This window comes from Rhodoplanes sp. P11, assembly GCF_964266735.1.
In the GTDB taxonomy this organism is placed as follows: domain Bacteria; phylum Pseudomonadota; class Alphaproteobacteria; order Rhizobiales; family Xanthobacteraceae; genus Rhodoplanes; species Rhodoplanes serenus.
On record NZ_CAXWGY010000019.1, the window covers coordinates 54,327 to 109,253 of the forward strand.

Sequence of the window (54,927 nt, forward strand, 5' to 3'; positions counted from 1 at the left end):
GGATCGGCCGATCGAAACTCCGGTCGGCGGCCGTGCTCGGCCTACCGGGACGACTCAGCGGCCCGTCCGGCGCCGAGGACAAGGACGAGACGAGCCGGCGGGGCCGCGTCGGAGCGCTGCTCGGCCGGGGCCTCGGGATCCTCGTCGGCGGGCCGCTTCTTGAACCGCTTCAAGATGGTGTTCTCGGGGTCCTCGGGCAACAGCGACATCAGCCATTGGCCGGTGCCTTGCAGCACCGCCCGCGACCTTGCGTTGCGGACCGCCTCCGGCTGCGACTTCACCGGGACCAGCCAGTCGAAGAAGATGAAGGCGACCACCACGATCAGGAGGCCGCGGGCGAGCCCGAACAGGAAGCCGAGGGTGCGGTCGAGGGCGCCGATGCGGCTGTCGAGGATGCGGTCGGAGATCCGCACCGTCAGGGCCGACACGATGATCAGGGTCAGCAGAAAGACGCCGCCCACGGTGGCGCCCATCGCGACGTAGTCGTTGTTGAAGTACTGCTTCGCGTAGGGCAGCAGCCGCGAGTAGGAGTACAGGGTCGCCACCGCGGCGGCGCCCCAGGCGGCGATCGACAGCACCTCGCGCATGAAGCCGCGCACCATGGCGAGAAGGCCCGAGATCAGCATCACGGCGATCAGGAAGATATCCAGGTACATCGCGGGCGGGCTCTCGGGCAGGGTTCGTTGCAGGGCGTGCTCGTCGAGGGACGGTTCGATCGGGTTCGGGCCGGCCGAACGGCGGTCGGCACGATGCGGGCCGTGTATAGAGCATTTCGGCCCCCGGTGGGAACCGGCGGGGGGACGAAATGCACCGCCGGTGCCTCCCGTTTGCCGGCTCAGCCGGGGCCGCCCCCGCCGGGCCGTGCCGCCGGCGCGGCGGCGCGGCCCTCACGCCTGCCACCGCGCTCGCCCGGCAGGATGCGGGCGACGAGGTCGGCGAGGGTCGCCACCGGCGCCAGCGACAGCCCGTCCTGCTCGGCCCCGCGGGTCGCCTCCGGCACCACGGCGCGGCCGAAGCCGAGCTTGCGGGCCTCCTTGAGCCGGGCCGGAGCGTGCGCCACCGGCCGCACCGCGCCCGACAATGACACCTCGCCGAACAGCACCGCGTCGGCCGGCAGGGGCGTCTTGGCGAGCGAGGAGACCAGGGCGGCGGCGGCGGCGAGATCCGCGGCCGGCTCCTGGATGCGCAGCCCGCCGGCGACGTTGAGGTAGACGTCGTAGCCGCCGAGCTTGACGCCGCAATGGGCCTCCAGCACCGCCAGCACCATGGCGAGGCGGGCGGGGTCCCAGCCCACCACGGCGCGGCGCGGCGTGCCGAGCGAGGTCGGCGCCACCAGGGCCTGGAACTCGACCAGCAAGGGCCGCGTCCCCTCCATGCCGGCGAACACCACGGTGCCGGGCGCCCCCAGCTCGCGCTCCGACAGGAAGATGGCCGACGGATTGGCCACCTCGGCGAGACCGCCGCCCGTCATCTCGAACACACCGATCTCGTCGGTGGCGCCGAAGCGGTTCTTGGCGGCCCGCAGGATGCGGAAATGGTGGCCGCCTTCGCCCTCGAAGGACAGCACGGCGTCGACCATGTGCTCGACCACCCGGGGACCGGCGATCTGGCCGTCCTTGGTGACGTGGCCGACCAGGATGACGGCGCTGCCGGCCCGCTTGGCGAAGCGGATGAGAAGCTGGGCCGAGGCGCGGACCTGGGTGACGGTGCCGGGCGCGGACTCCACCATGTCGGTCCACATGGTCTGGATCGAGTCGATGACGACGAGGCGAGGAATCTTGCCTTGCGAAAGGGTTGCGATGATGTCTTCGACCGATGTCTCGGCCGCCAGCTCGACCGGCAGGGCGGTCAGGCCGAGCCGCTCGGCGCGCAGCCGCACCTGGGCGACCGATTCCTCGCCGGTGATGTAGACGGAGCGGTGTCCGGCCCCGGCGAGCGCGCCGGCGATCTGGATCAGCAGCGTCGACTTGCCGATGCCGGGGTCGCCGCCGACCAGCAGCACCGAGCCGGGCACCAGCCCACCGCCGGCCACGCGGTCGAACTCGCCGTTGCCGGAGGCGATGCGCGGCGCCTCGCGCTGCTCGCCGGCGAGCGGCTGGAGCGCGAACGGCTTGCCCTTGCGGGGCGGCCGGCCGGGACCGGCCGAGAGAATCCGCTCGGTGGCGGTGCCTTCCTCGGCGATGGTGTTCCACTCGCCGCAGGCGTCGCACTTGCCCTGCCAGCGGGTGTAGGTGGCGCCGCAGCCCTGGCAGACGAAATCCTGAGTCTTCTTGGCCATGCCGGATGTGGGCGACAGCCGCGCCGGGAAGTCAACCGGCGGCTGGACCGCGATGCGGCGCGCCGCTCTGCTGCGCGGCGATCGGGCCAGCCATGCGGGGAGCGGATCGGACACGATCGGTCGTCTGCTCGCCATGATGGTCTGCGACCTTCGGCGGCGCTCGCCCGATCAGGAGCGAGACGCTACATATGGAACGGAGCGGACGGCGGGGCGGAGCGCCCGGAGAGCCGCCGCAGGTCCGGGCGGGCCGCCGACGTTCGGCGAGGGCGGCCGCGGACGGAAAAGCCCGCGCGGGGCGCGGGCCGGAGTGACATCGGACGAATCATGCGGGACGTCATCGTTCTCGGGGCCGGCATGGCGGGCGTCGCCGCGGCTCTGCACTTGCAGCGGCGCGGCTGGTCGGTCGCGCTGGTCGATCGGGGGGAGCCCGGCCGCGAAACCAGCTTCGGCAATGCCGGCATCATCCAGGCGGAGGCGGTCGAGCCCTATCCGATGCCGCGCGACATCGCCTCGCTGCTGAAGGTGGCGACCGGACGCGGCAACGACGTGCGCTACGATCTCCTGGCGCTGCCGGGGCATGTCGGATCGCTGCTGCGCTACTGGTGGCACTCGGCACCCGCCCGCCACCGCACCGTGTCGGCCGCCTATGCGGGCGTCATCGCCCGCTCGACCGCCGATCACCAGGAGCTGATGACGGCGGCCGGCGTGCCCGATGACCTGGTCCGCCGCGACGGCTTCCGCGAGCTGCACCGCTCGGTGGCGCTGCTCGATGCCGACACCGTGCTGGCCGAGCGGCTGCGCACCGAGTTCGGCGTCGGCTATCGACGGCTGTCGCCGGCCGAGCTGGCCGCCGCCGAGCCGGGCCTGAAGGCCACCGGGGCGGGGGCGCTGCACTGGCTCGATTCGTGGACGGTGCGCGATCCCGGTGCGCTGGTCGCCGCCTATGCGGACCTGTTCGAGCGCGAGGGCGGGACGCTGCTGCGGGGGGATGCCGCGACGCTCGCGGCCGAGCCGGGCGGCGGCTTCCGGCTGCGCACCGCCGACGGGCCGCTGGCGGCGTCCGCCGTGGTGGTGGCGCTGGGGCCGTGGTCGCCGGAGCTGCTGCGCCGTTTCGGCTACCGCGTCCCGATGGTGCGCAAGCGCGGCTATCACCGGCATTACAAGGTGACCGGCCGGGGGCTCGACCTGCCGCTGCGCGATTCGGACTTCGGCTACGTCGCCGCGCCGATGACGACCGGCCTGCGGATCACCACCGGGGCGGAGTTCGCCGGCGCCGAGGCGCCGCCGAAGCCGATCCAGCTCGGCCGCGCCGAGGCGGCGCTGCGCGGGCTGGTCGATCTCGGCGAGCCGGTCGAGACGGTGCCCTGGCTCGGTACCAGGCCCTGCATGCCCGACATGCTGCCGGTGATCGGGCAGGCGCCGCGCCATCCCGGGCTGTGGCTGCATTTCGGCCACGGCCACCAGGGCTTCACGCTCGGGCCGGCGACCGGCCGGCTGCTCGCCGAGATGATGACGGGCGAGACCCCGGTGGTCGATCCGGCGCCGTTCGCGCCGGCCCGCTGGTGCCGGTGAGAGCCGCCGCCGCGCGCCTGCCGTCGCCGCCCGCTCAGGCGTAGACGTCGACCCCCATGGCGGCCAGCAGCGCCTGCTGCTGGTCGGTCGACACCATCACGCCGGCGAAGCCGGTCAGCTCGCGCAGGTCGAGGCCGGCGAGGTCGGCGCCGCGGAGATCGGCGCGGGCGAGCTTGGCCCCCGCCGTGAGGGCCTGGACGAGATCGCAGCCGCGCAGGTCCGCCCCCTCCAGGTCGGCGTCGATCAGCACCGCCTCGCGCAGATTGCAGTGGCTCAGGTCGCCGCCGGGCAATCGGACGGCGGTGAGGTCGGCGAGTTCGAGATTGCAGCCCTTGATGGCGCCGGCCCATTTCACCACCTTGCGGCCGAACATGCGGGCGAAATCGACCTTGGTGAACACGGCGCCACGCAGGTTGCTGGTTTCGATCTCGATCCCGTAGAGGTCCGAACGCTCGAAGCGCGCGAAGGAGAGATCGCAGCGCACGAAGCGCGCCTGCTCCAGGCGCGAGAAGGCGAACTGTACGCCGGCGTGGGCGTCGCCATCGTCCGCGAAGGTGCAGGCCTCGAAGACGCTGTCCCGCAGGTCCACATGCGCGAACCGGCAGCGCACGAAGCGGCAGCCGCGCACGCGGGCCTCCTCGAAACAGGCGCCCGACACCTGGGCATCGCGGATCGTGCAGTCGGTCAGCGTGGCGCCGGCGAGGTCGACATCGGCGAAGTCGGCCTGCGACAGGTCGAGGCCCACCAGGGTGGCGCTGGGTTCGAGTCGCACCGTTCACACCTCGTGTCGGGGAGCGGGCTCAGCTCCGCCAGCTCCGATGGTAGCGGCGGCCGAGGCTGGTCAGCACCTCATAGCTGATCTGGCCGCCGAACGGCGCCACCGCGTCGACGCCGATCTCGTCGCCGAGCAGCGTCGCCCAGTCGCCGCGGCGCGGCGACACCTCGGGCAGGGCCGTGACGTCGACGGCGAGCAGGTCCATGGAGATGCGGCCGACGATCGGGCAGCGCTTGCCGACCACCACGGCGTGCGGCCGCTCCTTGCCGAGCGCCGCGGCGGCGCGCAGGAAGCCGTCGCCGTAGCCGACCGCCACGATGGCGATGCGGCTCTCCCGCGGCGCCGTCCAGGCGGCGCCGTAGCCGACGGTGTCGCCCTTGCCCACCTTGCGGACCTGGACGACGCGCCCCTCCAGACGGACCACCGGGCGCATCGGGTTGGCGGCGCCGGGGGTCGGGTTGCCGCCGTAGAGGGCGATGCCGGGACGCACCAGCTCGCAATGGGTCGACGGCCCGAGGAAGACGCCGGACGAGTTGGCGAGCGAGGCGTCGATGCCGCGGAACAGCGCGCGCACCTCGCGGAACGCCTGGATCTGGCGCTCGTTGTGCGGGTGGTCGGGGGTGTCGGCGCAGGCCAGGTGGCTCATCACCAGGGTGATGCCGTGACCGGGACCGTCGATGCGGCCCGCCAGGGTGGTCGCCTCCTCGACCGAGAGACCGAGCCGATTCATGCCGGTGTCGACATGCAGGGCGGCGCCGCCCGTCCAGGCATTGACCCGGCAGAACGCATCCCATTCGACCAGCTCCGGCATGCTGCCGATCACCGGGCGGATTCGCGCATCCGCGAAGGCGGCGCTGCCGGCCGGCGGGATGCCGTTGAGCACGTAGATCACCGCGTCCGGCGCGGCGCCGCGCAGGGTGCGTGCCTCGGCCAGATGGGCGACGAAGAAGGTCTTGCAGCCGACGCGGGCGAGCGCGGTGCCGACCTCGAAGACGCCGCAGCCATAGGCATCGGCCTTGACCACGGCGGCGCACTCGGCCGGTGCCACCCGGCGGGCGAGGTCGGTCCAGTTGGCCACGATGGCGGACAGGTCGATGGTGAGGACGCCGCCGGTCTCCATCACGGGCGGTCCCGCCTCGGCGACCGCGACGGTGGTGACGGGGACCGAGCCGGGCGCGGCGGCGGGCGCGGCCGCCGTCCGGGCCTCGTTGGCGCGCGTCCTCGTCTCGTCCTGCATCGTCATGGCGTCCTCTCTATCTGCCGGCCGACCCACGCGGCCGCCGGGATCGTCGGGGACTAGACCCGTTCGCCGGGCGCGACAAGGCGGAGAGCGGCCACCGCCGGTCTCAGTCCTCCATCCGGGCCGGCAGCTTGTCCTCGTCGGCGAGGTCGGCGAAGCGGGTCACCTCGGCCTTGAACTGGAGCTGGACGGTGCCGGTGGGGCCGTGACGCTGCTTGCCGATGATCACCTCGGCCTTGCCGTGGACGGCGTCCATCTCGGTCTGCCACTTGAAGTGCTCTTCGGTGCCCGGCCGCGGCTCGCGGTTCTTCAGGTAGTACTCCTCGCGGAACACGAAGATCACCACGTCGGCGTCCTGCTCGATGGAGCCGGATTCACGCAGGTCCGAGAGCTGCGGGCGCTTGTCGTCGCGGCTCTCGACTTGGCGGGAGAGCTGCGACAGCGCGATGATCGGCACAGTCAGCTCCTTGGCGAGCGCCTTGAGGCTGGTGGTGATCTCGGTGATCTCCTGGACGCGGCCCTCGGAGGCGCGCTTGGAGGAGCCCGACAGGAGCTGGATGTAGTCGATCACCAGGAGATCGAGACCGCGCTGGCGCTTGAGCCGGCGCGCCCGGGCGGCGAGCTGGGCGATCGCCAGGCCGCCGGTCTCGTCGATGTAGAGCGGGATCACCTCCATGACGCGCGCCGCCTCGGCGATGCGGTCGAAGTCGCGGGCCTCGATCTCGCCACGGCGGATCTTGTAGGAGGGGATCTCGGTCTGCTCGGCGATGATACGGGTGGCGAGCTGCTCGGCCGACATTTCGAGCGAGAAGAAGCCGACGATGCCGCCATTGGTGGATTCGATCCGCCCGTCCGGCCGCACGCCGCCCTCCCACGCCTTCGCCACGTTGTAGGCGATGTTGGTGGCGAGCGCGGTCTTGCCCATACCGGGGCGGCCGGCCAGGATGATCAGGTCGGACGGTTGCAGGCCGCCCATCATGCGGTCGAGATCCTTGAGGCCGGTGGCGATGCCCGACAGGCTCCCGTCACGCTGGTAAGCCTGGGCCGCCATGTCGACCGCCGAGGTCAGGGCGTCGGCGAAACGCTGGAAGCCGCCGTCGTAGCGGCCGGTCTCGGCCAGCTCGTAGAGGCGGCGCTCGGCCGCCTCGATCTGGTCGCGCGGGCTCGAATCGATCTCCGCCTCGTAGGCCTCGTTGACCAGCTCCTCGCCGATGCCGATCAGCGAGCGGCGCAACGCGAGGTCGTAGATGGTGCGCCCGTAGTCCTGCGCGTTGATGACGGTGGTCGCCTCGGCGGCCAGGCGGGCGAGGTACTGGCTGCCGGTCAGCCCGGCGATGTCGAGGTCGGCCGGCAGGAAGGTCTTCAGCGTCACCGGGGTGGCGGTCTTGCCGGCCCGCACCAGGCTCGCGGCCAGCTCGAAGATCTTGGCGTGGATCGGCTCGAAGAAGTGGGCCGGCTCCAGGAAGTCGGAGACCCGGTAGAACGCCTCGTTGTTGACCAGGATGGCGCCGAGCAGCGCCTGCTCCACCTCGACGTTGTGGGGCGCCACCCGGAACGCCGGCGTGCGGTCGGTGGCGGGCTTGCGGGCGACGAGATCGAGGGCCATGGCGCGGACGGCTTTCGGTTTTTCGGAGTCTTCTGCACGGACGGCGGACGCCGCCCGAGTCACGCAAGCTCGCCAGGGACACGCGGCACCAAGCTCGGGAAGGGGCGGGCATAGCGCAAGCCGCCGCGGGAAGCGACCCCTTCGGCACGACTCGCCGGAGCGCTGTCCCCACTGATCACCGCGCGGAAAAATGTCGGCAGAATGTCGGGACGTGGCGCTTGACGCCCTGCTGCCCGTCGGCCCCGAGTCGCCGGTCCGACGTCGCCGGCCCGATGTCGCCGGGCGGGTTCGCAGCCGCCGCGGTCCTCCACGCACGAAAACGGGCCCCGCCGGGGGGCGGGACCCGTTTGGTCCGCGGGCTCGTATTATCCGCGGGCTCGTATGATCGGTCAGGGGGCCGGCCGCCGGCCGATCAGCCGGTGAATGCCACCGCCCCCCACCGTCCCCGGTGCGGCGCTCGCGCCCCGCCGGGGAGCCGGCTCAGCGCGGCCCGGCCGAGTAGCCGCGCTCCGCCAGCGGCTCGTCGGTCGACATCGCCTTCGAGAACGGGACGAGCTGCCACAGCGCCGAGACGCCGACCAGCACATAGACGATGCGGGAGAGGGCGGCACTCTGGCCGCCGAACAGCGCGGCGACGAGGTCGAACTGTGCGAGGCCGACCAGGCCCCAGTTGATGCCGCCGACGATGACGAGAAGCAGAGTGATCAGATTGATGGCTTTCAAGACGCGCTCCCTGGCGTTCGAGGTCTCCCGGGAGAAGCGCCAGCCGGGACGGTTGTTCCGACGGCTTGACGGTGCCGCTGTCGTGACGGACGGTCGCACCGCCCTGTCGCGTCCTGCGGCCCACGTCAGTCCGTCGATGCCGAGATGCGGCCGGCACCGTGCTCGTACCAGCCGCGACTGCGGTTGACGATCCACACCACCGACAGCATCACCGGCACCTCGATCAGCACGCCCACCACGGTGGCGAGCGCGGCACCCGACTGGAAGCCGAACAGGCTGATGGCGGCGGCGACCGCGAGCTCGAAGAAGTTCGAGGCACCGATCAGCGCCGACGGCCCGGCCACGCAGTGCTGCTCGCCGGCGAGCCGGTTGAGCAGGTAGGCGAGCCCGGCGTTGAAGTAGACCTGAATCAGGATCGGCACCGCCAGCAGCGCGATGATCAGCGGCTGCGCCAGGATCTGCTCGCCCTGGAAGCCGAACAGCAGCACCAGCGTCGCCAGCAGGGCGACCAGCGAGGCCGGCCCGAGCCGCGCCAGCACGGCCGACAGCGCCGGCTCGCCGCCGGTGGCCAGCAGACGGCGCCGGATCACCTGGGCGATCGCCACCGGCACCACGATGTAGAGCACCACCGACAGCACCAACGTGTCCCACGGCACCGTGATGGCGGAGAGCCCGAGCAGCAGGCCGACGATCGGTGCGAAGGCGAACACCATGATGGTGTCGTTGAGGGCCACCTGCGACAGGGTGAAATGCGGCTCGCCCTTGGTGAGATGCGACCACACGAACACCATGGCGGTGCAGGGCGCCGCCGCCAGGATGATCAGGCCGGCGATGTAGGAGCCGATCTGGTCGGCCGGGAGGTACGGCCGGAACAGGTATCCGACGAACAGCCAGCCGAGCGCCGCCATCGAGAACGGCTTGACCGCCCAGTTGATGAACAGGGTGACGGCGATGCCGCGCCAGTGCTCGCGGACCCGCCCGAGCGCCGCGAAGTCGATCTTCATCAGCATCGGGATGATCATCAGCCAGATCAGCACCGCCACCGGCAGGTTGACCTTGGCCAGCTCGGCGGCGCCGATCGTCTGGAACGCGCCCGGCATCACATGGCCGAGTGCGATGCCGGCGACGATGCACAGCGCGACCCAGACGGTCAGGTAACGTTCGAAGGTCGACATATGGGCTCCGTCACGCCGGGGCGACGCGCCGGCCGGCGTCGTCGATCAAGAGCTCGCCATCCTCCTTGCGGAAGGCGCCTTGCTGCGGCGGCAAGAGATCGAGCACCAGCTCCGAGGGGCGGCACAGGCGCACGCCCTTCGGGCTCACCACCAGCGGCCGCTCGATCAGGATCGGGTGCGCCATCATGGCATCGAGCAGCGCGTCGTCGGACAGCGCCGGATCGCCGAGCCCCAGCTCGGCATAGGGCGTTCCCTTCTGGCGCAGCAGCGCCCGCGGCGTCAGACCGGCCCGGCCGATCATCTGCACCAGGAGCGCCCGCGAGGGCGGGCATTTCAGGTACTCGATCACATGCGGCTCGATGCCGGCGTTGCGGATCATCGCCAGCGTGTTGCGCGAGGTTCCGCACTGCGGATTGTGGTAGATGATCACGTCCATCGGTTCGGCTCCGGTGCTGCGAGGTCGGCGGGATCTCGGAGGCGAGGTAACGAGGGGCGGGCCGATGCACCCGGCGCTCACGCCGCCAGCCAGCGGGCGACGTCCTCCGGCTTCGGCAGGCCGCCGGCGTGAACCACCTTGCCGTCGATGACGATGCCGGGGGTCGCGGCGATGCCGTAGCGGGCGATCGCCGCCAGATCGGTGACCTTCTCGACCGCGACCGCAATGCCGAGGCGGTCCGCCTCCGTCTGCACCATCTCGGCGGTGGCGACACAGCGCTTGCAGCCCGGCCCCAGGACCTTGACGTCTCTCATGACACGACCTCCGTCGGATCACCCGAACAGGGCGTTGAACAGGAAGCCGACCGCCAGGATGCCGAGCCCGACGACGGCGACGAACACGGCGATCAGCCGCAGGGTGAGCACCTTGCGCAGGATGACCAGCTCCGGCGCCGACAGCGCGATCACGCTCATCATGAAGGCCAGGGTGGTGCCGAGTGCCGCGCCCTTGCCGAGCAGCGCCTCGACCACCGGCACGATGCCGGCCGCGTTGGAGTACATCGGGATGCCGATGGCGACCGCCGCCGGCACCGACCACCAGGCGTCGCGACCCATGATCGGCGCGAGCTGATCGGCCGGCACCCAGCCGTGGATGCCGGCGCCGACCGCGATGCCGGCGATCACCCACGGCCATACGCGGCCGACGATGTCGCGCACCGCCTCGGTGCCGGCGTCGATCCGCTCGGCGAGCCCGAGGGACGATGGCGGGAGATCGGCCGGGGCGGTGCGCAGCTCGCGGACCCAGCCCTCCAGCCAACCTTCCAGATGCAGCCGGCCGATGGTCCAGCCGGCCACGATGGCGATGGCGAGGCCGAAGCCGAGATAGGCGAGGGCGACCTGCCAGCCGAGCAGCGCGAACAGCAGGCCGAGCGCGACCTCGTTGATCATCGGGGCGGCGATCAGGAACGAGAAGGTGACGCCGAGCGGCACCCCGGCCGAGACGAAGCCGATGAACAACGGCACCGCCGAGCACGAGCAAAACGGCGTCAGCACCCCGAGCGCGGCCGCCAACACGTTGCCGATGCCCTCGCGCCGGCCGGCGAGGAGCGCGCGGGTGCGCTCCGGCGAGAAGAAGCTGCGCACCACGCCCATGGCGAAGACCACGAGGGTCAGCAGCATCAGCACCTTGGGGGTGTCGTAGAGGAAGAATGCGACTGCCTGGCCGAGCGCTCCCGCAGGGTCGAGCGGCGTCAGTCGGACGAGGGCATCGGCGGCCGGCCGCAGTCCGGAATAGATGGCGACCCAGCCGACCGCCAGCACGGCCAGCCCCGCGATCCGCCCCGCCACCGGCCGCCGGCCCGGAGGCAGCGGCGCCGAGGGAAGCGGTGCGGGGCCGGCGAGGGTCATGCGGCGGTCCTCCGGGCGGTATCCGGGATTGCCAGGGCCGCGTCGACCAGCGCGACGATCTCGGGCGACAGGTCCGGGGCGCGGCGGTAGCGCACCCACTGGGCGTCGCGGCGGTCGAGGAACAGGCCGGCGCTCTTGAGCACCGCCATGTGGCGCGACATCCGTGACTGGCTGGCACCGAGCGCCCGGGTCAGCTCGCAGACGCAGTGCTCGCGTCCGTCCCACAGCAGGCGCACGGCGGCCAGGCGGGTCGGCTCGGCGAGGGCGGCCAGGATGGTCAGGGCATCGGCCATGAGGCATTGTGAGCCAATGCGCATATGCGCGCAAGCGCAAACATGAAGAATGGTGTCGCCTTGTCGGCGGGCCTTGCCGGCGTCGGTCGACGGCTCGGCATGCCGGCTCGTGGCAGGAAGAGCTCGGACGGATGGTAGCGACGCTCAGGAGCGGGGAGGCGGCACGAGGATGGCACAGGAGACGGACGAGACGGGCACGAAAGGGCTGGAACGAGAAGAGGCCGGCCCGGGGGCCGGCCTCTTGGCGAGAGGGCGCGCGTCGCGCGAGTGCGCCGTGATCGCGGATCAGTTCCCCTGGATGTGGCCCTTGGCCGGGTCTAGCCGATCGGAGTCCGACGAAGCGTAGGGGGACACGCCGTAAGGCATCGCGGGGGCATACAGGCCGGGGCCCGTGGGCGCGTACACGCCGCCGCCGAACACCGGCGCCGGGCTCGCCGCATAGGCGCCGTAGCCGGCGTGATCGTGCCTTGCGGCATCCCGAGCGTGGTGATGGGCGCCGGCGCCGCGCGGCGCCGCGAACGCGCCCGTCACGGTCGCGAGGGTCACGGCGGCGACCAGGGCGGCGCGGGCGGTGGTCGAACGGAAACGGGTGGACATGAGCGAGGCTCCAAAGATCGGCGGCGCAGACGGAAAGGTCGCCGCCGGGCGGGAGTGGCGTGGTCCGTCGCGACGGCATGTGCGGTGCAGCACGCGGTTCCGCCAATCAACAAAAGGTGCAGCCGGCAGCTCCTTGAAGCAGAGCACGAGACGTCCATGGCCCGGAGAACGTCACGGAAAGTATCGAATTGCGACGCAGCGCTTCGTTTCGATTATGGCGGTGCGATGGCTCGCAGTGCGGCCCTGCATGATTGCTCAGGTTGCCCCCACAATCAGAGCCAAAGCTATCTCAAGGCCCCCGAGCTGCGGGGGACGACTGGATGTGGGATTGATGTTTGCCGAAGCAAAGCGACGCGGCGGGCCGGTAGGCGCCGCCGCCTGCGTGACTGGGTCGGCACGCTCCGGTCGGCTCACGCCTCGAAGCGGGTGACGATGTCGGCCAACGCCGGCCGCGGCCGGTCCTCCGGGGTGCCGTCGTGGCGGCCGACATGGACGAAGCCGATGAAGCGCTCGTGGTCCTCGAGCCCGTAGGCGCGCATCACCTGGCGGTCGTAGGCGTACCATTCGGTGAGCCAGCTGGCGGCGTAGCCGAGCGCGGTGGCGGCGTGCAGCAGATTCATCGCTACGGCGGCGCCGGAGAGCTGCTGCTCCCATTCCGGGATCTTCTGGCCAGGCTGGGCGCTGCACACCACCCCGATCACCAGCGGCGCGCGGGCGAGCCGCTGGGTCTCGAAATAGAGCTGATCGCCGGTCGCATCCGGATACTTGGCCGCGTAGGCGGACGCGATGGCGGCTCCGGCCTCCTCGCGGTGGTCGCCTTCGAACAGGATGAAGCGCCACGGCACCAGGCGGCCGTGATCCGGCACCCGCGCCGCGATGGTCAGCATGGTGTCGATCTCGTCGGCCGTCGGCGGTGGTCCGGAGAGCTGGTCCGGCTTCACCGAGCGGCGGGTCTTCAGGAGCGCGAGGGCGTCGGGCATGGTCGAGAAAATCTCCCCTGGGCGCGGCAATGCGAGCGAGCATTCGCGGGCAACTTCGGCGCAGCCCCGGAGGGTGCGCCGCGGGCGCCGACGGGCGCCTGCGAGCCTGCCGGCTAGCACAGGCCACCAGGCCGATAAAGGGTGGCGGGGCTTGAAATTGCCTCAAAGTGCCGCGTAACTGTCGCCATGATCAGGGCAGGGGGTGGCTCGATCCGCAACATCGGCAGATGCCGGGCGGCCGTGACCGCCGCGGCCTCGTCGGCGCGTGGCCGCGTCTGTGCCATGGTCGCTGCCGCCGGATCGTTTGCCCCCTCGTTGCTCGGCCCCAAGCTTTTCGGCCCCGTGGTGATCGCGACGCTGGTGGTGCTGGCGCCACTGCCGGCCGCCGCCCAGAACCGCCCCGAGCAGGCCATCGTGGGCGCCATGCAGCGCTTCGTGAACTCGCTGCCGTTCAGTGGATTCCTGTCGCCGTCGTCGACCCCGCAGCCGGCGCCGCCCGGTGCCAGCCTGATGCCGCCCGGTGGCGGCGGAGGCGTGCCGAGCCCGCCGTCGCCCGTCATGCAGACGCTGGCGCCGCCACCCGGGGCGCCGCCCGCTCCCGTGCCGCTCGGCCCCGGCGCGACGGCGGCGCTGCCGCCCGCCGCCACCACCATCACGCCGGCGGTGCCGAAGGAGGTGCCGCTGGCGCTCGCGGCCCGCTACGGCCGCGACAGCACGGCGATCAACGGCGGCGTCGTCTGGCGCGTCTATCCGGTGCGGCCCGACATCACCGGCTCGTTCCGTCCGCTGCGCGAAGACCGCAACCCGACCCCCAATCTGGCGCTGCCGCCCGGCGACTATGTGGTGCATGTGGCGTTCGGGCTCGCCAGTGCCGCCAAGACGGTGCGTCTGCGCGACGAGCCGGTGCGCGAGGTGTTCGACCTGCCGGCCGGCGGCCTGCGCATCGAGGGCCGCGTCGGCAATGTCCGCATCCCGGCCGGCCAGATCGCCTTCGACGTCTTTCACGGCAGCCAGTTCGAGCCCGGCGACAAGCGCCAGGTGGCGCAGGCGGTGATGACCGGCGACGTCGTGGTGCTGCCCGAGGGCACCTATCACATCGTCTCCAACTACGGCGACTCCAACGCCGTGGTCCGCTCGGACATCCGCGTGCAGCCCGGCAAGCTCACCGACGTGACGGTGACGCATCGCGCCGCCGTCATCACCCTCAAGCTCGTCTCCGACCGTGGCGGCGAGGCGCTCGCCAACACCAACTGGACGGTGCTGACGCCGGGCGGCGACGTGATCAAGGAATCGATCGGCGCCTTCCCGCGCGTGGTGCTGGCCGAGGGCGACTACCGCGCCATCGCGCGCAACGACGGCCGCTCCTTCGAGCGCGACTTCAAGGTCATCACCGGGGTCGACGGCGAGATCGAGCTCTTGGCCCGCTGAGCCGCACCGCCCGCGCGCGACCGACATCGCGGTGCTCGGCGGCCACTGAATTCCCGCGACAAGCCTGCCGGTTCGCGCCATGCTGGTGCGGCTTCGACTCGGGTCCGTCGACCGTGTGTCGTTCCAGGATTGTCAGATGCCGCTTCGCAGCCCGCTCGGTTCTTCGTCTCCCGCCGGCTTCTTGCTTCGAAGCCCGTTCCGCTCCGCCGCCCTCGGTCTTGCCGGGGTTTTCGCGATGGCCGCCGTGTCGGTGACGGCTTCTGCTCAGGCACCGCGGCCGGGCACCGGGCCGGCGTCGCCCGATCCGCAGCGCGGCGGCGACATCGCGCAGCGCTGGTGCGCCACCTGCCATGTGGTGTCGTCCGACCAGACCCAGGCGACCGGCGAGGCGCGGCCGTTCGGCAGCATCGCGCGGCAGCCGGGCTTCGATGCCGCGGCGCTCGCGCTGTTCCTGCTCGATCCGCACCCGCGCATGCCCGACATGGGGCTGAGCCGCGCCGAGGCGGCCGACATCGCCGCCTACATCAAGAGCCTGGCGCCGAACAAGCCGTGACGGCGCCGATGCGGCCGTGACGGGCGCAGCCGCGGCTACGCCCCGCGGCGTTACGCGGTGGCCGTCGTCGCGGCGCGCTTGAGGTCCGGCGGCACCGCCTCGTCGACCAGCGCGGCGAGCGCCTGATCGAGCGGCGTCACGCTCTGGCGGTCGCTGCCGAGCCGGCGGATCGAGACGGCGCGCTCGGCCGCCTCCTTCTTGCCGACGACCAGCAGCACCGGCACCTTGGCGACCGAGTGCTCGCGGACCTTGTAGTTGATCTTCTCGTTGCGCAGGTCGATCTGCACCCGAAGCCCGAGACGGCGCGCCGCCTCCACCACCTCGCGGGCGTAGTCGTCGCCGTCCGAGGTGATGGTCGCCACCACCGCCTGCACGGGCGCGAGCCACAGCGGGAAGTGGCCGGCGTGGTGCTCGATCAGGATGCCGAGGAAGCGCTCCATCGAGCCGCAGATGGCGCGGTGGACCATCACGGGCGTCTTCTTCTGCCCGTCGGCGTCGATGTAGAAGGCGCCGAACCGCTCCGGCAGGTTGAAGTCCACCTGCGTGGTGCCGCACTGCCAGTCGCGGCCGATGGCGTCGCGCAGCACGTACTCGAACTTCGGCCCGTAGAAGGCGCCTTCGCCCGGATTGACCTCGGTCTTGATGCGGCCGTCCGACTGCGCCCGGATGGTCTCCAGCACCGTCGCCATCACGGCCTCGGCGTGATCCCACGAGGCATCCGAGCCGACGCGCTTCTCCGGCCGGGTCGAGAGCTTCACTACCAGATCCGCCTCGAAGCCGAAGTCCGCGTAGGTCGTCAGGATCAGTTCGTTGATCTTCAGGCACTCGTCGGCGAGCTGATCCTCGTTGCAGAAGATGTGAGCGTCGTCCTGGGTGAAGCCGCGCACCCGCATCAGGCCGTGCATGGCGCCGGACGGCTCGTAGCGATGCACCACGCCGAACTCGGCGAGGCGGATCGGCAGGTCGCGATAGCTCTTCAGCCCGTGCTTGAAGATCTGCACATGGCCCGGGCAGTTCATCGGCTTGATGGCGAACCAGCGCTTGTCCTCCGCCTCGTCGCCGGCCGACTGCGCCGCGAACATGTTCTCGCGGTACCATTCCCAGTGGCCCGAGGTCTCCCACAGCGACTTGTCGAGCATCTGCGGGGCGTTCACCTCGTCGTAGTCGGCCGCCAGACGCCTGCGCATGTAGGCGATCACCGACTGGAACATCGACCAGCCCTTGGCGTGCCAGAACACGACGCCCGGGCCTTCCTCCTGGAAGTGGAAGAGATCGAGCTCGCGGCCGAGCCGCCGGTGGTCGCGCTTCTCGGCTTCCTCGATCTGCTTCAGGTAGGCGTCGAGGTCCTCCTGCTTGGCCCAGGCGGTGCCGTAGATGCGGGTCAGCATCGGGTTGCGATGGTCGCCGCGCCAATAGGCGCCCGCCACCTTCATCAGCTTGAATGCGGTGCCGATCTTGCCCGTCGAGGTCATGTGCGGGCCGCGACAGAGATCGAACCAGTCGCCCTGCTTGTAGATCTTGATCGACTGGTCCTCGGGGATGGCGTCGACCAGCTCGACCTTGAAGCTCTCGCCCTTCTCGTCGAAGACGCGCTTGGCCTCGTCGCGCGACCACACCTCCTTGGTGAACGGCCGATCGCGCGCGATGATCTCCTTCATCTTCTTCTCGATCGCCGCGAAGTCGTCGGGCGTGAACGGCTCGTTGCGGAAGAAGTCGTAGTAGAAGCCGTTCTGGATCACCGGCCCGATGGTCACCTGGGTGCCGGGCCACAGCGCCTGCACGGCCTCGGCCATCACATGGGCGGCGTCGTGGCGGATCAGCTCGAGGGCACGCGGATCGTCGCGCGACACGAACTCGATCGCGGCATCCCGGTCGATCGGATCGGTCAGGTCGGCGAGCACGCCGTCGAGCGCCATGGCGACGGTGCGCTTGGCGAGCGAGGGCGAGATGCCCTTGGCGATGTCGAGGCCGGTGATGCCGTCGGGAAACTCCCGACGCGCGCCGTCGGGAAAGGTCAGGGCGACCATCTTCTGCTCCTGTTGCTCACTCGCTGCCTACGAACGCAGGTAAGCGGATGTCGTGGTGGCGTCGGATATAGCAGGGCGGGGGCGCCGTGCAAGGCGGGGCCAGTTTGCGGTTCGTGCCCGCGCGGAGGCGGGCAGAGAGGCCGCATGGCGGCTTCGAGCGATGCGCTCCGTCCGCTCACAAGTCCTGACGAAACCTTAACGGTGATCACAATGACGACAAATTGCAGAGTCACCGTCCTTCACGGGGACAGGGGGAGAGCGACCAGCACAGCATCAATCGCGATCGTCGTCGCATCGACCAGGCCGATCGGCTGGGCGCACGCGCCCGCGTCGGCCGCGGCGGAGCGGCCGGGCAGCGCGGCCCACACGGGTCCGACCGTCGCGCCGAAAGGCGTTGCCGTCGTCGTGGGCCAGCGTGTCCGGAGCACGGCTCCGAGCACGGGGACCATGTCATGGTTGAACGCCCGCAGCGGCCTCGCTGGCGGCATGTCTGCTCTCATGTCTGGATCGCGGCCCGCGCCGCCATGGCGGGGGTGCTGGCCGTCGCCATCACGGCATCCCTGGTCGTGACGATCGCGTCGGTCGATTCCGCTTCCGCCCAGACCCTTCTGCGCACCGCGCCCGAGGCGGCGCCCGCCGCTGCGCCGGCCGCGCCGCGTCTGCGGCCCCGGCCGCCGGTGCGGCGGCCCGCCGAGGCGGCACCAAGCCGGCCGACCACCGTCTCGATCGTCTCCGGCCCGATCGACACCACCGATCTCGCCGTCGCGTGCGATCTGTCCGCCGTCCTCGACGACGGAGATCAGTTCCGCATCCTGCCGTTCGTCGGCAAGGGCGGCGGACAGAACGTCCGCGATCTTCGAGCACTGCCCGGCATCGATCTCGGCATCGCGACCACCACGGCGCTGCCACGCGAGCGCGCCGAGGCCGACAAGCTCGTCTACATCGCCAAGCTGTTCAACGAGGAGCTCCACATTCTGGTGCGCGCCGACGCGCCGTTCGCCGGCGTGGCCGATCTCGCCGACAAGCCGGTCGCGGTCGGCGACGCGCAGTCGGGCACCCGGCTGGTCGTGCGCGATGTCTTCGCGCGCCTCGGCGTCACCCCGGTCGAGGTCGCGGTCGGCCCGGCCGACGCCGTCGAGAAGCTGCGGTCGGGCGAGATCGCCGCGGCCGTGCTGGTCTCCGGCAAGCCGGCAGCGGCGCTGTCGCGTCTCGTCGGCCGCGAGTTCCGGCTGTTGCCGGTGCCGTTCGCCAAGCCGCTCCAGGCCGACTTCCTGCCGGCGAGCCTGACGGCTGCCGACTATCCGGATCTGATCGCGCCCGGCACTGCGGTGGAGACCGTCGCGGTCGGCACCGTCCTGTTCGCCAATGCCTGGCCCAAGGGGTCGGAGGGTCATCGCCGCCTGGAGCAGTTCGTCGAGCGGCTGTTTCCGCGGCTCGCCGAGCTTCAGAAGCCGCCGCGCCATCCCAAGTGGCGCGAGACCAGCCTGAGCGCCACCGTGCCGGGCCTGGCCCGCTTCGCCCCGGCGGAGGCATGGCTGCGCCGTCAGGCGCCGGCGGCGTCCGAGCTGTCGCGCGAGCGCTTCGATGCGTTCCTGGCGAGCCGCCGCGTCGCCCTCGACGAGACGACGACACCGGCCGACCGCGAGCGGCTGTTTCGGGAGTTCCTGCGCTGGAACGAGACGCGCGAGCGACGCTGAGCCGGCCGGTCCACGAGGGGCCGCCCGGGTGGAGGACCGCGATGAGTGCGCCGACGGACGACCACGGCTTCGGCGATCCGCTGCGCTATGCGCCGCCTTGGGCGCGGCGGGCCGGTCCGGACCGCCCGGCCGAGCCCGACGGGGACGCTCCGGCGCCGCTCGCTCCCGCGGCCGACGGCGACCCGGGCCGGCCGGAACTGCCGGCGGCCGGACCACCCGCCGACGCCGAAGCGGTCGCCCCCGACGCCGAGACGGTGCCGGCCGCGCCGCCGCGCGAGCCGCCGGGCGAGCCGGAGCCGCCCGCCGCCGCCGGACATGCGCCGGTCTCGTCCCGCCCGGCCGAGCCCGTCGTGGCCGCATCTCCGGTCGTGCCGCCTCCCGTTGCGCCGCCGTCGATCGCGGCGGGGCATGCGGTCGCGGTGGGGCGGGCGGTCGATCCCCCCGTGGTCGAGGATGCGCCGGCGACCGTGCCGCAGCCCGGCGATCCGGGTGGCTTCGGCTGGCTGCGGACGCGGCCGTTCGCGGGCGACGTCGCCATGCGGGAGCTGACGCGCCGCCTGGCGCTCGATCCGCATTTGCAGCCCGAGCCGCCGCAACCCGAGTGGCGCCCGTCCCGCGGGCGCGGCGCCGTGGTGCTCGCCGCCCTGTGCGGCGTCGCCGCCGCGGTCGCGCTGATGCTGGTGCTGGTGCTGTTTCCGGGCCCGGACCGGGCGCTCCGGACGGAGCCCGAGGGCGGCGCGCCGCTCGCCGGCTCCACCGCCGACCGTGCCCTGGTGACGGCGCTGGAGCGCACTCCGCCGGTGCGGCTGGTGCTGGTGGAGCTGCGCCGCGCCGGCCGCAGCGAGCCGGTCGGCCTCGGGGTCGGGCTCACCCGCGGTCTCGGCGACGGCAGCCTGATGGTGTCCGGCCTGGTGCCGGGCGCCCGGCTCACCGCCGGCACCGCCCTGGCGGCCGACCGCTGGCGGGTTCCGCTCGGCGAGCTCGGCCGTGCCGCCGTGGTGCCGCCGCGCGACTTCGCCGGCATCATGGATCTGACGCTGGAGCTGCGGCTCGCCGACGACTCGGTCGGCGATCGCAGCGCCATGCGGATCGCCTGGGGCGGCGCCGTGATCACGCCGCTGGGCGGCGAGGGGAGTGGAGCGGCGGTCGGCGGACGCGACGCGAGCGGCCCGCCGCTGCGGGCCGAAGGTGGGAGTGCGGCGCCGGCCGGTGCCGTCGCGGCCGTCGATCCCGAGGAGGTAGCCATCCTGCTCGACCGCGGCAAGGCGTTCCTGGCTCGCGGCGATCTCGCCGCGGCCCGGCTGCTGTTGCGGCGAGCCGCCGAGGCGGGCGACGCCCAGGCGGCGCTGCTGCTCGGCTCGAGCTTCGATCCGGTCGCGCTGAAGCAGCTCGATGTCGTCGGAGCGGTCGCCGATCCGGCCCAGGCCCGCGCCTGGTATCAGCGCGCCGCCGAGCTCGGCTCGGCCGATGCGGCGCGGCGGCTGGACGGGCTAGGCGGATCGGCTCGCTGAGCCGGCGTGTCGGGGGCATCGGTGTTTGGTGCAGCGGTCGGCCCGGCCGGTGAAGGCGGCGGCTCGGCCAGGGTGCCGCGCCAGCGGCCGTAGCGCCACGGCAGCCACCAGCGGGCGTGCGCCGGCAGCGCGCCCGGCACGAAGTCGAGCCCGCGGGTGCCGAGCGGATGGCAGCGGCAGAACCGCGCCAGGGTCATCCAGCCGCCCGCCCACAGGCCGAACCGTCCAATCGCCTCGTCGCCATAGACCGAGCAGGTCGGCAGGTGCCGGCAGTCGGAGCCGAGAAACGGCGACACCGTGAGCTGGTAGCCGCGGATGAGCCCGCGGGCGAGGAGCCGCGGCAGGCGCCGGACCGTGTCGGTGGGGCGGGTGGTTGGCATCGTCCTTGCAAAGTAGCCGTTGGAGCAGCGCCGGCAAGAGGTCGGGTGGCGAGAGCCGCGTCGGCCGGGCGCGGCGCGCCGGAGCATCGCCCGAGTGCGGTAATCCGTCACCCTTCTGCCCCAAAAGGGCCGCTTGCGACGGTCGATTGCGTACGTAAGATCACAGTTGCCGCTAAGTATCGCTGTGTGGCCTCATGACGGAGACTTAAACAACAACAATAACAAGTGGCTCGGAAAGGTAAGTAGAACAAGCGTTGCTGAATCGACACAGCACGGGGACCACGATGAAACGTTCTTGGGTCGGCGGCCTGGCGCTCGCACTCTGTGCGCTGCCCGTGGTCGCCGCCACGCCGGAGCTGCCGGCCAATCCCCGCACGCTCCCCATGCAGTTCGTCGTGCAGGAGCCGGCGGTGCCGTGCGGCAAGGATTGCCGCTCGCTGGTGTTCGCGGCTGGCATGATCACCGCCGACACGCCGCGTCGATTCGAGGCCTTCGCGGCCGAGCGCAGCCTGCGCGACGCCACCGTGGTGCTCGACTCGGACGGCGGCTCGGTGGTCGGGGCCCTGGCGTTCGGGCGCAGCATCCGCCGGCTCGGGCTCGACACCACGGTGGGGCGCGCCGACCGTTCGGGCGGTCCCGGCAAGCCGGCCCGCATCGCGCCGGCCAACTGCGAATCGATGTGCGCCTTCGTGCTGCTCGGCGGCGTCGCCCGCGAGGTGCCGGCGCGCTCGCGCGTGCTGGTGCATCAGATCTGGCTCGGCGACCGCCGCGACGACGCGGTGGCGGCGAGCTACTCGGCCGAGGATCTCGTGCTGGTGCAGCGCGACATCGGCCAGATCGTCCGCTACACGGCCGACATGGGGGGCGCGGCCGAGCTGATCGAGATCGCGCTCCGCATTCCGCCGTGGGAGCCGATGCGCCTGCTCAGCCGGGACGAACTGCGCCGCACCGGGCTCGACCGCGAGGCGCCGCCGCCTGCCGTGGCGGCCACCCAGGCGTCCGCGGCGGTGACGCCGGTGGCGGTTTCGATGGATCGCGCCGCGGCCGCGAGCGAGCGCGGCTGGAGCGTCGTCGAGGGGGGTAGCGGCACCATGCTGGTGCGGCGGCATCCGCTCACCGTCGAGGGCGAGCGCATCGGCAGCTTCGATGTGGGCCTGTCCTGCGGCGATGCTCCCGGCACCTATGCGCTCACCTATGCGGAGCGCCGGCAGGTCGCGGCCGGCGGGTCGGCCGGCCAGGCGGCCGCGATCGACCAGGTGCGGCTGTGGATCGAGCAGACCGACGTGAAGCTCGACATCCTGTCCTCGTCCCGGCGTGCCGACGGCCAGCCGATCGAGACGGTGGCGGTGGCGACCGTCCCGGCCCCGCTGGTGCGGGCCTTCGCGACGGCGGCGGCCCGTTCGCTGTCGGTGCAGACCGCCGCCGGCGGTCTCGCCGCGACCTCGATCCGCATCGGCAATGCCGGCATCGGCAAGGTGTTCGGCCAGCTCGAGACAGGATGCGGCCGCGGCCCGGCCAAGCGCGACGCGGCGCTGCGCGATCCTGCGGTGGGGCGCGACACCGCCGTGCGCGACACCCACGCGCGGCTGGAGGCGGCGGCGCGCTGACCAAGGCTCGCCGTGCCCGGGAGGGCCGGCCGCGCTATGCGGCGCCGCTTCCGCGCGCCGCGGCGATCTGGTCGAGCGCCGACACCACCGCGTCGAAGGTGAGCAGGGTGGAGGCATGGCGTGCCTTGTAGTCGCGCACCGGCTCCAGCACCGCGACCTCGGCCCAACGTCCGTCCGGCGGCGGCCCGTTCTCCTTGAGCATGCGGCGCACCGTCTCGCGCAGCGAGCGCAGCTCGTCGGCCGTGGCGCCGACCACATGGCTCGCCATGATCGAGGACGAGGCTTGGCCGAGCGCGCACGCCTTCACCACATGGCCGAAGTCGACGACGGTGTCGCCGTCGACCTTGATGTCGACCGTGACGGTCGAGCCGCACAGGCGCGAATGCGCCGTGGCGCTCGCGTCCGGATCGTTCAGGCGGCCGAGCCGCGGGATGTTGCCGGCCAGTTCGAGGATGCGGCGATTGTAGACGTCGTTCAGCATGGCTCGTCCGCGGGCGCCCGGGCGCCGATTTGCCTCGGTGTGCGTCACCGACTATATCCCGTCATATAGGATGTCGGCCGGGGCGGGCGAGGGTCGCTTGCGACGGCGCGCGTCCGCTCCCACATGCTCGGGTGGTTGCAGCGCCACCGTCGGTCGTCGGCGGCCGCGACGGTCGGGCGGGGCCGCGCCCGCGGGCGACGAGTGGTCGCGGCGCTGCAAGTCCTGCGCGCCCCCGGTTGCGCCGGTTGCGCCGGTTGCGCCGATCTGGTTCGTTTCCCGGCATGTCGGCCGAACGGAGAACTCCGCCGCGATGGACACTGTCACCAAGACGCTGACCCCGGCCGCCCGTTCGTCCGATCCCGCCGTTCCGACAGGTCCCGCGCCGAGCGGCGCGCCGAGCGGCGCTCCGGCACGGCCGAGCCGGGCGGAGGCCGAGGCCGCCGTCCGCGTGCTGCTCGGCTATATCGGCGACGATCCCGACCGCGAGGGCCTGCTGGATACGCCGCGCCGCGTCGTCTCGGCCTTCGACGAGCTGTACGGCGGCTACCGCGAGCAGCCCGGCGAGGCGCTGGAGCGCACCTTCTCGGAGATCGGCACCTACGACGACATCGTGCTGGTGCGCGACATCCCGTTCAGCTCGCATTGCGAGCATCACATGATGCCGTTCGTCGGCCGCGCCCATGTCGGCTACCTGCCGGTCGAGCGTGTCGTCGGCCTGTCGAAGATCGCCCGGGTGATCGACATCTTCGCGCGCCGGCTCCAGACCCAGGAGCGGCTCTCCTCCGAGATCGTCACCGAGATCGACACGGTGCTGAAGCCGCGCGGCGTCGCCGTGATGCTGGAGGCCGAGCACACCTGCATGTCGATGCGCGGCGTCGCCAAGGTCGGCAGCCGCACCATCACGACGCAGTTCACCGGCGTCTTCCGCGACGATCCCGGCGAGCAGCTCCGCTTCCTCAATCTGGTGCGCAACGGCATCGGCTGACCGCTCCGGCCCGCCGGCGGGACGGGGACCTGCGGCAGCGACCGGCGCCTTCCTTCGTCCCCTGTGATCGTGCGTCCCGATGAAGACTTTCGCGCCCCGCGGCACCACCGAGCAGATCGAGGAGGGGCGCGTCTTCGCCCCCAAGTTCGACGCCGACGGCCTCATTCCGGCGATCGTCGCCGATGCCTGGTCGGGCGAGGTGCTGATGCTGGCCTGGATGAACGACGCCGCCCTCGCCAAGTCGATCGAGACCTGCGAGGCGTGGTTCTACAGCCGCTCGCGCGGCGCGCTGTGGAAGAAGGGCGAGACCTCCGGCCACGTGCTGCGCATCCTGGAAATGCGGGTCGACTGCGATCAAGATGCGCTGCTGCTGCGGGTCGAGCAGGCGGCGCCGGGCACCTGCCACACCGGCCGCGCCTCGTGCTTCTACCGCGCCGTGTCGCTGCGCGAGCCGGCCGGGCACACCTTGGTGCTGCAATTCAAGAAGGCCGAGCGGGTGTTCGATCCGGCCGCCGTGTATGGCGGGGAGCCGAAGACCAAAGCGGCGGCGACGCCGTCCGGCTCGACACCGTCGACCGGCGAGCCGCCGGCAACCGAGTAGCGCCGAATCGGTCGCGCTACCGTTTTGCGCGGGCGGACCCGCGCATCGGTGCTCGCCATGAGATGGATGGCCGGGTCGCGGCCTGTGGCCGGCCCGGCCATGACGCCGACTCGAAGCCGGTTGGCCGGCTCGCAGGAGCCGGCCTCGGCGACCTCGGGATCACGCCTCCTCGGCGTCGAGCCCGGCCTGGCCGGCCTCCGGATTCTCGAAGAACTCCTCGGCGGCGGCGTCCGCCACCTCGCGGTCCTCGCGCCGCGCGGTGACGTCCTCGCCGCGGCCGATGCGCTCCGCCTCGTCGGCGTTGCGGGCCACGATGATGGCGACCGCCACGGTCAGCTCGGGATGTAGCACCAGCGGCACGCTGTGCGATCCGACGGTCTTGATCGGCGCGTTGATGGCGACCTGGCTGCGGTCGACCGTGAAGCCGGCATCGACCAGGAGGCCGGCGATGTCGCGGGTGGTCACCGAGCCGTAGAGCTGGCCGATGTCGGACGCCTGGCGCAGCACCGTGAAGGTCTTGCCGTCGAGCTTCTCGGCGACCTTCTCGGCCTCGCCCCGGCGCTCCAGGTTGCGGACCTCGAGTTGCGCCTTCATGCCCTCGAAGCGGGCCAGGTTCTCCTTGGTGGCGCGCAGCGCCTTGCCCTGCGGCAGCAGGAAGTTGCGCGCGAAGCCGTCACGCACCCGGACGACGTCTCCCATCTGGCCGTGGTTGCCGACCCTTTCCAGCAGAATCACTTGCATGTCGCTCTCCTCGTGGAACTCGTTGTCTGAAGGTGGTGTGCGAGACTCAAGACCCGTCGCCCGAGTGGGCCGCCGGCGCGCCGCCAAATCGGCGTCTGAGATCGATGGCGGTGTCGGTGAGGCCGACCAGCATCACGGCGAACAGCGGCCAGGCGAACAGCATCACCGAGGCGTAGAGAACCGACAGCACCAGGCCGCGGCTCTTCAGCCGCCGGGTGAGGGCGTGCAGCACCGCGAAGCCGAGCGCCGTGAAGGCGACCAGCAGGCTCGCCGCGAACAGGCTGGCGATCAGGCCGATCAGGCCGGGCAGGAACGAGCCCGCCACCATGGCGCCGAGCAGCACCGTCGCGCTCGCCGGGAAGGCGGTGTCGGACAGCACCGGCCAGGGGCGCGGCAGCCGGCCCGAGATCGACACGGCGCGGCCGGCGAGCCACAGGTTGAACAGCAGCGTCATCGTCATCAGCACGGCTGCGGCGGGCGGCAGGGCGGCGGCCAGGAACTCGATCAGCGGCCCGGGCTCCGACACGCCGGGCACCGCGACCGTGCCGTCGGCACCGGGGATCGGGCGCTGGCGCAGCACGCGGGAGAAGCCCTCCTTGAGGGTCGCGCGAATGCTCTCGACGTCATCCCCGAAGGTCGGCAGCGAGAGGGCCACCGCGGTGGCGCCGAGCAGGGCGGCCCACAGCACCAGGCGGCCGACCGGATACCAGTCGAGCGGCGGTCCTGCCGGCGCCAACTCGGTCGCGCCGGTGCCGTCGGGGGCGGGGGCCGTCGTCACGGCGGCCGGCACGGGCACGTTTCCGGCCGTCGCCGGCCGCGCCAGCAGCGCCAGATAGGCGAGCCACCAGCCCGGCAGCGCCAATCCGATCAGGAAGACGAGAAAGAACAGGGTGCCGAACCAGGCGGCCAGCGCCGCGGTGCCAACCAGGGCGGCCAGCAGCCCGGCCCAGTGGCTCCAGCCGAGCGCCGCGATGATGACGGGGAGCGGCGCCAGATAGAACAGCAGCATCGACAGCGGCGAGCCGCCGACCAGCGCCGCGAAGGTGAGCGCCGCGACCGCGCCGGCGCCGAGGCCGACCAGGATGAACTGAGCCATCGTGTGCTGTCCCGCTCGTCGAGCGGTTAGAGGCGGATCGACGTCGTGAGACCGTCCGCCCCAACCCGGAAGACGGCCCGCCACGCCGCAGGGGCAGGGCGGGCCGCGAGGATCGTGGCCGCGGCCGGCGCTCGCCGACCGTGGCAGCTCAGCCGATTCGGCTCAGCGAATCACGTAGGGCAGCAGGCCGAGGAAGCGGGCGCGCTTGATGGCGCGGGCCAGCTCGCGCTGCTTACGGGCCGACACCGCGGTGATGCGGCTCGGCACGATCTTGCCGCGCTCCGAGATGTAGCGCTGGAGCAGACGCACGTCCTTGTAGTCGATCTTCGGGGCGTTGGCGCCGGAGAACGGGCAGGTCTTGCGGCGACGGAAGAAGGGCCGGCGGGCGCCGGCGGACTGCATGGCCATGGCGCTCACTCCCCGGTGGCTTCGGCGTCGGCGGTCTCGGCGCGATCCTCGCGCGGGCCGCGGTCACGCGGCGGACGACGGTCGCCGCGATCGCGGTCCCGATCGCCACGCTCGCCGCGCTCGCCCGGCCGGCGATCCCGGTCGCGCTCGTCGCGGTCGGACTTGCGCATCATGGCCGAGGGGCCGGCCTCCAGCTCGTCGACCTTGACGGTCAGGGCGCGCAGCACGTCCTCGCTGATGCGCTGCTGGCGCTCCACCTCCGCCACCGCGGCCGCCGGGGCCTCGATGTTGAGCAGGGTGAAGTGCGCCTTGCGGTTCTTGTTGATCCGGTAGGTCAGGGACTTGACGCCCCAGTACTCGACCTTGGAGACCGCGCCGCCGAGCTGCTCGATGACGCCCTTGTACTGGGTCGTCAGCTCGTCGACCTGCTGCGCCGAGAGATCCTGGCGCGCAAGATACACGTGTTCATACAGTGGCATGGACTGCCTTTCCTGGTTCGTGGCGGCGGGTCCGACGCGAAGCCCTTCGTGCCCTTCGGGAAAGGCGCGAAAGCTCTGAAGGCGGGAACACGGGACGCCGGACCCTCGAAGGGTCCTGCCGGTCGATCCCTTGCGGAATCGGCGCAGCCGTCCGTTCAGCCCCCGGCCGGAGCCGAGCCGAAGCGCGCGTTTATACGGCTTTCGCCGTCAAACGCAAGCCGGCGGCCGGTTCCCGGAGCGGCTCCGCCGGGTGGCGCGCCGGCCGGCCCGGCCCGGCGGGCGGGTTCTGGCGGGTCTGCGGGAGTAAGTGTCCGTCACACTTGACTTGCCGCGGTCCCCCTGCGTGTTAGCGGCCGGGATTCAGAGAGGGACGCATCCATGGCGGTCGCATTCGTATTTCCCGGCCAGGGCAGCCAGGCGGTGGGCATGGGCAAGGCGCTGGCCGACGCCTTCCCGGTCGCCCGCGCCGTGTTCGAGGAGGTCGACGAGGCGCTCGGCGACAAGCTGTCGTCGATCATCTTCGAAGGACCGGCCGAGACCCTGATGCTGACCGAGAACACCCAGCCCGCCCTGATGGCGGTGTCGCTCGCGGTGCTGCGGGTGCTGGAGCAGGAGGCGGGGCTCGATCTGTCGCGCGAGGCCGCGTTCGTGGCCGGCCATTCGCTCGGCGAGTATTCGGCGCTGGCGGCCGCCGGGGCGCTGACCATCGCCGACACGGCGCGGCTCGTCCGCACCCGCGGCCGGGCCATGCAGAAGGCGGTGCCGGTCGGCGTCGGCGCCATGGCGGCGCTGCTCGGCATGGAGTTCGACGAGGCGGCGGCGGTCGCCGCCGAGGCGGCGCAGGGCGTCGTCTGCCAGGCCGCCAACGACAATGGCGGCGGCCAGGTGGTGGTGTCGGGCGAGAAGGCGGCGGTCGAGCGCGCCGTCGAGATCGCCAAGGGCCGCGGCGCCAAGCGGGCCACGCTGCTGCCGGTCTCCGCTCCCTTCCATTGTGCTCTGATGCAGCCCGCCGCCGACGTGATGGCCGAGGCGCTGAAAGGCGTGACGGTGCGCCGCCCGGTGGTGCCGGTGGTCGCCAACGTGCTGGCGGCGCCGATCAGCGAGCCGGACCAGATCGTGGCGGCGCTGATCGCCCAGGTCACCGGCACGGTGCGCTGGCGCGAATCGGTCGCCTGCATGGCCAAGGCCGGACTGACCACCTTCTACGAGGTGGGGGCCGGCAAGGTGCTCACCGGCCTCGTAAAGCGCATCGCCGACGGGGCCACCGGCTCGGCCATCGGCACGCCGGCCGATGTCGCCGCCTTCGTGGCGGCGCGCGCCGCGCTCCAGCAGGGGGCGGCGTGATGTTCGATCTCTCGGGCAAGACCGCCCTCGTCACCGGCGCGACCGGCGGTATCGGTGGCGCCATCGCGCGCGCCCTGCACGGACGCGGTGCCACCGTGGCGATCTCCGGCACCAAGGCCGACAAGCTGGAGGCCCTGGCGGCCGAGCTCGGCGAGCGCATCCACGCGCTGCCGTGCAATCTCGCCGACCGCGCCGCGGTGGAGACGCTGGTGCCGGCCGCCGAGGCCGCGATGGGCCAGCTCGACATCCTGGTCAACAATGCCGGCCTGACGCGCGACAACATCTTCATGCGGATGAAGGACGCCGAGTGGGACGACGTCATCGCGGTCGATCTCACCGCCGCCTTCGTGCTGGCGCGTGCCGCCGTGAAGGGCATGATGCGCCGCCGCTTCGGCCGAATCGTCTCGATCACCTCGGTGGTCGGGGTCAGCGGCAATCCGGGGCAGGGCAACTACGCGGCCGCCAAGGCCGGCATGATCGGCATGAGCAAGGCGCTGGCCCAGGAGGTCGCCTCGCGCGGCATCACGGTGAACTGCGTGGCGCCCGGCTTCATCGCCACCGCGATGACCGACGTGCTCAACGACAAGCAGCGCGAGACGGTGCTGTCGCGGGTGCCGGCGGGCCGCCTCGGAACCTCCGAGGAGATCGCCGCCGCGGTGGTCTATCTGGCCTCCGCGGAGGCCGCCTACACGACCGGCCAGACGCTCCACGTCAACGGTGGCATGGTGATGATCTGATTGGGGTTTCCCGGTTCGCACAGGGGTCGGTTGCGGGCCGTCCGGCACTTCTGGTCAACGCCGGGGAAGTATGATAACCGATCCGCTGGGCTGGACGAGGAAGATGCGACGGGGCTGGGGAGACGGCATTCACCCCTTGACCGGATGAGCGTTCACGACGTCCTTCAAGACGAGGCTGCCGCGGTGACGTTTGCTTCCCGGACGCGATCCGGTGCAGGCGCATCGGGCGAGGTGCCGACAACACGAGGTTGACAATGAGTGATATTGGCGAGCGGGTCAAAAAAATCGTCGTGGAGCATCTGGGCGTCGAGGCCGACAAGGTGACCGAGAACGCGAGCTTCATCGACGATCTCGGCGCCGACAGCCTCGACACGGTCGAACTCGTCATGGCGTTCGAGGAAGAGTTCGGCTGCGAGATTCCGGACGACGCCGCCGAGACCATTCTGACGGTCGGCGACGCCGTGAAGTTCCTCGAGAAGAACGCCAAGAGCTGAACTGCCTGTCGCCGCCGCCGCAGGAGATCGCCTGCGGCGCATTCCCGCCCGAAGTCGCTGCCGTTCGTTCCCGATATCGCCCGCCGCCGTGCTCCGGCCGGTCGGGCTCGGTGCTCCGAGACACGCGGAGCACCGCGGTCGGATGCGGGCGGCATCGCTTCGTCGATCGGCCGCCCCGGACGGTCGCGGCGGGTCGCGGCGAACCGGCCGGTGCGGGACGAATGACATGAGGCGCGTGGTCGTCACGGGTATGGGCATGGTGACGCCGCTCGGTTGCGGCGTCGAGGCGTCGTGGAAACGACTGCTCGCCGGCGAGAGCGGTGCCCGCAAGATCGAGAAGTTCGACGTGTCGGATCTGCCGGCGAAGATCGCCTGCACGATCCCGCGCGGCGACGGCTCCGACGGGACCTGGAATCCCGACCAGTGGATGGAGCCCAAGGAGCAGCGCAAGGTCGACGAGTTCATCGTCTTCGCGATGGCGGCGGCCAAGCAGGCGCTCGAAGATTCGGGCTGGCGCCCGACCACCTACGACGAGCAGATCCGCACCGGCGTGATGATCGGCTCCGGCATCGGCGGGCTGGAAGGCATCGCCGACGCCGCCGTGGTGCTGAAGGAGCGCGGCCCCCGCCGGGTGTCGCCGTTCTTCATCCCGGGCCGGCTGATCAATCTCGCCTCCGGCTACGTGTCGATCGCGCATGGTCTCAAGGGCCCGAACCACGCCGTGGTGACGGCCTGCTCGACCGGCGCGCACGCCATCGGCGACGCCGCCCGGCTGGTGATGCTGGGCGACGCCGACGTGATGGTGGCGGGCGGCAGCGAATCGCCGATCTGCCGTATCTCGATCGCGGGCTTCTCGGCGTGCCGGGCGCTGTCGACCTCGTTCAACGACGAGCCGACCCGGGCGTCGCGTCCCTACGATCGCGATCGCGACGGCTTCGTGATGGGCGAGGGCGCCGGCGTCGTGGTGCTGGAGGAGCTCGAGCACGCCAAGGCGCGCGGCGCGCGCATCTATGCCGAGGTGATCGGCTACGGCCTGTCGGGCGACGCGCACCACATCACGGCTCCCGCCGAGGATGGCGACGGCGCCTTCCGCTGCATGTCGATGGCGATCAAGCGGGCCGGGATCGCGGCCTCGGAGATCGATTACATCAACGCGCACGGCACCTCGACGCCGCTCGGCGACGAGATCGAGCTGGGCGCCGTCCAGCGCATCGTCGGCAACGACGCCGCGCGCGTCTCGATGTCGTCGACCAAGTCGTCGGTCGGGCATCTGCTCGGGGCGGCCGGCGCCGTCGAGGCGATCTTCACGATCCTGGCGATCCGCGACCGGGTGGCCCCGCCCACCCTCAATCTCGACAATCCCTCCGTCGACACGCCGGTCGATCTGGTGCCGCACCGGGCGAAGCCGCGCGAGATCGATGTCGCGCTGTCGAACTCCTTCGGGTTCGGCGGCACCAACGCATCATTGGTGTTCCGCCGGCCCCAGTAGGGCGGTGGATCGGCCGCCGTGACGTGGTCGGCTGCCCGGCCGCCCTCGGCGGACGGGCTGCCGGCCGGGCCGCAGACGTGACGCGAGGGTCGGCCGATGGCCGGCCTTCGACCCTCCCGAGGCTCGCCGGGCGCCCGCGCCTGGTTTGCCGCGCTCGATAAATTGGCCACAATCCCGGGGGTTATTGGTCGGGTCGCCGGGCCCGGATCGGCGGCCCCGGCAGGGGCCGGCTCCGGTCGCCCCGGCCCATGCGTCCGCTCATGACGCGCCGCCCACCCGGTGCGCCGCTTGCGCGGGTTCTCGTACGGTCCCCCCGGTCCTGGAGCCGACGGCACGATGACTGAACTCGATCCCCCGACCGGCCGCGGTGATCCGTCCGCCGGCTCCGCGCCGAAGCGGATCGCCCCGCGCAGCCCGCGGGCCGCGTTGGAGCCGGAGCGGGTGCCGGTGCCGCCGCGCCGCTCGGCCCGCGCGCGTCATCCCATCGTGGTGATCGGCAATGCCATCTTCACGTTTCTGGTGATCGTCGCCGTGGTGGTGGGTGGCGTCGCCTGGGTGGGTAAGCAGCGGCTCGACGATCAGGGACCGCTGGCCGACGACAAGATGGTCAACATCGCGCGCGGCGCCGGCATCCGCGACATCGCCGACCAGCTCGTCCGCGAAGGCGTCATCGATCATCCATGGACCTTCGTGGGCGCCGTGGTGGTCCGCAAGGCGCGCGACGAGCTGAAGTCCGGGGAGTACCTGTTCCAGAAGCAGGCGTCGCTCGGCCAGGTGATCGACACCCTGGTGGACGGCAAGGTGGTGCAGCACGCGCTGACGCTGCCGGAGGGGCTGACCTCCGAGCAGATGGTGGCCCGGCTGCTGGAGACCGACCTTCTCTCCGGCAACATCAAGGAGATTCCGCGCGAAGGCTCGCTGCTGCCCGAGACCTACAAGGTGGTGCGCGGCACCCCGCGCGAGCAGGTGATCCAGCGCATGCAGCAGGCGCAGCGCCGCGTGCTCCAGGAGGTGTGGGAGCACCGCATGGCAGACCTGCCGCTCCGCACCCCGGAGCAGCTTCTGACGCTCGCCTCGATCGTCGAGAAGGAGACCGGCCGGCCGGAGGAGCGCACCCGCGTCGCCGCCGTGTTCGTCAACCGGCTCCGGCAGCGCATGCGGCTGCAATCCGATCCGACCATCATCTACGGCCTGGTCGGCGGCAAGGGCACCCTCGGGCGGCCGATCATGCGCAGCGAGATCGAGCAGCCGACGCCCTACAACACCTATGTGATCGACGGCCTGCCGCCGGGGCCGATCGCCAATCCGGGCCGCGCCTCGCTCGAGGCGGTCGCCAATCCGGCCCGTACCCGCGAGCTGTTTTTCGTCGCCGACGGCTCGGGCGGCCACACCTTCTCGGAGACCCTCGACCAGCACCAGCGGGCCGTCACCAAGCTGCGGGCGCTGGAGCAGGCGCAGCGCGAGGGCGGCGGCGCCGCAGCCGCTGCCGCTCCGGCGGGTGCGACCCCGCCCGCGACCGGCACGCCGTCGGCCCGCACCCCTGCGGCGGCCGCCACGCGCCGCTCCGAGCCCGCCCCGGGCGCCAGGCCGCAGCCCCAGCCGCAGGTGCGCTGAACCGGCAGCCGGCATCCGCCCCGGCAGCAGCCTGCCGGCGGCAGGCTTCCCTGGCCGCCTCCTGGTGGCGCCGGTGGGATCGCGAGGCACGACCCGGCGTCGCGGCCGGATGGCTTGTCGGGACTCACGGGGTCTTCTATGCCGGCTGCGGACGGGGTCGGCCGATGCCTCCGGCGTTCCGCCGGCCCGAGAAGACCACCACGAGGACCATCATGGCCCTGTCGAGCATGACCGGCTTCGCCCGTAGCCACGGCACCAGCGGGCCGTACTCCTTCGTCTGGGAGATCAAGTCGGTCAATGCCAAGGGGCTGGACGTGCGGTTGCGGCTGCCGCCCGGCTGGGACGCGGTCGAGGCGCCGGCCCGCGCCCGCGCCGCCGAGGCGCTCGCCCGCGGCACCGTCTACGCCAACCTGACCGTCGACCGGCCCGGCGCCCAGCCGGTGGTGCGGGTCAACGACGCGGTGCTGTCGGCGGTGCTCGACACGCTCGCCTCGCTGGCCGGGCGGGTCGCCGCCGAGCCGCCGCGGCTCGACGGCATCCTCGCCGTCAAGGGCGTGGTCGAGGTGGCCGAGGCGGACGAGAGCGAGGCGGAGCGCACTGCCGCCGAGGCGGCCCTGGTGGCCGGCTTCGCCGCGGCGCTCGACGGGCTCGCCGGCATGCGGCGCCACGAGGGCGCGGCGCTGGGCCGACTGCTCGGCCAGCGGCTCGACGAGATCGCCGCCCTGGTGGGGCGCGCCGAGGCGGCACCCGGCCGCAAGGCGGAGGCGATCCGCCAGCGGCTCGCCGAGCAGATCGCCACCTTGCTGGAGGCGAGCGAGCGATTCGATCCCGACCGGCTGCACCAGGAGGCGATCCTGATCGCCTCCAAGGCGGACGTGCGCGAGGAGCTGGACCGGCTCACGGCCCACGTCGCCCAGGCCAAGAGCCTGATCGCCAAGGGCGGCCCGGTCGGCCGCCGTCTCGATTTCCTGTCGCAGGAGCTCAACCGCGAGGCCAACACGGTATGCTCCAAGTCGAACGACCTGGAGCTGACCAATATCGGCCTCGAGCTGAAGAGCGTGGTGGAGCAGTTCCGCGAGCAGGTGCAGAACCTGGAGTGATCGGCATGGCGCCCGAGCACGCGACCGACGAGAGCGCGGCGATCGGCCGGCGCGGCCTGATGCTGGTGGTGTCGTCGCCGTCCGGCGCCGGCAAGACTACGCTGACGCGCAACCTCATCGACAAGGAGCAGCAGATCACGCTGTCGATCTCGGTGACCACGCGGGTGCGGCGGCCGAGCGAGATCGAGGGCGTGCACTATCGCTTCATCTCGATGCGGCAGTTCGAGATCATGCGCGACTCCGACCAGCTCCTCGAATGGGCCGAGGTGCACGGCAATTGCTACGGCACGCCGCGCGAGCCGGTGGAGGCGGCGCTGGCGGCCGGCCGCGACGTGCTGTTCGACATCGATTGGCAGGGCGCCCGCCAGCTCGACGAGAAGATGCCGGGTGATGTGGTCAGCGTGTTCGTGCTGCCGCCCTCGGCGACCGAGCTGAAGGCGCGGCTGGAGCGGCGGGCCGAGGACTCCGCCGCGATCATCAACGGCCGGCTGAGGAATGCCGCCGAGGAGATCGGGCACTGGAGCGAGTACGACTATGTGCTGATCAACCGCGACCTCGGCGAGAGCTTCGCGCGGCTGCGGGCGATCCTGACGGCCGAGCGGCTCAAGCGGGCGAGCCGCGCCGGGCTCGACGGCTTCGTCGGCACGCTCCTCGACGGCCTCAAGGTGATCACGACGTAACCTTTGACGGTCCGGTCCGCGCCCATGGCGGCTCACGGTCCGATCCGCGCCGATGGCGGCGGCTCGTCGGGGCCGGCGATCGGCACGGCGACATGCTGCGGTCCCGTCTCGCGCCCATCGGCGAGATGCCACGCGACCGTGTAGCGGATGTCGTAATGCGGGCAGCCGTCGCGTCCGGTGAGGATGTCCACCATGCCGGTGCCGGGTGCGTGGCAGGTGTGGCCGAACACCGGGCTGGTGTCGGCGTAGAAGCGGTACCAGCCGGAGCGGCGGGCGACGAACACGAGACTGCCGCGGCGCTCGCCCGCCACATAGGCGGTCGCTTTCACCTTCGGAATGAACGGCTGCATGATCACCAGGTAGAGCGAGCCGACCTTGGCGTCGACCGTGTAGTCGGCCCGCACGGCGCCCCCGGCCCGCAGATAGACCGGCAGGGGCGCGAACTGTGAGGTCAGCCCGCTGCTCTCCACCACCATGCCGCGGCTGACCAGGTTGGCGCTCTCCCAGCCGACCAGCGTGACGGCCCCGGTGGCGAGCCCGACCACGTAGAAGGTGGCGGAGCCCAGCGCGATGGCGGTGATCAGCAGGGTGGGCAGTTGCACGGGGTGGCTCCCGGCGGGTGTCGCGGCCCACGGTAGTGCGGCCGCCCTGCGGCGCGGTTCATGCGCGGCCGCCGGGCGGGGCCGCTCGCCGCCGAAACGCGACGACGTGGTTAAGCCGGGGTGTCGGCGACGGCGGCCGGCGTCGCGGGGGCTGCGTCGAGGGCGCGGGCGAGCGCCACGAAGCCGTCGATCGTCACGTCCTCGGCCCGGCCGGTCGGGTCGAGCCCGGCGGCGGCGATCAGCGGCAGCGGGTCGGGCGCCAGCGCCTTGAGGCTCTGCCGCAGCATTTTTCGCCGTTGGCCGAAGGCCGCCGCAGTGACCCGCTCCAGCGCGGCGAGCCGGCAGGGCAGCGGCGCCGGGCGCGGCTCCAGCCGCACCAGCGTCGAGGTCACCTTGGGGGGCGGCACGAAGGCGGACGGCGCGATGTCGAACAAGAGCTTGGGGGCGCAGCGCCACTGCGCCAGCACGGCGAGCCGGCCGTAGCTCTTGGTGCCAGGCCCGGCGGCGATGCGCTCCGCCACCTCGCGCTGGAACATCAGCACCAGCCGGTCGAACCACGGCGGCCACGGCTCGATCGACAGCCAGCCGACCAGCAGCGCGGTGGCGATGTTGTAGGGCAGGTTGGCGACGACGCGCACCGGGCCGCCGCGACCGAGCGAGGGCGAGGGATCGAGCGCCAGCGCGTCGCCCTCGATCACCTCCAGCCGCCCCGGGCAGCAGGCGGCGATCTCGGCGAGCGCCGCGATCGCACGCCGATCACGCTCGATCGCCACCACCCGGCGGGCGCCTTCGGCGAGCAGCGCCCGGGTGAGCCCGCCCGGACCGGGGCCGACCTCCACCACGGTGACGCCGGCCAGCGGCCCGGCCGCGCGGGCGATGCGCCCGGTGAGGTTGAGATCGAGCAGGAAGTTCTGGCCGAGCGACTTGCGGGCCGACAGGTCGTGGCGGCGGATGACCTCGCGCAGCGGCGGAAGCTCGTCGAGGGCGCTCATGCGGCCGCCGCAGGGGTGTCGCGCGGGCCGGCCAGGCGGGCGGCGAGGCGGAGTGCGGCCATCAGGCTCGACGGATCGGCGCGACCGCTGCCGGCGATGTCGAAGGCGGTGCCGTGGTCGGGCGAGGTGCGCACGAAGGGCAGGCCGAGGGTGACGTTGACGGCGTCGTGGAAGGCCAGCGTCTTGATCGGGATCAGCGCCTGGTCGTGATACATGCACAGCGCCGCGTCGTAGGTTTTTCGCGCACCGTCGTGAAACAGGGTGTCGGCCGGCAGCGGGCCGCGGGCCGCGATGCCGTCGGCGGCGAGCGCCGCCACCGCCGGGGCGACGATCTCGGCGTCCTCGCGGCCGAGCGCCCCGCCTTCGCCCGCATGCGGGTTGAGGCCGGCGATCGCGAGCCGCGGCCGGTCCAGGCCGAAGCGGCCGACGAGATCGCGGGCGACGATGCGGCCGGTCTCGACCACGAGATCGGTGGAGAGCCGCGCCGGCACGGCGGCGAGCGGGATGTGGACCGTCACCGGCACCACCGCGAGGGTGGGCGACCACAGCATCATCACGGGCAGCGGGGCAGCACCGAAAAGGCGCCCGGACAGCTCGGCGAGGTACTCGGTGTGGCCGGGATGGGCGAACCCCGCCTCATAGAGGACATGCTTGGCGATCGGGTTGGTCACCACCGCGGCCGCCTCGCCGGCCGCCACCAGAGCGACGGCGCGATCGATGGCCGCGAGGGCGGCGGGCGCACTCGTCGCGTCGGGCCGGCCCGGCGCCGCCGTTATGGGGAGCCCGAGATCGACCACCGGCAGCGCCCGCGCGAAGGCGTCCGCTGTTTCGTTGGGCGCCACCGTCGCGAGCGGAACCGCGAGGCCGAGCCGGCGGGCCCGCTCGGCGACGAACACCGGGTCGGCGAGGAGGAGGAACGGCGGCAGCCGCGCCGTGTGGCGGTAGAGCCAGGCCAAAAGCGCGATGTCGGGCCCGATGCCGGCGGGCTCGCCGAGGGTGAGCGCCAGCGGCTGTACGAATGGACGCCCGCTCATCGCCGCGTGCTCATCGCCGCTCGATCATGGCGCCGCGGCGCAGCTCCTGGAGGAACTTCTTGGACTGCACCTCGAACCGCTCGGCGAACAGCGCCTGGCGGGTCTCCTTGAGGATCGGCGCATCCACCTTGGTGTCGCGCTTGGCGCAGACCGCGAACATCTCGATGCCGTTCGGCGTGGTCTCCGGCGTGGTGAGGCGGCCGACACCAGTGCGCTCCAGCATCTCCCGCAACGCCGGCGGCAGGTCCGTCGACGTCTTGACGATCTGCTCGCGGACCGCGACGTCGCGGAGCTGGCGCGCGAAGGCCAGCCCGTTGTCGCAGTCCTGGAAGCGGGCCCGCAGGGCCTCGGCCTCGCGACGCCGCCCGTCGGCATTGCCGGCCCCCTTGGCGACCACGAACAGCACCGGCCGCAGCACGTATTCGGTGGCCTCGATCTTGTCGACGATCGGCTGGTCGTCCTTGCGCTTGGATTCGGCGGCCGCGAGGATGTCCTTCTCGCGGAACTGGAAGCTCGACTGGAAGCGACCGCGGACGAGCTGCTGCCAGACGATGTCGGCGCGAATGCGCGACTTCATGGTGCCGGCCTGGACACCGCCATTGGCCAGCGTCGCGGTGAGCTGATCGGGCGTCAGGCGCATGCGCCGCGCCATGTCGGCGTAGGAGGAGTCGACCTCGGAGTCGGTGACCTCGAGCCGGTAGCGCTTGCCGGCCTGGATCTTCAGACGCTCGTTGATCAGCTCCTCGATCACCTCGTCGCGTCCGGGCGACTTGCGGGTGACGAGTTGGGTGAACTTGGCGCGCTGGTCGATGTCGAAGGAGGTGATCGGGTCGCCGTTCACCATGACGACGACGTTCTGGGCCGCGGCCGGCCGCACCGTGCCGTCCAGCGCGAGGCCGGCGAGGGCGGTGGCCAGACACAGAAGGGTGGTGATCAATCGCGTGCGAACCATGGCTCCGCTCGTCCGATTACGCTGGTCGCCCGTGGCCCCCGGTCATGTCTGTGACCACGGTTCGGCTTGGGACGGGAGGGAAGCGCGCCGCCCCGGCCGTTTCCGGCCGCGATGCCGTCTCCGGACATGCTTCCGGAAGAGCCCCGCACCACGGCGCGCGCACGTTAGAGCATTTTCCAGCGAAGGGGGACCCGATCGGCCGTTGAAAATGCGTTCTCTCGAGGACTGCTGCGCGAAGTCCGATCCGACCCGATCGGGCTTCGTGCAGCACCATGCGGCGGAGCCATAGAGGCCGATGTGGGCGAAATTATTGAGTGGCGCCGAGCGCCCCGACGGTGCTGGCGCTGCTGCCCGCCGAGGTGGTGCCGATGGTCCGCAGCCCGATCTGCAACATCACCGTGTGGTTGGACGAGACGTTGCCGCTGTACTGGTAGTCGGTGATGTAGTTCACCCCGATGAGGAAGCAATCGTCCATGTAGCCCAGACCGACGCGGGTCTGGCTGATCTTGTTGTTCTGGATGTCGTAACGGGCGGCGCCGTTGAGCACCCAGTTGGCATCGAGCTTGACCGAGCCGGCACCGAGGATGCCCTCGCGCCGCTCCAGGAAGCCGAGCTCCGGCTGGGCCGCGTAGTTGCCGTACATCAGCGAGGCGTTCCAGCGATCGAACGACAGCCGGCCCTCGACCTCCAGGCGCTGGAGCGTGAAGTCGCTTTCGTCGAAACGATAGCGCGAGATCATGCTGAACACGCGGTTCGGCGTGTAGGCGAGCCGCGCCACATAGTCGGAGGCGCGCTTGTCGAGGCCGCTGTCGAGACCCGTGTTGGTGGTATCGCCGACCGCGAAGGAGTTCATGCCGAACAGGTGGTAGGACTGGCCGAACAGCATGTTCACGGCGCCGGCGCCGTTCACCTGGGCGGTGTATTGCAGGCCCACATTGGCGCGGCCGCCGCCCTCGCTGCGGTCCCAGCCCGAGAACTTGTCGACCCGGAACAGGTTCGAGTCGTCGAACACCAGGCTCTGGGCGTCCTCGTTGGGCAGCTTGCCGATGCCGGTCTCGTTGGGCCGCGCGATCACCTGGGCGATCGGCTCCAGCGTCTGGGTGCCCCAGCTGTGCACCGCGAGGAACGGGAAGCGGTATTCGAGGCCGACGGTCGGCATCGCCCGCACCAGCGAGGTGTCGCCGGTGTCGATGAAGTTGGCGACGCCGGGATCGGCGTTGATCTGGAGCTGGCTGACGTCGCCGCGCACCGACGCGAAGGGCGTGAACACCTGGCCGAAGGAGTCGACCCAGCGGGCCCGCCAATGCACGTCCACCGAGGCGCGGTTATAGATGCCCGGGATGCCGCGCAGCAGGCAATCAAGCGAGGTCTTCTGCGACGGATTGGCGGTCAGCGACGTGCATTGCTGGCTGGCGTACGCCGCTTGGCTGATCGGGTCGAAGCTCGCCGCCTGCCGCGACAGGCTGGTGAAGTTGAAATTGTAGCCGAGCTCGCCGCCGAGCACCGGCTGATCGAAGATGTACGAGTAGTCGACCACCGGGTGGACGATCGGCAGCGTCTTCTGCACGTCGGCTTCGGAGAAGCCGTAGAAGTGCATGGCGCGAACGTCGAAGTAGCTGCGGTCGCCGCGTCCGGTGAGGAAGAGCTGCGAGACGCCTTCGCTGAGATTGCTGAAGAACTCGGTCGGGTTGCGCCGCTGGAGCGTGCGGATCTTGTAGTCCTGCAAGAACGTCTCGTCGGTGACCAGGATGCCGTCGAAGCCCCAGGTCCAGCGCGGCGACAGGTTGAAGCGCCCGGTCGTCTCGATGCTGCCGCGAAAGTCGCGGAAGCCGGGCGTGGCATCGGTCGGGGTGCGCTCGAAGTAATCCTTGTCGGCCTGGAAGATGCCGGCGCCGCGGACGATGTAATAGCCGTCCTCGAGGCGGTGGCGCCACTCGCCCTGCATCAGCAGGCCCTGCTTGGTGGTCACCCGCGGCGACAGGGTCAGGTCGTAGTTGGGGGCGAGCGCGAAGTAATAGGGCGTCTCCAGGCCGTAGCCATAGGCCGTGCTGGTCGAGGCGACCGGCATCAGGAAGCCGCTCTTGCGCTTCACGGTCGGATCGGGCGCCGCGAAGTAGGGCATGTAGGCCAGCGGGACGCCGAAGAACTCGATCTTGGCGTCCTCGAAGTAGACCATCTTCTCGGACTGGTCGTGGATGATACGAGCGGCCTTCACCTGCCACAGCGGCGGCTTCTGCGGGTTGTCCTTGCAGGCTTGGCAGGCCGTGTAGACGCCGCTCTCGAACACCGTGTAGTTGCCGGCGCTGCGCTGGCCGCGGGCGGCCGCGAAGCGGGTGTCGTCGGCGGTCTCGATCCGCAGGGAGTCGATGAAGCCGTCGCGATAGTCGTCGGTGAGATCGATGAGCTGGCCGTAGGTGACGCGGCCGTCCGGCTCGGTCAGTCGGACATTGCCCTCGGCCTGGAGATGCTTGGTCTTCTGGTCGTAGACGACCCGGTCGGCCTCGAGGGTGGCGCCCTTGTAGTAGATCTGGACGTTGCCGACCGCGACCACCCGCTCGTTAGTGTAGTCGTACTGGATCTCGGTGGCCTGCACGAGCATCTGCGGGTCGCCCACCGGGGCGGGCTTCGGCTGCGGCGGCCGGACCTGCTGACGGAAGTCGAGGGTCTGGGCCATGGCCTCGCCAGGCCCGAGCGTCGCCGTGCCGGCCAGCAAGGCCAACACCGCGGCGGCGGCGAGCAGCCGCTCCCGGAGCCGTGGATGCGAGGTCGGACGCACGGCCGGCATCAACCGTCCTCCAGGTACAAGAGAGGCACGAGGCCGATGAGGACGCCGATGAGGACCGGCAGCCAGGCGGCGGCGGCAGGATGCAGCAGCTCCGCCTTGCTCAGATCTTCGGTGATCTTCGACAGCACGTACAGCATGAAGCCGGCGACGACTCCGCTGAGCACCATCTTCTGGACGCCGCCGAAGCGGAAGAAGCGCAGGCTGAAGGCGGCTGCCACCAGCACCATGGAGGCGAGCAGGGCCGGGCGCGAGATCAGCTTCTGATACTGGAGCCGATAGCCGGCGGCCGCGAGGCCGGCGCGCTCCGCCATCTCGATGAAGAAGGGCAGGTCCCAGAACGACACCGTCTCCGGCGTCGCGAAGCTCTCGCGCACCTGGGCGAGGGTGAGGTTGGTGCGGATGGTGTGCTCGGCCAGCCGCTCGGGCGGCGCGTCGACGGGGTAGCGCCGGGCCTCGATCAGCCGCCAGAAGCCGTCGTCCAGCATGGCGATCTTGGCCTCGACGCGCTCCACGAAGCGGCCGCCCTGATCGTACATGAACACGGTGACGCCGCCGAGCCGGACCCCCTGGTCGGCGCTCGACACGGCGTTGATGATCGACTGTCCGTCGGGACTCTTCTGGCGCACCCAGAAGCCGGTGCCGGTGGCCTGGAGGCTGGACGACTGGCCGGTGTTGAAGGCGCGGTCCTCGAGCCGCTTGGACTGCTCCTGGAGCAGCGCCGCGACCGGATTGTAGACCGCGGTGGCGACGGCGCCGAGCAGCAGCGCCACCACCACGGCCGGGGCGACGAACTGCCAGGCCGACATGCCGGCCGAGCGGGCCACCACCAGCTCCAGCCGGCGCGACAGGTTGAGGTAGCACAGCATGGCGCCGATCAGCACGGCGAACGGCATGATGCGTTCCATGATCTGCGGAACGCGCGTCACCGAGATGCCGGCCGCGAGCATGGCCGAGGCGTTGGCCTCGCCGGCGCTGCGCCGCATCAGCTCGATGTAGTCGACCAGGAGGACGAGCCCGAACACACCGACGAACACGGTGAGCGAGGCGCCGAGGAAGCGCCGGCCGAAATAGCGCGAGAGACGACCCGCCACCATTCGTCACGCTCTCATGGTCGGTTCGGCACGGGGACCGCCCGCCGCGCCGTCGTCCGGGAGAGAATCCATCAGGAGAGACAGAGCGGGGCGCCGTCCGTCCGGCCCGCCGGCGCGCACGTCCCGACCTGCGCGCACGTCATCGGACGCGGGCCAGCCCGCCGGAAGCAGGCACCCGGGCGCTCCAGATCCGCCGTACGCTCCAGATCCGGCTTGGCCGGTCGTGGTCACCATTCCCCGCGCCCCCGGCTCCCCCGAGCCGATTCATCCACGCTGCGCCGCTCCTGGCGGAACGACCACAGAGCCCCAAGATGCACGACATTAACGGGCCGATCTGTCCACAAAAAGGCCGTCCTCCGTCGTGCCCCCCCGGGAGCGCCTCGGTGTGGTTAACCGAGTGTGACCGAGGTGCCCCCGAATGCTATGCCAAGGTTTCGGTCACGGGTCACTACCGTGCCTTTGGAATTGCCGGCACCGTGGCCCGCCGGCCACAGAATCGGGGCCGGCGGATCAAGAGGATAGCTGGAATGGCTGAGGAATTTCGGGTCCGGTTCGGGAGCTTCGCGGCGCCCACCAAGGGCGCGCTGGTGGTGTTCTGCGACGACGGCCTGCGGATGGGCCCGGCGACCCGGTCGATTCTCGGCAAGGCGACCGCGCTGGTGACCCGGGCGGCGGCTGCCGCCCGCTTCACCGGCAAGCTCGCCGCCACCCTCGACCTGGTCGCTCCGGCCGACTTGCCGGTCGATCGCCTGGTGGTGGTCGGCGTCGGCAAGCCCAAGGATTGGACCGCCAACGATCCGGTCCGCCTCGGCGGCGTGGCGCTCGGCAAGGCCGGGGGGGCCGCCGAGGTGACCGTGGTGGCCGAGCTGCCGACCGGCGCCATGGATGCCGAGACGGCCGCCGACCTGGCGCTCGGGGCGCGGCTGCGCGCCTATGCGTTCGACCGCTACAAGACCAAGCGCAAGGACGACGAGGCGGCGCCGCGCGCCGTCACGCTCGTGGTGGGGACCAAGGACGCGGCAGCGGCGCGGCGCGTCTGGCCGGCCCGGGAGGCGGTCGCGGCCGGCGTGGTGCTGGCCCGCGATCTCGTCAACGAGCCGCCCAACGTGCTCTATCCGGACGTCTTCGCCCAGCGGGCCGTGGAGCTGCGCAAGCTGCGGGTCGGGGTCGAGGTGCTCGATGAGCGGGCCCTCAAGCGCCTCCGCATGAATGCCCTGCTGGCCGTCGGTCAGGGCTCCGAGCACGACAGCCGGGTGGTGGTGATGCGCTGGAATGGCGGCCGCCCATCCGACAAGCCGATCGCCTTCGTGGGCAAGGGCGTGTGCTTCGATTCGGGCGGCATCTCGATCAAGCCGGCCCAGGGCATGGAGGACATGAAGGGCGACATGGCGGGCGCCGCCTGCGTGGTCGGGCTGATGCACGCGCTCGCCGCCCGCAAGGCCAAGGTCAACGCCATCGGGGCGATCGGGCTGGTCGAGAACATGCCGGACGGCCGCGCCCAGCGGCCCGGCGACATCGTCACCACGATGTCGGGGCAGACGGTCGAGATCATCAACACCGACGCCGAGGGCCGCCTGGTGCTGGCCGACGTGCTCCACCACGTCGCCACCAAGTACAAGCCGCGCGCGATGATCGACCTCGCGACCCTGACGGGCGCCATCATGGTGGCGCTCGGCCAGGAGCATGCCGGGCTGTTCAGCAACGACGACAAGCTGGCGGAAAGCCTGGTGAAAGCCGGGCAGGCGACGGCCGAGCGGGTGTGGCGCATGCCGCTCGCGCCCGAGTACGACAAGCTGATCGACTCCAAGGTCGCCGACATGAAGAACACCGGCGGCCGCTTCGGTGGCGCCGTGACGGCGGCGCAGTTCCTCCAGCGCTTCGTCGGCACCACCCCGTGGGCGCACCTCGACATCGCCGGCACCGCCATGGGCTCGCCGCAGACCGACATCAACACGAGCTGGAGTTCCGGCTTCGGAGTGCGGCTGCTCGATCGGCTGGTGGCGGACGCCTACGAGCCGTGAGGCCGATGTCGAGGCCGATCGGAAGCGGGGCCGGCCCAGCCGGGCCCCGATTCCGCCGGCGGGGAGCCGATGCGCGATGACCGAGCTGCTCTTCTACCATCTCCAGCGCCGGCCGCTGGAATCGGTGCTGCCGCCAATCCTGGAGAAGTCGCTGGCGCGCGGCTGGCGGGTGGTGGTGCAGGCGTCGTCCGACGAGCGCGTCGACGCCCTCGACGCCCATTTGTGGACCTATCGGGACGACGGCTTCCTGCCGCACGGCACCGACCGCGACGGGCTGGCGGCCGAGCATCCGGTGGTGCTGACCGTGCGGGACCACAATCCCAACGGCGCCGTCGTCCGCGTCCTGGTGGAGCGGGCGCCGGTGCCGGCCGACGCCGCCACTTACCAGCGCATCGTCGTGATGTTCGACGGGGAGGACGACGAGGCGGTGGCCGCGGCGCGCGTGACCTGGCGTGAGAAAAAGGCTGAAGGATTCGAAGTAACTTACTGGCAATGCGACGAGACGGGGCGCTGGCAGAAGCGTGGATGAGGGCTCCGCGGCAGCCTGCGCAGCACACTCTTCGGGTGCGCACTTCTGGTGCGCGGCGGAGCCGGCCCGACGGCGACCCGCGGCGTCGCCATCATGCGGTCCAAAAGACCCGGTTGAAGCGGGGATTGGTTTTTGGTGGAGACGTCTCGGTCAGCCCAGGGAGTTGCCGGGCTAGGTGCTGCCGGGCAGGCGTCGCCGGCCCGCGGGGACGGGCCGGGAGCCGTGCCGCCATATGCGACGTTGTGTCGGGGAAGGGGGACCCCAGCATGCAATCCGTGATCGTTCCGGAGACCGAGGGCCGCTCGTTCGTGTGCCGTGGGGGCGGCCTCGGGCGCGCCGCCGCGGCCGGTCTCGTGGCTGCCGCCGCGCTGGCCGTGGCCGGCTGCTCCAGCCTGCCCGATCCGTCCCAGGTGAAGCTGCTGCCGTCGGCGAGCGCCTTCGTGCCGAGCACGCCCGGCGAGTTCGCCAAGGCGACCGTGAACAGCAGCCGTCCGGTGTCGCCGGGTGATCTCGTCGATGCGCAGGGGGCCTGTCCGGCCGCGGCCTCGTCCAGCGAGCCGGGTGCGACCGAGCGGCCGTTGCGGGGCGTCGGCCTCGACATGACCGAATGCGAGGTGGTGCAGACCATCGGGCCGGCCCAATCGACCGAGATCGGCACCAACGAGCGCGGCGAGCGCAGCGTGGTGATGACCTATGCCAGCAGCGAGCGCTCCGGCATCTATCGGTTCACCGGCGGTCGACTCACCACCATCGAGCGCGGTCCCGAGCCCGCCGCACCCGAGCGCCCGGCCCGCCGCAAGCCGCCGGCCAAGCGCCAGCAGCCGGCCTGACGCCGACCGTCCTTCCGGGCCGGCGAGACCTCCAGCCGCGCCGCACGCGGGACCTGGGGCACGGCGCCGCGGCGGCCTCTCCGGCCGGCCGTGCGGCGTTGTCCCGTCGCGTCGTATCCCGTGGCGCGTTGGCATTGTCCTCCGTCCCGGTTTCCTCCGTTCCCGCACTGGAGCCCCCATGCCCCCGAGTCCCTCCAGCCGTTCGCCGCTCGCCGCCCTGGTGGCGGCGCTCCTCCTGGCCGGCACCTTCCTGGCCGGCACTTGGCCGGTCCTCGGTCCGGCGGCAGTCGGGGCCCAGGAGGCGCGGGTGGCGGAGCCGGCCGGCCGGGAGGCGCCCCGTGATCACGACGGGCGGGTGCGCACCAGCGACCGCCCGTCCCAGCCGGGCCGCGAACGACCGGCCGAGTCGGGTCGTGATCGCCCGGCCGCCGATGCCAATGCGCGCCGCCTGCCTCCCGATTCGGCCACCGAGCACACCGTCGAGGCCGGCGGCCGCACCCTGCGGTTCAAGGCCACGGCCGGATCGATCCCGCTGTTCGAGGGCGAGGGCGGCGCGCTGCGGGCCGAGGTCGCCTATGTGGCCTTCACGCTGATGCCCGGACCGGCTCCGGCCGGCGGACCGGCTCCGGCCGGAAGCCCGCCGAGCCCGGGTGGCGCGCCCGCCACCCCCGCCACCCCCGCGACGAGCGCCGCCGGCGCCGTCGACCCGGCCGCCCGTCCCGTCACCTTCCTGTTCAACGGCGGCCCGGGTGCGGCCTCGGCTTATCTCAACATCGGGGCGATCGGCCCGTGGCGGCTGCCGCTCGACGGCGCCTCGGTGTCGAGCCCGCCGGCTCTCGTCACCAATGCCGAGACCTGGCTGCCCTTCACGGATCTGGTCTTCGTCGATCCGCCCGGAACCGGCTACAGCCGGGTGGTCGGCAGCGGCGACGCCCGCCGGCAGTTCTGGTCGGTGGACGGCGACGCCGAGGGCCTCGCGGTGTTCGTCCGCAAGTGGATCGAGCAGAACGCCCGCCAGCGGTCGCCCAAGGTGCTGGTCGGCGAGAGCTACGGCGGTTTCCGCGCTCCCAAGCTGGCGCGCGCGCTGGCGACCCGCGAGGGGGTCGGGGTGCGTGGCCTTGTGCTGGTCTCGCCGGTGCTCGACTTCGCCGCCCTGGGGCAGCGTCGCCACGATCCGCAGTCGTGGGTCCGGCATCTGCCGTCGATGGCCGCCACCGTGCTGGAGCAGCGCGGTGCCGGGACTCCGCAGGCGCTCGCCGCCGCCGAGGAATGGGCCGCCACCGACTATCTCGCCGCCCTCATGCGAGGCGAGCGCGACGCCGCTGCGATCGAGCGCATCGTGCCGCGGCTCGCCGAGCTGACCGGGCTCGACCCGGCGCTGGTGCGCCAGCTCGCCGGCCGCATCGACACGGCGACCTTCCAGCGCGAGCTGTACCGCGCTCGTGGCCTCGTCGGCAGCGCCTACGACGCCACCGTGACGGCCTTCGACCCGAGCCCGTCGGCGGCGCGCAGCCATTTTCCCGATCCGGTGCTCGACGCCACCAAGGCGCCGCTCACGGCCGCGATGACCGAGCTCTATCGCGGCCGCCTCGGCTGGAGCCACGATCAGCCCTATCGGCTGCTCAACGACGAGGTGAACTCGAACTGGAACTGGGGCCGCGGCCGCAGCGCCCCCCAGGTGGTGGACGAGGTGCGCGCCTTCCTGTCGGGTGATCGCGCCGCCCGCCTGCTGGTGGTGCATGGGGCGAGCGACCTCGTCACCCCGTATTTCGCCACCAAGCTGATCCTCGATCAGCTTCCGGTCTACGGCGCGCCCGAGCGGTCCGCCCTGGCGGTCTATCGCGGCGGCCACATGTTCTACTCGCTGGACGACTCGCGCAAGGCGATGCGACGTGACGCCGAAACCTTCTTCCGCGCCGTGCTGAAGGGCGCGGGCGGCGAGTAGCGCCATGGCGTCGCCGGGGCCGGGCCTGGCGCGACGCTACGGGCCGGCCGGCCGCCCCATCATGGCCAGATACTCCCAGGCGACCGTGGCGGCGGCGAGCGCGGTGATCTCGGCGACGTCGTAGGCGGGCGCCACCTCGACCACGTCCATGCCGGCGAAGCGGACGCCGCCCAGGCGGCGCAGCATCGCCAGGAGCTGCCAGCTCGCCAGCCCGCCGATCTCGGGCGTGCCGGTGCCGGGCGCGAAGGCGGGATCGAGCACGTCGACATCGACGCTGAGATAGGCGGGCGCGTCGCCCACGATGGCGCGGATCTCCTCGGCGACCGCCGCCGGTCCCCGCTCGTGCGCCGCCTCGGCCGGCACGATCCGCACGCCGCGAGCCAGCGTCCAGTCGTGCACGTCGTTGCCCATGGGCGAGCGGATGCCGATCTGCACGGTGCGGTGCGGATCTATCAGGCCCTCCTCGATGGCGTGGAAGAACACCGAGCCGTGGCCGTAGCGCTGGCCGAAGCTGTCCGGCCAGGTGTCCACATGGGCATCGAAATGGACGAGGGCCAACGGCCCGGTGCGGCGGGCGAGCGCGCGCAGGAGCGGCAGGGTGATGCCGTGCTCGCCGCCGAGCGCCACCAGATGGGCGAGGCCCTCCGCCTGCGCCTCGATCAAGGCCAGCGAGCGCTCGATGTCGCCGAGCGCGATGGCGAAGTCGCCGATGTCGGCGACGTCCATTTCGGCCGGCTCGGTGCGATGGATCGGGTGAGCGCCGTCCACCAGCATGCGGCTGGCGCGGCGGATGGCGGCGGGGCCGTCGCGGGCGCCGGCCCGGTTGGTGGTGCCGATGTCGAGCGGGATGCCGGCGATGCAGACGGCGGCGTCACGATCGTTCCGGGCGAGACCGAGGAAGCGCGCCGGCAGCGCGAAGGTGGCGGGCGTCGCACCGCTCATGCGGAGGTCTCCACCGGGGTGAAGCGGAACACCGCGCAGGCGATCGCGCAGGTCCAGTCGCCATTGTCGGCGCCGGTCGCTGCCGCCGTCGTCGACAGCGTGTCGACGATGAGATGACTCGTCTCGTAGAGCTTGCGCCGCTCGTTCCAGGCGGCGTTGGGATCGAACTCGATGCCGAGCGTCGAGGCCAGCATGGTGGCCGCGAGGTCCTCGGCGTAATCGCCGGCCTCCTGCTCGGTCATGCCGTAGCCGTGGTGCTCCGAGATGTAGCCGTAGAGCGCCGGGTCCTTCGGCCGGGCGAGGCCGATGGAGGCGACGATGCGGCGCCCCGGCTCGTTGGTCTCGGCCCGTGCCATGACACAGAAGGTGATCTCGCCGGGCGACAGCGTCGGCACCCCGGTCTCGCGCGAGATCAGGCGGCAGCCGGGCGGCAGGATCGACGACACGGTGACGAGGTTCTGCTGCTCGATGTCGGCGTCGCGCAGCGCGTACTCGAAGGCGGTCAGCGGTTGCTTGTGGATGCCGCAGCCGCGGGTGAGGAACACCTGTGTCGGAATCGGGAACATCGCGCCTCCGAAGGATCGCCTGGGGTGAACGGTCGGCGCAGCTCTAGCCGACCACGATGACGATGGCGGGACAAGCCGGCGGCCTCCGTCACCGCTGCCGTCTCCTCGACGCGGCGGTGTCGCCGATGCGGCCGATCCTAACGGCCGGCCATGTCGGACTCCGTCGTGTCAGGCATCGCATCCGAGCCTGCCGCATCCGAGCCCGTCGCATCGAAGGCTGGCGAGAAGGCGACGAGGCCGGACGCCATCGGGGCCGCCAGCGGAATCGCCGCGACGTAGCGGTCCGGTATGCCGGGAACGTGGAGGTCGGCCGGGCGGAAGCCGAAACGCCCGTAGTAGGCCGGATCGCCGACCACGATGCAGCCCGACGAGCCGAGCGCGCGCAGCCGCGCGAGGCCGGTGCGGATCAGCGCGGAGCCGACACCGCAGCGCTGGCGGTCCGGCCGTACCGCGACCGGCCCGAGCCCGTGCCAGCCGGTTCCGGACCCGACGATCTCGACAGCCGAAAAGGCAGCCTGGCCGATCAGGCCGGTCGCATCCTCGGCCACCAGCGCCACGACGGCGTCACCGCTGCGCCACAGCGCGTCCATGATGGCGGGCTCGGTGCCGCTCGCATGCGCCATCCCGCGGAAGGCCGCCGACACCAGGGCATGCACGGCGGCGACATCGGTCTCGGTCTGATCGCGGACGATCGGAACGGTGGGGGGCGACATGCGGAACTCCTCAATGGCCGCCACGGACGAACAGCTCGTAGAACGTCACCAGCACCTCGACGACGATCAGGAGCACGATGGTCATCTCCAGCCGCACGCTGCGCTCGGTATCGATCAGCTCGGTGAGGGCGCGCGCGGTGTCGTCGATCACCTCGAGCTTGCGGGCCAGTGAGGTGGCGCGCTCCTTCAGCTCGTACTCGTCGGCGAGGCGCAGCCACAGCCGCTCGAACTCCGCCTGATCCCACAGGATGTCGGGCTTGTCCTCGATCTCGACGCGGCCGGCGAGGCGGTGCTGCACCTGCAACGCCTGGCCGATGGTGCGCAGCATCTGCCGGCGATTGGTCGGCGTCTTGCCGGTTCGGGCGAGGGTGGCGGCGAACGGCTCCATCACCTCCAGCACGCGGGCGGCCTCGCGCTCGTCGCGCGACAGCGCGGCGTTCTTGGCGAGCACGTCGGCGATCACCAGAAGGCGCGGCGGCGTCAGCGCGCGGATCGCCACCGGGCCGCCCGGCACCACCTGGTCGTCCTGCTCGGGCGCGATCTCGACCAGGGTCGACTCGTCCTCGACCTGCTCGTAGCGGCCGAACAGGCGCGGCCCCAGCGCCCGCACCACCTCGTCCTCCTCGACCGGCGACAGGCCGATCAGCACGGCGACGCCGTAGCGGAACAGCACCGCATAGCCGGCGACGCCCGAGCGGAAGGCGAGCGGCGTGGTGGAGACGAGATCGCTGCGCTCCAGCCCGGCGGTATCGATGCGGTCGCCCAACAGCAGGGTGCGGGCGGTGAGGCGCGCGCGGGCCGGCGTCGCCGGAGCGGGTGCGGCGGCCGGGGCGGAGACGGGCAGGGGCGAAGAGTCCGGCATGGCACCCGACAGTATAGCAGGACGCGAGACGCGCGGGCGGCGGCTTCACTCCGCCGCCATCGCGTCCTCGTACTCGGCGCTCAGCGCCAGCCATTCGTCCTCGGCGGCGGCGAGCGCCGCAGTGGTGTCGGCGCGCTCCTTGCCGAGCATCGCGGCGCGGGCGCCGTCGCGGGCGTAGAGGGCGGGATCGGCCAGCGCCGCGTCGATCTCGGCGACGCGCTTCTGCAACGTCTCGATCCGCTTCTCCAGGGCGCCGATTCGCTTCTTGAGCGGCGCCAGCCCGGCGCGCCGCTCGGCGGCGGCGCGGCGCTGGTCGGTCCGCGAGGCGCCGCGCGAGGCGTCCTTGTCGGCCCGCTCGATCCTGTCGTCGCCGGCGAGCACCAGCCGGCGGTAGTCGTCGATGTCGCCGTCGAACGGAGCGACGCCGCCGTTCGCCACCAGCCACAGGCGATCCGCACAGGCATCGAGCAGATGACGGTCGTGCGACACCATGACGACGGCACCGGGGAAGTCGTTGACCGCCTCGATCAGCGCCGCGCGGCTGTCGATGTCGAGATGGTTGGTGGGCTCGTCGAGCAGCAAGAGATGCGGCGCGTGGAAGGTGGCGAGACCGAGCAGGAGGCGCGCCTTCTCGCCGCCCGACAGCTTGCCCACCAGGGTATCGGCCGCCTCGCCCGAGAAGCCGATGGCGCCGGCCTTGGCACGCACCGCCGCCTCGCCGGCATCGGGCATCAGGCGACGGACATGCATGTAGACGCTCGCCCCCTCGTCGAGCTCGTCGAGCTGATGCTGGGCGAAGTAGCCGACCGTCAGCTTGTCGGCCCGGGTGACGCGGCCCGCCTGCGCCGCGATGCGGCCGGCGATCAGCTTGACCAGGGTCGACTTGCCGTTGCCGTTGGCGCCGAGCAGGGCGATGCGGTCGTCGTTGTCGATGCGCAGCGTCACCCGGCGCAGCACCGGCCGGTCCGGCTCGTAGCCGACCGCGACGTCGTCGAGCGCCAGGATCGGCGGCGACAGCAGCTTGGCGGGCGCCGGCAACACGATCTCGCGCACCTCGTCGCTGACACGCGTCGGCGCCGGGCCGAGCCGCGCCAGCATCTTCAGGCGCGACTGCGCCTGCCGGGCCTTGGTGGCCTTGGCGCGGAAGCGCTCCACGAAGGCGGTGAGATGGGCGCGCTGCGCCTCCAGCTTTCTGGCGAGCTTCTGGTCCAGCTCCAGGCGCTCGCGGCGGGTGCGCTCGAACGTCGTGTAGGTGCCGCGGTAGAGCGTCAGCTTGCCGTTCTCGAGATGGAGAATCGAATCGACCGCCTTGTCGAGCAGGTCGCGGTCGTGGCTGACCACGATGACGGTGTGCGGATAGCGGGCGAGGTGCTCCTCCAGCCACAGCGTGCCTTCGAGATCGAGATAGTTGGTCGGCTCGTCGAGCAGCAGCAGGTCGGGTTCGCGGAACAGCACCGCGGCGAGCGCGACGCGCATGCGCCAGCCGCCCGAGAACTCGGCGACCGGCCGCTTCTGATCCTCGTGCGAGAAGCCGAGCCCGTGCAGGATCGCGGCGGCCCGCGCCGGGGCCGCATGGGCGCCGATATCGGCGAGCCGCGTGTGCAGCCAGGCGATGCGGTGCGGATCGGTCGCGGTCTCCGCCTCGGCGAGCAGGGCGGTGCGCTCGGTATGCGCCGCCAGCACCACGTCGATCAGCGGCTCGGGGCCGTTCGGCGCCTCCTGGGGGAGGGTGCCGACCACGGTGCGGGCCGGCAGCCCGATGTCTCCGGTGTCGGCGTGAAGCTCTCCCGTGATGGTGCGGAACAGGGTCGATTTCCCGGTCCCGTTGCGCCCCACGAGGCCCACACGCGCCCCGGCCGGGATCTGGACGGAGGCGTGGTCGATCAGGAGACGCCCGGCGATGCGGACGGTGAGGTCGGTGAGTACGAGCATGCGGCCTTATACACGGAACCGGCGACGCCATCGAAACGCCGCATCGCGGGTCCGGGATGCGTGTGGCCCGGCCGCGACCGCGGGTGCGGGCACTCCCGTTCCGTCGTCCGTTCCGCCATGCGGCCGGCGCGGGCGACGGTGACAAATCCTCGAAAGTGTTGCTGTAAGGTGCGGGCCGGGCGGACCGGGCGGCGGGAGGTGTCGATGTGCGTGCAGGGATGCATGGAGGCGGTGCGGGCCACCGCCGCGCGGGCGGGCCTGTCGCGCCGCGGCTTCTTCGGACGGGCCGGCGCCGCGGCCGCCGGCTTCGCCGCGATGGCGGTGGAGCCCACCGTGGTGGCGGCGGCGCCGCGCAGCTTCGAACGTGTCGTCGATCTCACCCACACGCTGACGCCGGCGTTTCCGGGCTTCTTCGGGGCGCCCCTGATCGAGCTGGAGCGGCGCGCCGACTTCCGCAAGGACGGCTACAACATGCAGGACTGGCGGCTGACCGAGCACGCCGGCACGCATCTCGACGCGCCGATTCACTTCGCCGAGACCGGCGCCAGCGTCGAGGACATTCCGGCCGACACGCTGGTGGTGCCGCTCGCGGTGATCGACGTCGCCGAGAAGGCGGACGCCGATGCGGACTATCTCCTGTCGCGCGACGATCTCGTCGCCTGGGAGAGCCGGCACGGCCGGCTGCCGGCCGGCTGCTGCGTCGCCATGCACTCGGGCTGGGGCCGCCTGGCCACCGAAGACCCGGCGCGCTTCGTCGGTCGTGACGTCGACGGCACCCTGCATTTCCCGGGCATCGCGCCGGAGGCCGCCACCTGGCTGCTGAAGGAGCGCGACGTCATCGGCCTCGCGGTCGACACGCTGTCGCTCGATCACGGCCCGTCGAGCGACTTCAAGACGCATGCGATCTGGCTGCCGGCGGGCCGCTGGGGGCTGGAGAACGTCGCCAATCTCGACAAGGTGCCGGCGGCGGGCGCCACGCTGGTGGTCGGCCTGCCCAAGGTGAAGGACGCCACCGGCGCACCGGTGCGCCTCCTGGCGCTGATCTGATCACGATCACAGGGGCGCCGGTGATCGCCGCTCTTCGGATGGCGCAGCGCCGTGCAATCTGAATCTGGAGCTGTTCGTCTCGAGCTGTCCGTCTCGAGCTGTCCGCGCGTCTCGATCGGAAGCGCGCTCCGAAAACAATTGCACACAAAAAAAGGCGGGCGGTTCTTTCGAACCGCCCGCTGGGCATCACAGCATCGCGCACCCCCGTGGCACGACGCTGCGCACCAACCTTGCGAACCGAACCGAAGCCCCCGAGGCCCCCGATCGATCGTCGGAGCAGACAATGCTGCGCCGCCTCCCGAGCGGCTTTGATCTAAATCAGGCGCCGCTCGAATTTCCCGCCGGAGCCGCTCCGGCGGCTGCGACGATGCGGATGCGGGCCGTAAGAAAGGCCCGGAAACCGGGGGTTTCCGAGCCTTAGGTGGGACCCGCGAGGGCCGCATGAGACCAATGTCGAATTGCGTAAGGTGACGGTGATGGCGGGTCCGCTCAACCGTTCCAGTTGATCGTGCCGACGTCCCACTTGGCCCGCTGCTTGGCCGATTGCCGGATGAAGTCGTCGACGGCGGCCATCGGCTTCTTGTCCGGATTGGCCTTGCAGAAGGTCGCCACCATGGCGATCACCTTGGTGTCGTCGAGCGACGCGAGGTCGACATGCTTGCCGTCGGCCTCCAGCAGCGACACGTTGGCGGCGCTGACATAGCCCTGCACCCAGGCGAACAGCATCAGGTTGACGGGGTTCTGGAGGCCCTCGGCCGGCTTCAGATCGGCGGCGAGCTTGGCGCAGCTCGACGAGCCGATGCCTTGCGTGACCAAGGGCTGCGCCGGCGCCGGCAGCGACGGCACGACGAAACCGGCGGCGAGCAGCAGGGCGGCGAATCTGCGTCCGAACATCGAGAGCGACCTCCAGGCACGCGCCGGAGCCGGCGCGCCGTATGACGGGGATGCGATGCGAGGGCCGGACAGTATCCGGTTCGGCGGCACCGACCAAGCATCCCGTTGGTCGGGTGAATCCGACCTGTGGTTCGCGCCGCCGCGCGGCGGAGGTGCCCCGGAGGCGGAACGGAAGCGCTGACGGCGGCCCGCGAGCGGCATAATCTGGTCACCTTGGGGTGGCTTGACCGGGGCGGCTACGCTGTCGGGGCGGCTGTGCCGCCGAATGGCGGCGCCGGGAGAATGGAATGCTGGGGTTCGACGCGACGAGCGGGGCGGCGCTGCCGCCCGTCTGGGTCGCCGGAGCGGTCGCCGCCGTGGTGGCGGCGGGCGCCGGGCTGCTCGTCGTGGCCGGATGGCGCGGCGGGGTGGGGCGGCGGGTGCTGGCCGGCTTCGCGGTCGTGGCAGCCCTGGGGCTCGCCACCTGGACGGCGGAGCTCGCCGCCACCGCCCAGGCCCGCCGGGCCGAGCGCCACGCCCTGGCGACCCGCTTGGCCGAGCTGACCGGGCGGGCGCTGGTGCCCGGCTCGCCGCTCGCCTGCCTGGACGGGCTCGCCGGCACCGCGGCCGAGCCGGCCTGCGAGGCGGTGCTGCTCGGGCGCCCGGAGACGACGGCCG

Annotated in this window: 52 protein-coding genes and 1 pseudogene (1 of these 53 cut by a window edge); 21 read left to right on the plus strand and 32 right to left on the minus strand. The window is 71.7% G+C overall.

Translation table 11 applies throughout. The annotated features are described in order from the left end of the window. Nucleotides 1-41 precede the first annotated feature (41 nt). On the minus strand, nt 42-656 hold the full coding sequence (locus tag ACFQUV_RS19380) for a CvpA family protein (RefSeq protein WP_129608797.1): 615 nt from the start codon (nt 654-656) through the stop codon (nt 42-44). Between the two features lie 179 nt (nt 657-835). Continuing rightward, entirely contained in the window at nt 836-2,278 is a 1,443-nt protein-coding gene (radA, locus tag ACFQUV_RS19385; protein WP_129608798.1) for a DNA repair protein RadA, read from the minus strand. Nucleotides 2,279-2,602: 324 nt separating this feature from the next. On the opposite strand from radA, the gene ACFQUV_RS19390 reads away from it, so the two are divergent. Continuing rightward, nucleotides 2,603-3,850, plus strand: a complete 1,248-nt coding sequence (locus tag ACFQUV_RS19390) for an FAD-binding oxidoreductase (protein ID WP_129608799.1) — start codon at nt 2,603-2,605, stop codon at nt 3,848-3,850. A 34-nt stretch (nt 3,851-3,884) separates the two neighbouring features. Here ACFQUV_RS19390 and ACFQUV_RS19395 read toward each other — a convergent pair whose 3' ends face one another. From ACFQUV_RS19395 to ACFQUV_RS19445, 11 genes are all read right to left on the minus strand, one after another. Continuing rightward, nucleotides 3,885-4,622: a pentapeptide repeat-containing protein gene (locus tag ACFQUV_RS19395; RefSeq protein ID WP_129608800.1), complete on the minus strand. Its 738-nt coding sequence runs from the start codon at nt 4,620-4,622 to the stop codon at nt 3,885-3,887. A gap of 28 nt (nt 4,623-4,650) precedes the next feature. Then, a complete protein-coding gene (gene alr, locus ACFQUV_RS19400) occupies nt 4,651-5,868 on the minus strand; it encodes an alanine racemase (protein WP_244601553.1) in 1,218 nt (405 codons plus the stop codon). Nucleotides 5,869-5,971: 103 nt separating this feature from the next. Beyond that, nucleotides 5,972-7,471, minus strand: a complete 1,500-nt coding sequence (locus ACFQUV_RS19405; protein ID WP_129608801.1) for a replicative DNA helicase — start codon at nt 7,469-7,471, stop codon at nt 5,972-5,974. Between the two features lie 480 nt (nt 7,472-7,951). Continuing rightward, nucleotides 7,952-8,194: a DUF378 domain-containing protein gene (locus ACFQUV_RS19410; protein WP_129608802.1), complete on the minus strand. Its 243-nt coding sequence runs from the start codon at nt 8,192-8,194 to the stop codon at nt 7,952-7,954. A gap of 125 nt (nt 8,195-8,319) precedes the next feature. Then, complete coding sequence (gene arsB, locus ACFQUV_RS19415) at nt 8,320-9,369, minus strand: ACR3 family arsenite efflux transporter (protein ID WP_129608803.1); 1,050 nt, start codon at nt 9,367-9,369, stop codon at nt 8,320-8,322. A 10-nt stretch (nt 9,370-9,379) separates the two neighbouring features. Then, nucleotides 9,380-9,805: an arsenate reductase (glutaredoxin) gene (gene arsC / locus ACFQUV_RS19420; RefSeq protein WP_129608804.1), complete on the minus strand. Its 426-nt coding sequence runs from the start codon at nt 9,803-9,805 to the stop codon at nt 9,380-9,382. A gap of 77 nt (nt 9,806-9,882) precedes the next feature. After that, complete coding sequence (locus ACFQUV_RS19425; RefSeq protein WP_111385951.1) at nt 9,883-10,119, minus strand: thioredoxin family protein; 237 nt, start codon at nt 10,117-10,119, stop codon at nt 9,883-9,885. A gap of 18 nt (nt 10,120-10,137) precedes the next feature. Continuing rightward, entirely contained in the window at nt 10,138-11,211 is a 1,074-nt protein-coding gene (locus ACFQUV_RS19430; RefSeq protein WP_129608805.1) for a permease, read from the minus strand. Continuing rightward, a complete protein-coding gene (locus ACFQUV_RS19435; RefSeq protein ID WP_129608806.1) occupies nt 11,208-11,504 on the minus strand; it encodes a metalloregulator ArsR/SmtB family transcription factor in 297 nt (98 codons plus the stop codon). The genes ACFQUV_RS19430 and ACFQUV_RS19435 overlap by 4 nt, the downstream gene beginning before the upstream one ends. A 285-nt stretch (nt 11,505-11,789) precedes the next feature. Continuing rightward, on the minus strand, nt 11,790-12,101 hold the full coding sequence (locus tag ACFQUV_RS19440) for a hypothetical protein (protein ID WP_129608807.1): 312 nt from the start codon (nt 12,099-12,101) through the stop codon (nt 11,790-11,792). Nucleotides 12,102-12,511: 410 nt separating this feature from the next. Continuing rightward, nucleotides 12,512-13,081, minus strand: a complete 570-nt coding sequence (locus ACFQUV_RS19445) for a nitroreductase (protein ID WP_111385948.1) — start codon at nt 13,079-13,081, stop codon at nt 12,512-12,514. Nucleotides 13,082-13,363: 282 nt separating this feature from the next. On the opposite strand from ACFQUV_RS19445, the gene ACFQUV_RS19450 reads away from it, so the two are divergent. Then, nucleotides 13,364-14,509 carry a hypothetical protein gene (locus ACFQUV_RS19450; protein ID WP_207211445.1) on the plus strand — a complete coding sequence of 382 codons (1,146 nt, stop codon included), beginning with the start codon at nt 13,364-13,366 and terminating at the stop codon, nt 14,507-14,509. 235 nt (nt 14,510-14,744) lie between these two features. Continuing rightward, complete coding sequence (locus ACFQUV_RS19455; RefSeq protein WP_129608808.1) at nt 14,745-15,062, plus strand: c-type cytochrome; 318 nt, start codon at nt 14,745-14,747, stop codon at nt 15,060-15,062. A 50-nt stretch (nt 15,063-15,112) separates the two neighbouring features. On the opposite strand, the gene thrS is transcribed toward ACFQUV_RS19455, so the two are convergent. Continuing rightward, on the minus strand, nt 15,113-17,089 hold the full coding sequence (thrS, locus tag ACFQUV_RS19460) for a threonine--tRNA ligase (RefSeq protein WP_129608809.1): 1,977 nt from the start codon (nt 17,087-17,089) through the stop codon (nt 15,113-15,115). A 452-nt stretch (nt 17,090-17,541) separates the two neighbouring features. On the opposite strand from thrS, the gene ACFQUV_RS19465 reads away from it, so the two are divergent. Together ACFQUV_RS19465 and ACFQUV_RS19470 are read left to right on the plus strand one after the other, a co-directional pair. After that, nucleotides 17,542-18,786, plus strand: a complete 1,245-nt coding sequence (locus ACFQUV_RS19465) for a TAXI family TRAP transporter solute-binding subunit (RefSeq protein ID WP_129608810.1) — start codon at nt 17,542-17,544, stop codon at nt 18,784-18,786. A 41-nt stretch (nt 18,787-18,827) separates the two neighbouring features. Then, complete coding sequence (locus ACFQUV_RS19470; RefSeq protein ID WP_165363854.1) at nt 18,828-20,297, plus strand: hypothetical protein; 1,470 nt, start codon at nt 18,828-18,830, stop codon at nt 20,295-20,297. 74 nt (nt 20,298-20,371) lie between these two features. On the opposite strand, the pseudogene yidD reads toward ACFQUV_RS19470, so the two are convergent. Next, nucleotides 20,372-20,677: pseudogene (yidD, locus tag ACFQUV_RS19475) on the minus strand (membrane protein insertion efficiency factor YidD); the annotation flags it as partial. Nucleotides 20,678-20,961: 284 nt separating this feature from the next. Here yidD and ACFQUV_RS19480 point away from each other — a divergent pair. Continuing rightward, nucleotides 20,962-22,284 carry a hypothetical protein gene (locus ACFQUV_RS19480; protein WP_129608813.1) on the plus strand — a complete coding sequence of 441 codons (1,323 nt, stop codon included), beginning with the start codon at nt 20,962-20,964 and terminating at the stop codon, nt 22,282-22,284. A gap of 34 nt (nt 22,285-22,318) precedes the next feature. Here ACFQUV_RS19480 and ACFQUV_RS19485 read toward each other — a convergent pair whose 3' ends face one another. Further along, complete coding sequence (locus ACFQUV_RS19485; protein ID WP_129608814.1) at nt 22,319-22,765, minus strand: iron-sulfur cluster assembly scaffold protein; 447 nt, start codon at nt 22,763-22,765, stop codon at nt 22,319-22,321. A gap of 310 nt (nt 22,766-23,075) precedes the next feature. Here ACFQUV_RS19485 and folE point away from each other — a divergent pair, with 310 nt between their 5' ends. Both folE and hisI read left to right on the plus strand, forming a co-directional pair. Continuing rightward, a complete protein-coding gene (gene folE / locus ACFQUV_RS19490) occupies nt 23,076-23,750 on the plus strand; it encodes a GTP cyclohydrolase I FolE (protein ID WP_129608815.1) in 675 nt (224 codons plus the stop codon). A 79-nt stretch (nt 23,751-23,829) separates the two neighbouring features. Then, nucleotides 23,830-24,351: a phosphoribosyl-AMP cyclohydrolase gene (gene hisI, locus ACFQUV_RS19495; protein ID WP_129608816.1), complete on the plus strand. Its 522-nt coding sequence runs from the start codon at nt 23,830-23,832 to the stop codon at nt 24,349-24,351. A 159-nt stretch (nt 24,352-24,510) separates the two neighbouring features. Here the strand turns inward: hisI and rplI are convergent, their stop codons facing one another. The 4 genes from rplI to rpsF all read right to left on the minus strand — a co-directional run bounded on the left by rplI (nt 24,511) and on the right by rpsF (nt 27,075). Further along, complete coding sequence (gene rplI / locus ACFQUV_RS19500) at nt 24,511-25,092, minus strand: 50S ribosomal protein L9 (RefSeq protein WP_129608817.1); 582 nt, start codon at nt 25,090-25,092, stop codon at nt 24,511-24,513. 46 nt (nt 25,093-25,138) lie between these two features. Next, on the minus strand, nt 25,139-26,188 hold the full coding sequence (locus ACFQUV_RS19505; RefSeq protein WP_129608818.1) for a DUF2232 domain-containing protein: 1,050 nt from the start codon (nt 26,186-26,188) through the stop codon (nt 25,139-25,141). Between the two features lie 162 nt (nt 26,189-26,350). Further along, nucleotides 26,351-26,590, minus strand: coding sequence for a 30S ribosomal protein S18 (gene rpsR / locus ACFQUV_RS19510; RefSeq protein ID WP_111387157.1), 240 nt, complete (start codon nt 26,588-26,590; stop codon nt 26,351-26,353). Nucleotides 26,591-26,601: 11 nt separating this feature from the next. Continuing rightward, nucleotides 26,602-27,075: a 30S ribosomal protein S6 gene (gene rpsF / locus ACFQUV_RS19515; protein WP_111387145.1), complete on the minus strand. Its 474-nt coding sequence runs from the start codon at nt 27,073-27,075 to the stop codon at nt 26,602-26,604. A 378-nt stretch (nt 27,076-27,453) separates the two neighbouring features. Here rpsF and fabD point away from each other — a divergent pair, with 378 nt between their 5' ends. The 7 genes from fabD (at nt 27,454) to gmk (ending at nt 34,533) form a co-directional block, all read left to right on the plus strand. Beyond that, a complete protein-coding gene (gene fabD, locus ACFQUV_RS19520) occupies nt 27,454-28,419 on the plus strand; it encodes an ACP S-malonyltransferase (RefSeq protein WP_129608819.1) in 966 nt (321 codons plus the stop codon). After that, nucleotides 28,419-29,156, plus strand: a complete 738-nt coding sequence (gene fabG, locus ACFQUV_RS19525; RefSeq protein ID WP_111387149.1) for a 3-oxoacyl-[acyl-carrier-protein] reductase — start codon at nt 28,419-28,421, stop codon at nt 29,154-29,156. Before fabD ends, fabG begins: the two co-directional genes overlap by 1 nt. A 254-nt stretch (nt 29,157-29,410) precedes the next feature. Then, nucleotides 29,411-29,650 (plus strand): acyl carrier protein, encoded by a 240-nt coding sequence (locus tag ACFQUV_RS19530; protein WP_111387151.1) that lies wholly within the window; start codon nt 29,411-29,413, stop codon nt 29,648-29,650. A gap of 226 nt (nt 29,651-29,876) precedes the next feature. Further along, a complete protein-coding gene (gene fabF, locus ACFQUV_RS19535) occupies nt 29,877-31,139 on the plus strand; it encodes a beta-ketoacyl-ACP synthase II (protein WP_129608820.1) in 1,263 nt (420 codons plus the stop codon). Nucleotides 31,140-31,475: 336 nt separating this feature from the next. After that, a complete protein-coding gene (gene mltG, locus ACFQUV_RS19540; RefSeq protein ID WP_378395517.1) occupies nt 31,476-32,753 on the plus strand; it encodes an endolytic transglycosylase MltG in 1,278 nt (425 codons plus the stop codon). Nucleotides 32,754-32,965: 212 nt separating this feature from the next. Continuing rightward, nucleotides 32,966-33,853, plus strand: coding sequence for a YicC/YloC family endoribonuclease (locus ACFQUV_RS19545; protein ID WP_129607343.1), 888 nt, complete (start codon nt 32,966-32,968; stop codon nt 33,851-33,853). Nucleotides 33,854-33,858: 5 nt separating this feature from the next. Continuing rightward, the gene (gene gmk / locus ACFQUV_RS19550) at nt 33,859-34,533 is read left to right on the plus strand and encodes a guanylate kinase (RefSeq protein WP_111388740.1); all 675 of its coding nucleotides are present in this window, start codon (nt 33,859-33,861) and stop codon (nt 34,531-34,533) included. Between the two features lie 32 nt (nt 34,534-34,565). On the opposite strand, the gene ACFQUV_RS19555 is transcribed toward gmk, so the two are convergent. The 6 genes from ACFQUV_RS19555 to lptG form a co-directional block, all read right to left on the minus strand. Continuing rightward, nucleotides 34,566-35,135, minus strand: coding sequence for a hypothetical protein (locus ACFQUV_RS19555; RefSeq protein ID WP_129607342.1), 570 nt, complete (start codon nt 35,133-35,135; stop codon nt 34,566-34,568). Between the two features lie 110 nt (nt 35,136-35,245). Continuing rightward, nucleotides 35,246-36,127: a 16S rRNA (adenine(1518)-N(6)/adenine(1519)-N(6))-dimethyltransferase RsmA gene (gene rsmA, locus ACFQUV_RS19560; protein ID WP_129607341.1), complete on the minus strand. Its 882-nt coding sequence runs from the start codon at nt 36,125-36,127 to the stop codon at nt 35,246-35,248. After that, complete coding sequence (gene pdxA / locus ACFQUV_RS19565) at nt 36,124-37,161, minus strand: 4-hydroxythreonine-4-phosphate dehydrogenase PdxA (protein ID WP_129607340.1); 1,038 nt, start codon at nt 37,159-37,161, stop codon at nt 36,124-36,126. Before pdxA ends, rsmA begins: the two co-directional genes overlap by 4 nt. A 10-nt stretch (nt 37,162-37,171) precedes the next feature. After that, on the minus strand, nt 37,172-38,113 hold the full coding sequence (locus tag ACFQUV_RS19570; RefSeq protein ID WP_129607339.1) for a SurA N-terminal domain-containing protein: 942 nt from the start codon (nt 38,111-38,113) through the stop codon (nt 37,172-37,174). Between the two features lie 307 nt (nt 38,114-38,420). Next, complete coding sequence (locus tag ACFQUV_RS19575; RefSeq protein WP_129607338.1) at nt 38,421-40,898, minus strand: LPS-assembly protein LptD; 2,478 nt, start codon at nt 40,896-40,898, stop codon at nt 38,421-38,423. Beyond that, entirely contained in the window at nt 40,898-41,992 is a 1,095-nt protein-coding gene (lptG, locus tag ACFQUV_RS19580; RefSeq protein WP_129607337.1) for an LPS export ABC transporter permease LptG, read from the minus strand. The genes ACFQUV_RS19575 and lptG overlap by 1 nt, the downstream gene beginning before the upstream one ends. 524 nt (nt 41,993-42,516) lie before the next feature. Between lptG and ACFQUV_RS19585 the strand changes: the two genes are divergently transcribed. The 4 genes from ACFQUV_RS19585 (at nt 42,517) to ACFQUV_RS19600 (ending at nt 47,314) form a co-directional block, all read left to right on the plus strand. Further along, complete coding sequence (locus ACFQUV_RS19585) at nt 42,517-44,010, plus strand: leucyl aminopeptidase (RefSeq protein WP_129607336.1); 1,494 nt, start codon at nt 42,517-42,519, stop codon at nt 44,008-44,010. A gap of 76 nt (nt 44,011-44,086) precedes the next feature. Next, complete coding sequence (locus tag ACFQUV_RS19590) at nt 44,087-44,539, plus strand: DNA polymerase III subunit chi (protein WP_129607335.1); 453 nt, start codon at nt 44,087-44,089, stop codon at nt 44,537-44,539. A gap of 266 nt (nt 44,540-44,805) precedes the next feature. Next, the gene (locus ACFQUV_RS19595; RefSeq protein WP_129607334.1) at nt 44,806-45,369 is read left to right on the plus strand and encodes a hypothetical protein; all 564 of its coding nucleotides are present in this window, start codon (nt 44,806-44,808) and stop codon (nt 45,367-45,369) included. Nucleotides 45,370-45,547: 178 nt separating this feature from the next. Further along, nucleotides 45,548-47,314, plus strand: coding sequence for a S10 family peptidase (locus tag ACFQUV_RS19600; protein WP_378395524.1), 1,767 nt, complete (start codon nt 45,548-45,550; stop codon nt 47,312-47,314). 36 nt (nt 47,315-47,350) lie between these two features. Here the strand turns inward: ACFQUV_RS19600 and speB are convergent, their stop codons facing one another. The 5 genes from speB to ACFQUV_RS19625 all read right to left on the minus strand — a co-directional run bounded on the left by speB (nt 47,351) and on the right by ACFQUV_RS19625 (nt 52,329). Next, on the minus strand, nt 47,351-48,256 hold the full coding sequence (gene speB, locus ACFQUV_RS19605; protein ID WP_129610799.1) for an agmatinase: 906 nt from the start codon (nt 48,254-48,256) through the stop codon (nt 47,351-47,353). Beyond that, nucleotides 48,253-48,822, minus strand: coding sequence for a pyruvoyl-dependent arginine decarboxylase (locus ACFQUV_RS19610; protein WP_129610798.1), 570 nt, complete (start codon nt 48,820-48,822; stop codon nt 48,253-48,255). The genes speB and ACFQUV_RS19610 overlap by 4 nt, the downstream gene beginning before the upstream one ends. Nucleotides 48,823-48,959: 137 nt before the next feature. Next, a complete protein-coding gene (locus ACFQUV_RS19615) occupies nt 48,960-49,535 on the minus strand; it encodes a GNAT family N-acetyltransferase (protein WP_129610797.1) in 576 nt (191 codons plus the stop codon). A gap of 10 nt (nt 49,536-49,545) precedes the next feature. After that, entirely contained in the window at nt 49,546-50,397 is an 852-nt protein-coding gene (locus ACFQUV_RS19620; RefSeq protein ID WP_129610796.1) for an RMD1 family protein, read from the minus strand. A gap of 45 nt (nt 50,398-50,442) precedes the next feature. Continuing rightward, nucleotides 50,443-52,329 (minus strand): ABC-F family ATP-binding cassette domain-containing protein, encoded by a 1,887-nt coding sequence (locus ACFQUV_RS19625; RefSeq protein ID WP_129610795.1) that lies wholly within the window; start codon nt 52,327-52,329, stop codon nt 50,443-50,445. Between the two features lie 204 nt (nt 52,330-52,533). Here ACFQUV_RS19625 and ACFQUV_RS19630 point away from each other — a divergent pair, with 204 nt between their 5' ends. Then, nucleotides 52,534-53,376 (plus strand): cyclase family protein, encoded by an 843-nt coding sequence (locus ACFQUV_RS19630; RefSeq protein ID WP_129610794.1) that lies wholly within the window; start codon nt 52,534-52,536, stop codon nt 53,374-53,376. Between the two features lie 489 nt (nt 53,377-53,865). Here the strand turns inward: ACFQUV_RS19630 and ACFQUV_RS19635 are convergent, their stop codons facing one another. Then, complete coding sequence (locus tag ACFQUV_RS19635) at nt 53,866-54,270, minus strand: hypothetical protein (RefSeq protein ID WP_129610793.1); 405 nt, start codon at nt 54,268-54,270, stop codon at nt 53,866-53,868. Between the two features lie 287 nt (nt 54,271-54,557). On the opposite strand from ACFQUV_RS19635, the gene ACFQUV_RS19640 reads away from it, so the two are divergent. Beyond that, nucleotides 54,558-54,927, plus strand: partial view of a hypothetical protein gene (locus ACFQUV_RS19640; RefSeq protein WP_129610792.1) — the 5' end (the start) only. The gene runs 758 nt beyond the window's last position; 370 of the gene's 1,128 nt are visible here — the first part of the coding sequence; its start codon is at nt 54,558-54,560; its stop codon lies off the right edge, out of view.

Excerpts from the sequence above, each read along its gene's own strand:
- ACFQUV_RS19380 (WP_129608797.1), bottom strand. The coding sequence starts at position 656 with ATGTACCTGGATATCTTCCTGATCGCCGTGATGCTGATCTCGGGCCTT.
- radA (WP_129608798.1), bottom strand. The coding sequence starts at position 2,278 with ATGGCCAAGAAGACTCAGGATTTCGTCTGCCAGGGCTGCGGCGCCACC.
- ACFQUV_RS19390 (WP_129608799.1), top strand. The coding sequence starts at position 2,603 with ATGCGGGACGTCATCGTTCTCGGGGCCGGCATGGCGGGCGTCGCCGCG.
- alr (WP_244601553.1), bottom strand. The coding sequence starts at position 5,868 with ATGACGATGCAGGACGAGACGAGGACGCGCGCCAACGAGGCCCGGACG.
- ACFQUV_RS19405 (WP_129608801.1), bottom strand. The coding sequence starts at position 7,471 with ATGGCCCTCGATCTCGTCGCCCGCAAGCCCGCCACCGACCGCACGCCG.
- arsB (WP_129608803.1), bottom strand. The coding sequence starts at position 9,369 with ATGTCGACCTTCGAACGTTACCTGACCGTCTGGGTCGCGCTGTGCATC.
- arsC (WP_129608804.1), bottom strand. The coding sequence starts at position 9,805 with ATGGACGTGATCATCTACCACAATCCGCAGTGCGGAACCTCGCGCAAC.
- ACFQUV_RS19425 (WP_111385951.1), bottom strand. The coding sequence starts at position 10,119 with ATGAGAGACGTCAAGGTCCTGGGGCCGGGCTGCAAGCGCTGTGTCGCC.
- ACFQUV_RS19430 (WP_129608805.1), bottom strand. The coding sequence starts at position 11,211 with ATGACCCTCGCCGGCCCCGCACCGCTTCCCTCGGCGCCGCTGCCTCCG.
- ACFQUV_RS19435 (WP_129608806.1), bottom strand. The coding sequence starts at position 11,504 with ATGGCCGATGCCCTGACCATCCTGGCCGCCCTCGCCGAGCCGACCCGC.
- ACFQUV_RS19440 (WP_129608807.1), bottom strand. The coding sequence starts at position 12,101 with ATGTCCACCCGTTTCCGTTCGACCACCGCCCGCGCCGCCCTGGTCGCC.
- ACFQUV_RS19445 (WP_111385948.1), bottom strand. The coding sequence starts at position 13,081 with ATGCCCGACGCCCTCGCGCTCCTGAAGACCCGCCGCTCGGTGAAGCCG.
- ACFQUV_RS19450 (WP_207211445.1), top strand. The coding sequence starts at position 13,364 with ATGGTCGCTGCCGCCGGATCGTTTGCCCCCTCGTTGCTCGGCCCCAAG.
- ACFQUV_RS19455 (WP_129608808.1), top strand. The coding sequence starts at position 14,745 with ATGGCCGCCGTGTCGGTGACGGCTTCTGCTCAGGCACCGCGGCCGGGC.
- thrS (WP_129608809.1), bottom strand. The coding sequence starts at position 17,089 with ATGGTCGCCCTGACCTTTCCCGACGGCGCGCGTCGGGAGTTTCCCGAC.
- ACFQUV_RS19465 (WP_129608810.1), top strand. The coding sequence starts at position 17,542 with ATGGTTGAACGCCCGCAGCGGCCTCGCTGGCGGCATGTCTGCTCTCAT.
- ACFQUV_RS19470 (WP_165363854.1), top strand. The coding sequence starts at position 18,828 with ATGAGTGCGCCGACGGACGACCACGGCTTCGGCGATCCGCTGCGCTAT.
- ACFQUV_RS19480 (WP_129608813.1), top strand. The coding sequence starts at position 20,962 with ATGAAACGTTCTTGGGTCGGCGGCCTGGCGCTCGCACTCTGTGCGCTG.
- ACFQUV_RS19485 (WP_129608814.1), bottom strand. The coding sequence starts at position 22,765 with ATGCTGAACGACGTCTACAATCGCCGCATCCTCGAACTGGCCGGCAAC.
- folE (WP_129608815.1), top strand. The coding sequence starts at position 23,076 with ATGGACACTGTCACCAAGACGCTGACCCCGGCCGCCCGTTCGTCCGAT.
- hisI (WP_129608816.1), top strand. The coding sequence starts at position 23,830 with ATGAAGACTTTCGCGCCCCGCGGCACCACCGAGCAGATCGAGGAGGGG.
- rplI (WP_129608817.1), bottom strand. The coding sequence starts at position 25,092 with ATGCAAGTGATTCTGCTGGAAAGGGTCGGCAACCACGGCCAGATGGGA.
- ACFQUV_RS19505 (WP_129608818.1), bottom strand. The coding sequence starts at position 26,188 with ATGGCTCAGTTCATCCTGGTCGGCCTCGGCGCCGGCGCGGTCGCGGCG.
- rpsR (WP_111387157.1), bottom strand. The coding sequence starts at position 26,590 with ATGCAGTCCGCCGGCGCCCGCCGGCCCTTCTTCCGTCGCCGCAAGACC.
- rpsF (WP_111387145.1), bottom strand. The coding sequence starts at position 27,075 with ATGCCACTGTATGAACACGTGTATCTTGCGCGCCAGGATCTCTCGGCG.
- fabD (WP_129608819.1), top strand. The coding sequence starts at position 27,454 with ATGGCGGTCGCATTCGTATTTCCCGGCCAGGGCAGCCAGGCGGTGGGC.
- fabG (WP_111387149.1), top strand. The coding sequence starts at position 28,419 with ATGTTCGATCTCTCGGGCAAGACCGCCCTCGTCACCGGCGCGACCGGC.
- ACFQUV_RS19530 (WP_111387151.1), top strand. The coding sequence starts at position 29,411 with ATGAGTGATATTGGCGAGCGGGTCAAAAAAATCGTCGTGGAGCATCTG.
- fabF (WP_129608820.1), top strand. The coding sequence starts at position 29,877 with ATGAGGCGCGTGGTCGTCACGGGTATGGGCATGGTGACGCCGCTCGGT.
- mltG (WP_378395517.1), top strand. The coding sequence starts at position 31,476 with ATGACTGAACTCGATCCCCCGACCGGCCGCGGTGATCCGTCCGCCGGC.
- ACFQUV_RS19545 (WP_129607343.1), top strand. The coding sequence starts at position 32,966 with ATGGCCCTGTCGAGCATGACCGGCTTCGCCCGTAGCCACGGCACCAGC.
- gmk (WP_111388740.1), top strand. The coding sequence starts at position 33,859 with ATGGCGCCCGAGCACGCGACCGACGAGAGCGCGGCGATCGGCCGGCGC.
- rsmA (WP_129607341.1), bottom strand. The coding sequence starts at position 36,127 with ATGAGCGCCCTCGACGAGCTTCCGCCGCTGCGCGAGGTCATCCGCCGC.
- pdxA (WP_129607340.1), bottom strand. The coding sequence starts at position 37,161 with ATGAGCGGGCGTCCATTCGTACAGCCGCTGGCGCTCACCCTCGGCGAG.
- ACFQUV_RS19570 (WP_129607339.1), bottom strand. The coding sequence starts at position 38,113 with ATGGTTCGCACGCGATTGATCACCACCCTTCTGTGTCTGGCCACCGCC.
- ACFQUV_RS19575 (WP_129607338.1), bottom strand. The coding sequence starts at position 40,898 with ATGCCGGCCGTGCGTCCGACCTCGCATCCACGGCTCCGGGAGCGGCTG.
- lptG (WP_129607337.1), bottom strand. The coding sequence starts at position 41,992 with ATGGTGGCGGGTCGTCTCTCGCGCTATTTCGGCCGGCGCTTCCTCGGC.
- ACFQUV_RS19585 (WP_129607336.1), top strand. The coding sequence starts at position 42,517 with ATGGCTGAGGAATTTCGGGTCCGGTTCGGGAGCTTCGCGGCGCCCACC.
- ACFQUV_RS19590 (WP_129607335.1), top strand. The coding sequence starts at position 44,087 with ATGACCGAGCTGCTCTTCTACCATCTCCAGCGCCGGCCGCTGGAATCG.
- ACFQUV_RS19595 (WP_129607334.1), top strand. The coding sequence starts at position 44,806 with ATGCAATCCGTGATCGTTCCGGAGACCGAGGGCCGCTCGTTCGTGTGC.
- ACFQUV_RS19600 (WP_378395524.1), top strand. The coding sequence starts at position 45,548 with ATGCCCCCGAGTCCCTCCAGCCGTTCGCCGCTCGCCGCCCTGGTGGCG.
- speB (WP_129610799.1), bottom strand. The coding sequence starts at position 48,256 with ATGAGCGGTGCGACGCCCGCCACCTTCGCGCTGCCGGCGCGCTTCCTC.
- ACFQUV_RS19610 (WP_129610798.1), bottom strand. The coding sequence starts at position 48,822 with ATGTTCCCGATTCCGACACAGGTGTTCCTCACCCGCGGCTGCGGCATC.
- ACFQUV_RS19615 (WP_129610797.1), bottom strand. The coding sequence starts at position 49,535 with ATGTCGCCCCCCACCGTTCCGATCGTCCGCGATCAGACCGAGACCGAT.
- ACFQUV_RS19620 (WP_129610796.1), bottom strand. The coding sequence starts at position 50,397 with ATGCCGGACTCTTCGCCCCTGCCCGTCTCCGCCCCGGCCGCCGCACCC.
- ACFQUV_RS19625 (WP_129610795.1), bottom strand. The coding sequence starts at position 52,329 with ATGCTCGTACTCACCGACCTCACCGTCCGCATCGCCGGGCGTCTCCTG.
- ACFQUV_RS19630 (WP_129610794.1), top strand. The coding sequence starts at position 52,534 with ATGTGCGTGCAGGGATGCATGGAGGCGGTGCGGGCCACCGCCGCGCGG.
- ACFQUV_RS19635 (WP_129610793.1), bottom strand. The coding sequence starts at position 54,270 with ATGTTCGGACGCAGATTCGCCGCCCTGCTGCTCGCCGCCGGTTTCGTC.